The sequence below is a fragment of the Streptomyces sp. NPDC090108 genome (genome assembly GCF_044747185.1).
Lineage (GTDB): Bacteria > Actinomycetota > Actinomycetes > Streptomycetales > Streptomycetaceae > Streptomyces.
The window spans coordinates 733,475-789,949 of record NZ_JBIVDQ010000002.1; the positions used below are offsets into that span (position 1 = coordinate 733,475).

General features: G+C 72.0%; 50 protein-coding genes and 2 pseudogenes (1 of these 52 running past the window's edge). 29 read left to right on the plus strand and 23 right to left on the minus strand.

All coding sequences use genetic code 11. The features are described 5' to 3' along the window. The first annotated feature begins 258 nt into the window (after window positions 1-258). The 5 genes from ACIPRD_RS08315 (at window position 259) to ACIPRD_RS08335 (ending at window position 4,665) form a co-directional block, all read left to right on the plus strand. Window positions 259-1,032: a HemK2/MTQ2 family protein methyltransferase gene (locus ACIPRD_RS08315; protein WP_401561888.1), complete on the plus strand. Its 774-nt coding sequence runs from the start codon at window positions 259-261 to the stop codon at window positions 1,030-1,032. Further along, entirely contained in the window at window positions 1,029-1,343 is a 315-nt protein-coding gene (locus ACIPRD_RS08320) for a CDGSH iron-sulfur domain-containing protein (RefSeq protein WP_401561183.1), read from the plus strand. The genes ACIPRD_RS08315 and ACIPRD_RS08320 overlap by 4 nt, the downstream gene beginning before the upstream one ends. Next, window positions 1,340-2,422 (plus strand): iron-containing redox enzyme family protein, encoded by a 1,083-nt coding sequence (locus ACIPRD_RS08325; protein ID WP_401561186.1) that lies wholly within the window; start codon window positions 1,340-1,342, stop codon window positions 2,420-2,422. Before ACIPRD_RS08320 ends, ACIPRD_RS08325 begins: the two co-directional genes overlap by 4 nt. A 436-nt stretch (window positions 2,423-2,858) precedes the next feature. Next, the gene (locus ACIPRD_RS08330) at window positions 2,859-3,899 is read left to right on the plus strand and encodes an SGNH/GDSL hydrolase family protein (protein ID WP_401561189.1); all 1,041 of its coding nucleotides are present in this window, start codon (window positions 2,859-2,861) and stop codon (window positions 3,897-3,899) included. Between the two features lie 277 nt (window positions 3,900-4,176). Further along, a complete protein-coding gene (locus ACIPRD_RS08335; protein ID WP_356409163.1) occupies window positions 4,177-4,665 on the plus strand; it encodes a GNAT family N-acetyltransferase in 489 nt (162 codons plus the stop codon). A gap of 143 nt (window positions 4,666-4,808) precedes the next feature. On the opposite strand, the gene ACIPRD_RS08340 is transcribed toward ACIPRD_RS08335, so the two are convergent. Next, entirely contained in the window at window positions 4,809-5,372 is a 564-nt protein-coding gene (locus ACIPRD_RS08340; protein ID WP_401561192.1) for a universal stress protein, read from the minus strand. A gap of 581 nt (window positions 5,373-5,953) precedes the next feature. After that, window positions 5,954-6,889 carry a helix-turn-helix domain-containing protein gene (locus tag ACIPRD_RS08345; RefSeq protein WP_401561194.1) on the minus strand — a complete coding sequence of 312 codons (936 nt, stop codon included), beginning with the start codon at window positions 6,887-6,889 and terminating at the stop codon, window positions 5,954-5,956. A 133-nt stretch (window positions 6,890-7,022) separates the two neighbouring features. Here ACIPRD_RS08345 and ACIPRD_RS08350 point away from each other — a divergent pair, with 133 nt between their 5' ends. Beyond that, window positions 7,023-8,066, plus strand: a complete 1,044-nt coding sequence (locus tag ACIPRD_RS08350; RefSeq protein ID WP_401561196.1) for a saccharopine dehydrogenase family protein — start codon at window positions 7,023-7,025, stop codon at window positions 8,064-8,066. Between the two features lie 171 nt (window positions 8,067-8,237). On the opposite strand, the gene ACIPRD_RS08355 is transcribed toward ACIPRD_RS08350, so the two are convergent. The 3 genes from ACIPRD_RS08355 to ACIPRD_RS08365 form a co-directional block, all read right to left on the minus strand. Further along, window positions 8,238-8,756 (minus strand): hypothetical protein, encoded by a 519-nt coding sequence (locus ACIPRD_RS08355; protein WP_401561199.1) that lies wholly within the window; start codon window positions 8,754-8,756, stop codon window positions 8,238-8,240. A gap of 132 nt (window positions 8,757-8,888) precedes the next feature. Beyond that, on the minus strand, window positions 8,889-9,563 hold the full coding sequence (locus tag ACIPRD_RS08360; protein ID WP_401561202.1) for an O-methyltransferase: 675 nt from the start codon (window positions 9,561-9,563) through the stop codon (window positions 8,889-8,891). Between the two features lie 74 nt (window positions 9,564-9,637). After that, entirely contained in the window at window positions 9,638-10,300 is a 663-nt protein-coding gene (locus ACIPRD_RS08365) for a YitT family protein (protein ID WP_401561891.1), read from the minus strand. A gap of 141 nt (window positions 10,301-10,441) precedes the next feature. Here ACIPRD_RS08365 and ACIPRD_RS08370 point away from each other — a divergent pair. Next, a pseudogene (locus ACIPRD_RS08370) lies at window positions 10,442-10,603 on the plus strand (GntR family transcriptional regulator); the annotation flags it as partial. 63 nt (window positions 10,604-10,666) lie between these two features. Continuing rightward, window positions 10,667-11,806, plus strand: a complete 1,140-nt coding sequence (locus ACIPRD_RS08375) for a PLP-dependent aminotransferase family protein (RefSeq protein WP_401561205.1) — start codon at window positions 10,667-10,669, stop codon at window positions 11,804-11,806. 132 nt (window positions 11,807-11,938) lie between these two features. On the opposite strand, the gene ACIPRD_RS08380 is transcribed toward ACIPRD_RS08375, so the two are convergent. Continuing rightward, a complete protein-coding gene (locus ACIPRD_RS08380; protein ID WP_356409142.1) occupies window positions 11,939-12,847 on the minus strand; it encodes a LysR family transcriptional regulator in 909 nt (302 codons plus the stop codon). 72 nt (window positions 12,848-12,919) lie between these two features. Here ACIPRD_RS08380 and ACIPRD_RS08385 point away from each other — a divergent pair. Together ACIPRD_RS08385 and ACIPRD_RS08390 are read left to right on the plus strand one after the other, a co-directional pair. Continuing rightward, window positions 12,920-13,297, plus strand: a pseudogene (locus tag ACIPRD_RS08385) (RidA family protein); the annotation flags it as partial. Window positions 13,298-13,318: 21 nt separating this feature from the next. After that, a complete protein-coding gene (locus ACIPRD_RS08390; protein WP_401561894.1) occupies window positions 13,319-13,702 on the plus strand; it encodes an antibiotic biosynthesis monooxygenase family protein in 384 nt (127 codons plus the stop codon). Window positions 13,703-14,356: 654 nt separating this feature from the next. Here ACIPRD_RS08390 and ACIPRD_RS08395 read toward each other — a convergent pair. Both ACIPRD_RS08395 and ACIPRD_RS08400 read right to left on the minus strand, forming a co-directional pair. Beyond that, window positions 14,357-14,596 (minus strand): hypothetical protein, encoded by a 240-nt coding sequence (locus ACIPRD_RS08395; protein WP_356409139.1) that lies wholly within the window; start codon window positions 14,594-14,596, stop codon window positions 14,357-14,359. A gap of 159 nt (window positions 14,597-14,755) precedes the next feature. Continuing rightward, window positions 14,756-15,448 (minus strand): FCD domain-containing protein, encoded by a 693-nt coding sequence (locus ACIPRD_RS08400; RefSeq protein ID WP_356409136.1) that lies wholly within the window; start codon window positions 15,446-15,448, stop codon window positions 14,756-14,758. A 50-nt stretch (window positions 15,449-15,498) separates the two neighbouring features. Between ACIPRD_RS08400 and ACIPRD_RS08405 the strand changes: the two genes are divergently transcribed. The 7 genes from ACIPRD_RS08405 (at window position 15,499) to ACIPRD_RS08435 (ending at window position 25,933) form a co-directional block, all read left to right on the plus strand. Continuing rightward, window positions 15,499-16,761 carry a CynX/NimT family MFS transporter gene (locus ACIPRD_RS08405; protein ID WP_401561209.1) on the plus strand — a complete coding sequence of 421 codons (1,263 nt, stop codon included), beginning with the start codon at window positions 15,499-15,501 and terminating at the stop codon, window positions 16,759-16,761. Between the two features lie 423 nt (window positions 16,762-17,184). Next, on the plus strand, window positions 17,185-21,333 hold the full coding sequence (locus ACIPRD_RS08410; RefSeq protein WP_401561212.1) for an amino acid adenylation domain-containing protein: 4,149 nt from the start codon (window positions 17,185-17,187) through the stop codon (window positions 21,331-21,333). Between the two features lie 32 nt (window positions 21,334-21,365). Further along, a complete protein-coding gene (locus ACIPRD_RS08415; RefSeq protein WP_356409127.1) occupies window positions 21,366-22,313 on the plus strand; it encodes a pseudouridine-5'-phosphate glycosidase in 948 nt (315 codons plus the stop codon). Window positions 22,314-22,360: 47 nt separating this feature from the next. Beyond that, entirely contained in the window at window positions 22,361-23,032 is a 672-nt protein-coding gene (locus tag ACIPRD_RS08420) for an HAD family hydrolase (RefSeq protein ID WP_356409124.1), read from the plus strand. 41 nt (window positions 23,033-23,073) lie between these two features. Further along, window positions 23,074-24,321 (plus strand): questin oxidase family protein, encoded by a 1,248-nt coding sequence (locus ACIPRD_RS08425; protein WP_401561215.1) that lies wholly within the window; start codon window positions 23,074-23,076, stop codon window positions 24,319-24,321. Between the two features lie 55 nt (window positions 24,322-24,376). After that, window positions 24,377-25,057: a uracil phosphoribosyltransferase gene (gene upp, locus ACIPRD_RS08430; RefSeq protein WP_356409118.1), complete on the plus strand. Its 681-nt coding sequence runs from the start codon at window positions 24,377-24,379 to the stop codon at window positions 25,055-25,057. A 216-nt stretch (window positions 25,058-25,273) separates the two neighbouring features. After that, window positions 25,274-25,933 (plus strand): hypothetical protein, encoded by a 660-nt coding sequence (locus ACIPRD_RS08435; protein WP_401561217.1) that lies wholly within the window; start codon window positions 25,274-25,276, stop codon window positions 25,931-25,933. Here the strand turns inward: ACIPRD_RS08435 and ACIPRD_RS08440 are convergent. Then, window positions 25,923-26,408, minus strand: coding sequence for a DUF6193 family natural product biosynthesis protein (locus tag ACIPRD_RS08440; protein ID WP_401561220.1), 486 nt, complete (start codon window positions 26,406-26,408; stop codon window positions 25,923-25,925). The genes ACIPRD_RS08435 and ACIPRD_RS08440 overlap by 11 nt on opposite strands. Before the next feature lie 821 nt (window positions 26,409-27,229). Here ACIPRD_RS08440 and ACIPRD_RS08445 point away from each other — a divergent pair. The 3 genes from ACIPRD_RS08445 (at window position 27,230) to ACIPRD_RS08455 (ending at window position 28,528) form a co-directional block, all read left to right on the plus strand. Further along, window positions 27,230-27,502 (plus strand): hypothetical protein, encoded by a 273-nt coding sequence (locus tag ACIPRD_RS08445; protein ID WP_401561222.1) that lies wholly within the window; start codon window positions 27,230-27,232, stop codon window positions 27,500-27,502. Between the two features lie 44 nt (window positions 27,503-27,546). Further along, window positions 27,547-28,083 carry a 2'-5' RNA ligase family protein gene (locus tag ACIPRD_RS08450; protein ID WP_401561224.1) on the plus strand — a complete coding sequence of 179 codons (537 nt, stop codon included), beginning with the start codon at window positions 27,547-27,549 and terminating at the stop codon, window positions 28,081-28,083. A gap of 178 nt (window positions 28,084-28,261) precedes the next feature. After that, window positions 28,262-28,528, plus strand: coding sequence for a hypothetical protein (locus tag ACIPRD_RS08455; RefSeq protein WP_401561226.1), 267 nt, complete (start codon window positions 28,262-28,264; stop codon window positions 28,526-28,528). Window positions 28,529-29,396: 868 nt separating this feature from the next. Here the strand turns inward: ACIPRD_RS08455 and ACIPRD_RS08460 are convergent. The 5 genes from ACIPRD_RS08460 to ACIPRD_RS08480 all read right to left on the minus strand — a co-directional run bounded on the left by ACIPRD_RS08460 (window position 29,397) and on the right by ACIPRD_RS08480 (window position 34,655). Next, a complete protein-coding gene (locus ACIPRD_RS08460; RefSeq protein ID WP_401561229.1) occupies window positions 29,397-30,362 on the minus strand; it encodes a pirin family protein in 966 nt (321 codons plus the stop codon). Next, window positions 30,359-30,625 (minus strand): hypothetical protein, encoded by a 267-nt coding sequence (locus tag ACIPRD_RS08465; protein WP_401561232.1) that lies wholly within the window; start codon window positions 30,623-30,625, stop codon window positions 30,359-30,361. The genes ACIPRD_RS08460 and ACIPRD_RS08465 overlap by 4 nt, the downstream gene beginning before the upstream one ends. Window positions 30,626-30,832: 207 nt before the next feature. Next, on the minus strand, window positions 30,833-31,807 hold the full coding sequence (locus tag ACIPRD_RS08470) for a pyridoxal-phosphate dependent enzyme (protein ID WP_401561235.1): 975 nt from the start codon (window positions 31,805-31,807) through the stop codon (window positions 30,833-30,835). A 434-nt stretch (window positions 31,808-32,241) separates the two neighbouring features. After that, complete coding sequence (locus ACIPRD_RS08475; RefSeq protein WP_401561897.1) at window positions 32,242-33,534, minus strand: VWA domain-containing protein; 1,293 nt, start codon at window positions 33,532-33,534, stop codon at window positions 32,242-32,244. Between the two features lie 263 nt (window positions 33,535-33,797). Continuing rightward, window positions 33,798-34,655, minus strand: a complete 858-nt coding sequence (locus ACIPRD_RS08480) for an AAA family ATPase (protein ID WP_401561238.1) — start codon at window positions 34,653-34,655, stop codon at window positions 33,798-33,800. A gap of 149 nt (window positions 34,656-34,804) precedes the next feature. Here ACIPRD_RS08480 and ACIPRD_RS08485 point away from each other — a divergent pair, with 149 nt between their 5' ends. The 4 genes from ACIPRD_RS08485 (at window position 34,805) to ACIPRD_RS08500 (ending at window position 38,222) form a co-directional block, all read left to right on the plus strand. Then, on the plus strand, window positions 34,805-35,377 hold the full coding sequence (locus ACIPRD_RS08485) for a TetR/AcrR family transcriptional regulator (RefSeq protein ID WP_356409088.1): 573 nt from the start codon (window positions 34,805-34,807) through the stop codon (window positions 35,375-35,377). 301 nt (window positions 35,378-35,678) lie between these two features. Continuing rightward, window positions 35,679-36,359: an ABC transporter permease gene (locus ACIPRD_RS08490; RefSeq protein ID WP_401561240.1), complete on the plus strand. Its 681-nt coding sequence runs from the start codon at window positions 35,679-35,681 to the stop codon at window positions 36,357-36,359. Continuing rightward, window positions 36,356-37,027, plus strand: coding sequence for an ABC transporter permease (locus ACIPRD_RS08495; protein WP_401561243.1), 672 nt, complete (start codon window positions 36,356-36,358; stop codon window positions 37,025-37,027). The genes ACIPRD_RS08490 and ACIPRD_RS08495 overlap by 4 nt, the downstream gene beginning before the upstream one ends. Window positions 37,028-37,073: 46 nt before the next feature. Beyond that, complete coding sequence (locus ACIPRD_RS08500) at window positions 37,074-38,222, plus strand: ABC transporter substrate-binding protein (protein WP_401561246.1); 1,149 nt, start codon at window positions 37,074-37,076, stop codon at window positions 38,220-38,222. Between the two features lie 39 nt (window positions 38,223-38,261). On the opposite strand, the gene ACIPRD_RS08505 is transcribed toward ACIPRD_RS08500, so the two are convergent. From ACIPRD_RS08505 to ACIPRD_RS08520, 4 genes are all read right to left on the minus strand, one after another. Next, a complete protein-coding gene (locus ACIPRD_RS08505; RefSeq protein ID WP_401561247.1) occupies window positions 38,262-39,416 on the minus strand; it encodes an ATP-binding cassette domain-containing protein in 1,155 nt (384 codons plus the stop codon). 69 nt (window positions 39,417-39,485) lie between these two features. Next, window positions 39,486-40,160 carry a lactate utilization protein C gene (locus ACIPRD_RS08510; RefSeq protein ID WP_401561249.1) on the minus strand — a complete coding sequence of 225 codons (675 nt, stop codon included), beginning with the start codon at window positions 40,158-40,160 and terminating at the stop codon, window positions 39,486-39,488. Continuing rightward, on the minus strand, window positions 40,157-41,635 hold the full coding sequence (locus tag ACIPRD_RS08515; protein ID WP_401561251.1) for a LutB/LldF family L-lactate oxidation iron-sulfur protein: 1,479 nt from the start codon (window positions 41,633-41,635) through the stop codon (window positions 40,157-40,159). Before ACIPRD_RS08515 ends, ACIPRD_RS08510 begins: the two co-directional genes overlap by 4 nt. After that, window positions 41,632-42,387 carry a (Fe-S)-binding protein gene (locus ACIPRD_RS08520; protein ID WP_401561254.1) on the minus strand — a complete coding sequence of 252 codons (756 nt, stop codon included), beginning with the start codon at window positions 42,385-42,387 and terminating at the stop codon, window positions 41,632-41,634. Before ACIPRD_RS08520 ends, ACIPRD_RS08515 begins: the two co-directional genes overlap by 4 nt. 646 nt (window positions 42,388-43,033) lie before the next feature. Between ACIPRD_RS08520 and ACIPRD_RS08525 the strand changes: the two genes are divergently transcribed. After that, complete coding sequence (locus tag ACIPRD_RS08525; RefSeq protein WP_401561257.1) at window positions 43,034-44,335, plus strand: alpha/beta fold hydrolase; 1,302 nt, start codon at window positions 43,034-43,036, stop codon at window positions 44,333-44,335. A gap of 140 nt (window positions 44,336-44,475) precedes the next feature. Further along, the gene (locus ACIPRD_RS08530) at window positions 44,476-45,408 is read left to right on the plus strand and encodes a pentapeptide repeat-containing protein (protein ID WP_401561260.1); all 933 of its coding nucleotides are present in this window, start codon (window positions 44,476-44,478) and stop codon (window positions 45,406-45,408) included. Here ACIPRD_RS08530 and ACIPRD_RS08535 read toward each other — a convergent pair. Continuing rightward, window positions 45,370-47,022: a cytochrome P450 gene (locus tag ACIPRD_RS08535; protein ID WP_401561262.1), complete on the minus strand. Its 1,653-nt coding sequence runs from the start codon at window positions 47,020-47,022 to the stop codon at window positions 45,370-45,372. The two genes, ACIPRD_RS08530 and ACIPRD_RS08535, sit on opposite strands and share 39 nt — an antisense overlap. Before the next feature lie 120 nt (window positions 47,023-47,142). Here ACIPRD_RS08535 and ACIPRD_RS08540 point away from each other — a divergent pair, with 120 nt between their 5' ends. Both ACIPRD_RS08540 and ACIPRD_RS08545 read left to right on the plus strand, forming a co-directional pair. Further along, a complete protein-coding gene (locus ACIPRD_RS08540) occupies window positions 47,143-47,748 on the plus strand; it encodes a TetR/AcrR family transcriptional regulator (RefSeq protein ID WP_401561264.1) in 606 nt (201 codons plus the stop codon). Window positions 47,749-47,851: 103 nt separating this feature from the next. Next, window positions 47,852-48,577, plus strand: a complete 726-nt coding sequence (locus tag ACIPRD_RS08545) for a DUF2470 domain-containing protein (protein WP_401561899.1) — start codon at window positions 47,852-47,854, stop codon at window positions 48,575-48,577. A 197-nt stretch (window positions 48,578-48,774) separates the two neighbouring features. Here the strand turns inward: ACIPRD_RS08545 and ACIPRD_RS08550 are convergent, their stop codons facing one another. From ACIPRD_RS08550 to ACIPRD_RS08565, 4 genes are all read right to left on the minus strand, one after another. After that, window positions 48,775-50,157: a lactonase family protein gene (locus ACIPRD_RS08550; RefSeq protein WP_401561902.1), complete on the minus strand. Its 1,383-nt coding sequence runs from the start codon at window positions 50,155-50,157 to the stop codon at window positions 48,775-48,777. 185 nt (window positions 50,158-50,342) lie between these two features. Further along, on the minus strand, window positions 50,343-51,596 hold the full coding sequence (locus tag ACIPRD_RS08555; protein ID WP_356409050.1) for an FUSC family protein: 1,254 nt from the start codon (window positions 51,594-51,596) through the stop codon (window positions 50,343-50,345). Between the two features lie 118 nt (window positions 51,597-51,714). Next, window positions 51,715-52,209, minus strand: a complete 495-nt coding sequence (locus ACIPRD_RS08560; protein WP_401561267.1) for an FBP domain-containing protein — start codon at window positions 52,207-52,209, stop codon at window positions 51,715-51,717. A 261-nt stretch (window positions 52,210-52,470) separates the two neighbouring features. After that, the gene (locus ACIPRD_RS08565) at window positions 52,471-53,109 is read right to left on the minus strand and encodes a LuxR C-terminal-related transcriptional regulator (RefSeq protein ID WP_356409263.1); all 639 of its coding nucleotides are present in this window, start codon (window positions 53,107-53,109) and stop codon (window positions 52,471-52,473) included. Between the two features lie 247 nt (window positions 53,110-53,356). On the opposite strand from ACIPRD_RS08565, the gene ACIPRD_RS08570 reads away from it, so the two are divergent. Next, on the plus strand, window positions 53,357-56,475 hold the 5' portion of the coding sequence (locus ACIPRD_RS08570) for a cytochrome P450 (RefSeq protein WP_401561269.1). Its footprint extends 76 nt past the window's final position; 3,119 of the gene's 3,195 nt are visible here — the first part of the coding sequence; the start codon lies at window positions 53,357-53,359; its stop codon lies off the right edge, out of view.

Sequence of the window (56,475 nt, forward strand, 5' to 3'; positions counted from 1 at the left end):
GCGAAGGACTCTGGAGGTGCCGTCGAACCGCGGCGAAGGACTCTGGAGGTGCCGTCGAACCGCGGCGAAGGACTCTGGAGGTGCCGTCGAACCGCGACGAATGACCCTGGAGGTGCCGCCGAACCGCGGTGGCGGACCTCCGAGGGCCGAACCATGACGAAGAGTTCGCCGATGATGCCAGCCGTGCGGCGGCCCGGGTATCGACGCTGACGGACCTCCTCGGCCGGACACGCCACCGGCTGCGCCATGTCTGACGCGATGCGGGACGGGTACTCGCGCGCAGTGAGTTCGGAAGTGTTCGTTCCACCCGGGGTGTACGCCCCGCAGGGCGATACCGCGCTGTTGCTTCGCGCGCTTCTCCACGAGGAGCTGCGGGCAGGGGCCCGCACGCTCGATCTGTGCACCGGCACCGGGATCCTCGCCATCGCCGCCGCCTGCGGAGGGGCCACCGCGACCGCGGTCGACGTCTCCGGTTCCGCGGTGGTCGCGGCTCGGCTCAACGCGCGCCGGCACGCATGCTCCGTACGTCTGATCCGTGGTGACCTGGAACGGCCGGTCGCCGGTGAACAGTTCGACCTCGTGACCGTCAATCCGCCCTACGTACCGTCGCCGTCACCCCGGCTTCCCGCCCACGGTCCGGCGCGGGCTTGGGACGCGGGTCCCACCGGGCGGTTCCTCCTCGACCGGATCTGCCGGCTCGTGCCCTCCCTGCTCGCGCCCGGAGGAGTCCTGCTGTTCGTCCAGTCGTCACTGGCGGGCGTGGACCTCAGCCTCGAGGAACTGCGCCGCGCCGGACTCCGGGCCCGTGTCGTCGGCAGCCGCACGCAGCGGTTCGGCCCCGTCATGGCCGCCCGCACAGGATGGTTCGAGCATGCGGGCCTGGCGGGGCGAAGGGAACGAAGCGAGGAGCTGTTCGTGATCCGGGCCGAACATACGCAGGCCGGCACCACCCGACGCGACCCGGGCCACCGCCTGGCGAAGCCGGCGAACGGACCCGCGAGGTCGTCGGACAGAGAAGAGTGCGCGACATGAAGAACTCCGGCGCACCTCCGGCGGCGGTGCGCGGCAATCAGGGGACCGCCGTACCCGGCCCCGTGCCCCGCGTCACCCCTATACCGGGAGGACCCCTGCTGATCGAGGGACCCGTCGAGATCGTGCTGCCCGACGGCACACTCCTTCGCAGCGATCGCCCCGTGGTGGCCCTGTGCACGTGCCGCCGCACCCGCAGACCCCCCTTCTGCGACACCAGTCACCGCTGCGGACGCGGACCGGGATCCCGGGACGGAGCGCGCCGCGAGGTCACCGGTGGGTGGCACCGGCACCGGCAGGAGGAGGGGCCGTGAGACTGCCGGTGCCCGGCGCCGCGGAGCGGGGAGCGGGGACGGCACCTGCCGTGCCCCCACCCCGCGGTGAACTGTCCTCGCGGGTCACGGCGTATCTGTACGGCAGCACGCCCTCGCTTCCCGGCCCCGAGACGGTGGCCCGCGCGGACCCGCTCGGCGACGATCTCCAACTCGCCCTGCACCTCTGCTATGAACTGCACTACCGCGGGTTCGCCGGTGTCCCGGACGACATGGAATGGGACCCCGCGCTACTGCGCCTGCGCGCCCTGCTGGAGCGGCGATTCGACGCCGCCCTGCGCGAAAACCGCGGCCGCTCGCGCAGCGTGGACGACGCGTTCGCGGAAGTCCTCGCCGAACCGGCCGACGGGACGGGCATCTCCCATTTCCTGCTCCGTGACGGGACCCTGAAGCACCTGCGTGAGCACGCGGTGCTGCGCTCCATCTACCAACTGCGTGAAGCCGACCCCCATTTGTGGGTGATCCCGCGGCTGACCGGTCGCGCCAAAGCCGGAATGATGACGGTCCAGTACGACGAGTTCGGCTGCGGCCGCGCCGAACGCATCCACGCCCGCCTCTACGCCGACCTCATGCGCGATCTCGCGCTCGACCCCGCCTACGGGCACTACCTCCCGCTGGTCGGGGCCGAAGCCCTGGCCGCCGTCAACCTGATGTCCCTCCTCGGGCTGCACCGGGCACGCCGTGGCGCCCTGGTCGGGCACTTCGCCGCGCTGGAAGTCACCTCTTCGCCCGCTGCGAGCCGTATCGCGGCGGCGATGCGCCGGATCGGCGCGGGCGCGGCCGCGATCCGCTTCTACGACGAGCACGTGGAGGCCGACGCGGTGCACGAGCAGGTGGTGCGGCGAGAGGTCGTCGGCGGGCTGCTCGCCGACGAACCCGCCCTCGCGGCCGAGATCGTGTTCGGTGTCGACGCGACGGTCTGGCTGGAGGAGAGGCTCGCCGCAAAGGTGACGGCGGCCTGGGGGACCGCCGCGAGCGCGCTGCGTCACCCGCTCGGCACGAACGGTACTCCGCAGCCGCAGCCGCAGCCGCTGTCGCCGTTGCCACTCACCGCGATGTGAACACGGGAGAGTCCAGATCCCGAAGTGGGGACAGACGGAGCGGTCTGCGTGCCTGTTGCCGCGCGTCGTGGACAACTCTCCTGCCGCCCAATGGGGTTGCCGCGGCGATGAGATGACCGAACGACCGGGACACCAGTGATCGGGGTCGTCCCCTCGCCGCTGTGCGCCCACGGTGGACGGTGAAGCCGGGCATGGTGGCCGTACGCCGAGCGCCGACGGGGAGGCCGACCGGCGCCATGTCGCGTTCATGGTCGTACGGCCCGATCTCCTGGTTGCCGGGCCTCGCGACCAGGGGAAACGCGAAGATCTGACCATTTGGTTCGATCGAGGGACAACAGCTCGATTTCCGGAACGAGACGGTCCGGATGCGTGGACGATCTTGATCGAGGCGCCTTCCACCTTGGCGGAGGCGCCCTCCACAGATCCAGGAGGTTCCATGCGAAAGCCTGTCTCCCGTACCCGCACGCTGGCCGTGGGGCTCGTGCTGACAGCGGCCGTGCTCTCCCCCTCCGGCTCCGCGAGTGCGGCGGCCGACCAGTACGAGTGGGCCGCGCTGGGCGACTCGTACACCGCCGGCGGGTTCGTCGGAGACCCGCAGCCCGCGCTCGGTGACGCCTCGCGGGACGGCTGCGACCGGACCACGAACGCGTATCCGGACGTCGTCGACCGGGAACTCGCGGAGTTCCCCCCGGGCAAGCCCGTCCGTCTGACCAATGTCAGCTGCGGCAACGCCACCATCGCCGACATCGCCAAGGACAAGCAGAAGCCGATCAGCCCGGTCCAGCCGCCGGCCGGCGGCTGGGCGGAGGTGGACCCGCAGATCAAGCGGGCCAACCTCAACGCCGGGACCGACGTCGTCACGATCGGGGTCGGCGGGAACAGCCTCCCCTTCGGCGGCATGCTCCTCAAGTGCCTCGAAGAGGGCACGGCCGGGAAGTCCTGCCGCGAGCACTACACGAATCCCCCCGAGGGGGAGGAGAGCATCCAGGACAAGCTCGCGCGGGTCCAGGACGAGTACATCGAGATGCTGGCCCACGTGCACCAGGCGGCGCCCGACGCCAAGGTGATCACGGTCGGCTACCCGGCGGTGCTGCCGGACCGGGGCAGTGACTGCAACCGCCTCTCCCTCACCGAGCTCGGCCCGATCGCCCACGGCGACGTCGACTGGCTCCGCGACGACGTCCTCAAGCAGCTGAACCGTACGATCCAGCGGGTCACGAACTTCTTCGGTGACCGTTACGTCGACGTCTACTCCTCCAGCGTGGGCCACGACGCGTGCCAGCCCGCGGCGACGAAGTGGGTCGAGGGGATCTGCGGCGACGCCGCGGACTACTGGCCGTCCAGGCTCCCTGGCACCCTGCTGAACTGTGGTCCCATCGGCAAGCGCGTCACCCTGGTCCACCCCAACGCCCGGGGCTACGAGAACACGGCGGCCCACGTGGAACGGGCGATCCGCATCGCCCTCCTCGAACGCTGACGCCCTGGGGCCGGCCGAGTGCGCGGAGTCGGCCCTCTCTGGCGGAGCCGGTCACCGGAAGCCCCCGCCTTCCCCATCGAGGGTGGGGGGCTTGCCCCAGGGAGACGCCCCCTAAGGGGTCCTGCCCGGGCCGGAGGACCGTAGGAGCGGAGCCGGGTCGGACCGTCGACGCACCGGCCGGATCCGGTGGAGGCAGGAGCCGAGCAGGCGGGAGGCGAGCGTCCATGGCAGTCGGCCCGCGGCGGGAAGGCGCTCTCCGTTGAGAGATACTTTCCGGATGAGGTCACGCACTTCCCCGGTCGGCCGGCCGATCACGATACGGAGGGCCGTCGCGCGGGACGCCAAACGGCTCACGCGGATCGTGCGCGGCTCGGGCGCCTACGCGGGCCAGTACGCGGCCGCGGTCGCGGGCTACCGGGTCGGTCCCGACTACATCGAGGCCCACCCCACCTTCGTGGCCGTGGGCGCCGACGATCATGAAGGCCGGGTCCTCGGGTTCTACTCGCTCGTTCTCGCCCCACCGGAGCTCGACCTGCTGTTCGTCGCCGACGAAGCGCAGCGACGGGGTATCGGACGACGGCTCGTCGCGCACATGTTGTCCGAGGCCCGCGCCGCCGGACTCGACCGGGTCAAGGTCGTGTCCCATGTCCTCGCCGAGGACTTCTACCACCGCGCCGGTGCGGTACGGACCGGGACGGCGCTCGCGACCCCGCCCGCCGTGCCGTGGGACCGTCCCGAATTCGAGTTCCGCGTTCCTTCGGAATGACGCCGGGCCCGGCGACCTAGGAGAGTGACGGCCCCCGCCGACGTCTCCGACGACGACGTTTCGGAGCACGTTGCGGCGATCCGCATCCGCTCCGGAGCGGATGCTACGCACTCATCCAGTGACAGAGCCGCTCCGCGACGCCCTCAAGCGCCCGGCGGAACGGTCTCGACCCCCTCGCGCACGCGCCGCAGGTCCAGCCGCAGTCTCAGGACGTTACGGCGGTGCGCGGTTCTGAGTTCGGCCTCCAGCGGCGAAGGGGGCACCGCCAGGACGGGACAGGCGGCGCGGGCGAGACAGTACCGGCTCACCGAGGGCCGCAGCGCGCGGCACAGCCGTCCCCGCCGTCCGGCACCGACGACCAGGACGCCGTCCCGGCCCGCGATCTCCACCAGCGCCCGTCCAGGGTCACCCCGAACGACGAGTGCCGTCATCGGCGAACCCGGACCGTCCCCGCCGAACGTCTCGGCGAGGGCGGTGACCAGCCGCTCCCGGGCCAGGCGCTGCCACTCCCCGGCCATGACGGCCGCCGCCGGCGACCGGCGTGCGGCGAGCTCCCCACCGGGCGGCTCCCACGCCAGTACCGGCCACAGCTCGGCACCGCGCAGCCGGGCTTCCCCGGCCGCCCGGCACAGGGCGGCCACGCTGCCCAGCGAACCGCTGACTCCGACCACGACACGAGGGGCCGGTATCGCGCCCGACACGGACATCACTCCTCTGTTCCTCACGTGCCGGCCGAAGGCTCCCGGCCGGCGATCCTCTCCGGAACCGCCCCCATCCCACCTCTGCTCCCAGGTCTCCGAACAGACGTCGCACCAGTTCTTGGCGCCCTTCTGACGCCCTTCTGACGGCCTTCCGGCCAGGGCGTCAGCGTGCCGTCAAGATCGTCCACGCGGTCGTCGGTGAGCCGCCAGGAGGCGACAGCGGCGGCCGGCGTCACTTCCGCGCACCGGTTGACCGTCACCCTCGGTCTCGGTCTCGGCCAGGCCGGGATCCGCCTCTCCGAACCCGCCGTGCGCGGGCCGGTCGCCCGGTCGGCGCCCCGCTGGTACCCAGCTGGGCCTCACCGTTCTCACGATCGCCCGGCAGGCAGAGCTCCGGCCGTCCCCCCCCCGCGTCTCCGCATCTCCGCGTCTCCCGGGCGACGCGGGATCAGCCAGGGCGGCGAGGCCGGGGGCCGCATCGCGGAGCGACGAAGACGGCGACGGGGAGGACGCTCAAGGCGGTCACGGCTGCGGAGGAGCACGAGATCGGCCCCCAGCCTGCGCGGATCGCGGCTCGGGGCTGCTCCTCAAGGGCGGAAGGTGCGGCGGTAGGTGTCGGGTGGGACGCCGACGCTTCGGTGGAAGTGGCGGCGCAGGGTGGTGGCGGTACCCATGCCGGTGGCCGCGGCGATGGTGTCCACGGTGGCGTTGGTGGTCTCCAGCAGCTCCTGGGCGTGGCGGATGCGCTGGGTGTGGAGCCACCGCAGTGGTGTGGTGCCGGTGAGGTGTTTGAAGTGGCGGCTGAGGTGGCGTGAGCTCATACGGGCCCGACGGGCCAGGTCCTCGACGGTGAGCGGTCGGTCGAGCCGTTCCAGTGCCCAGGGGAGGAGTTCGTCCAGGGGGTGGTTGCCCGGGGCGGGGAGGGGAGTGGTGATGAACTGGGCCTGGCCGCCGTCGCGGTGGGGCGGTACGACGAGACGGCGGGCGATCCTGTTGGCGGTGGCCGAGCCGTGGTCGAGGCGGACGAGGTGCAGGCACAGGTCCATCGCGGCGGCCTTGCCGGCGGAGGTGAGGACGTCGCCGTTGTCGACGTAGAGGACGTCCGGGTCGACGGTGGCCTGCGGATGGCGCCGGGCCAGTTCCCGCGTGTGGGCCCAGTGCGTGGTGGCACGCCTGCCGTCGAGCAGTCCTGCCGCGCCCAGGACGAAGGCGCCCGTGCACAGTGAGGCCACGCGGGCGCCGGCCGTGTGAGCGGCGCGCACCGCCGCGACCAGCTCGGCGGGCGGTTCGCGGTCGGTGTCGGCCCAGCCGGGGACGATCACCGTGTCCGCGTGCGCGAGTTGGTCGAGTCCGTGGTCGGGTTCCAGGCGGAAACGGCCGACGTGCACCGGAGCGCTTCCGCAGAGGGCGAAGTCGTACCAGGGGTCCACGAGGTGGGTCAGGTCGGACCCGAAGACCTCTACGGCGACGGAGAGTTCGTAGTGGAGCATGCCGTCGGTGACGGCCAGCGCGACAGCGGGCATGTCCGGAACTGTACGGGGCGTGTCGTTTCCGACGCTCCTGCGAGGTGCTGCCCCGAGGACAGGATGGGGAGGTCAGATCAGGCCGCGGCGGACCGACGCCCGAGCCGGTGTCCACGTGTACGGGAGCAGTCTCATGAAGTCAGGTCAGCAGGTGGCGGTGTTCGGCGCGTACGGGCACACCGGGCGGTTCGTGGTGGCGGAGCTGGCCGCGCGTGGGTTCGTCCCGGTGCCTTCCGGGCGCGACGCGCAGGCGGTGGAGAAGCTGGCGAGCAGGTTCGGGCTGGAGGCCAGAGTCGCGTCGGTCGAGGACCCGGCCTCGCTGGATCAGGCACTGGCGGGAGCGGCGGCGGTCATCAACTGTGCCGGCCCCTTCGCCTCGACCACGGGCCCTGTGATCGAGGCCGCGCTGCGCGCGGGGATCCCGTACCTGGACGTGGCCGCCGAACTGGAGGCGAACCTCGACACCTTCACCCGTTACCGCGAGCGGGCCCGGTCCGCGGGAGCGGTGATCGTCCCGGCCATGGCCTTCTTCGGCGGTCTCGGCGACCTGCTGGCCACCGCGGCGATGGGCGACTGGACCGGAGCCGACGAGGCGCACATCGCCTACGCACTCAGCAGTTGGCACCCCACCGCCGGCACCCGGCTCTCGGGCGCGGTCTCCCGCGAGCGGCGGGGCGCCGGCCGCCTGCGCTACCGCCGCGGACAGTGGGAGCACCGCACCGACGACGCGCCCACCCTGGAATGGAAGTTCCCCGATCCGGTGGGACTCCGGCCGGTGATCGGGGAGTTCACGATGGCCGACGTCGTCACCGTCCCCCAACACCTCTCCATCCCGGACGTGACCGCCTACATGACCGCCGAGGCAGTCCGCGACGTCGCCTCCCCTCACACCCCGGCCCCGACTGCCGCCGACAGCAGCGGGCGCTCGGACCAGACCTTCCTCATCGACGTCGTCGTGCGCTCGGGCGGAGCCGAACGCCGGGCAACAGCCCACGGCCAGGACATCTACGCCGTCACCGCGCCCCTCGTCGCCGAGGCCCTCGAACGCGTCCTGACCGGCCGTACCAAGACCGTCGGCGTCGCCTCCGCCGGCGAGATCTTCGACGCCCCGGACTTCCTGCGGGCGCTCGCCCCGCACATTTCACTCGACCTGGACCGGCGGATACAGACCGCCTGACATCAGCCAACGGCCCGACTGCCGAACGACATCCCTCTGGCTGCAGGCATGCACGGTGTTTTTCTGGCCACCCGTGCTGGACGGCGGGCGCCTCCCTCACCATCGACAGCACCGACGAACTCCCCCCCCCCCGCCGCTCGCCCGCAGAACTGCTGGGAGGTCGTCGTCCGGTCACCACACGTCGACGGACCAGACGTCGCCCCTCTGATGTCCGTCTGGATCTGGGTCACCCGACCCGTACGGGTCAGGGTCAGTGACGACGTGGAGGCGGGCGGCGGATACTGATACGCGGTAGCAGTCCATGTGACCCGACGCGTTGTGCTTGTCGAGTTCGATCGTGTGGCCCAGGGCCAGGATGGCGGTCCGTAGTTCCTTGAACGGGACTCTGGGTGCGAATTCCCCGTATTCCCGTGAGAGCCGGGGCGGCACGGTGTTCGGGGAACGGTCGTACAGCAGTCGTTGGATCTTCACGCCGAAGCCGAAGCACGACATCTGCCCTTGCCGCCCCGGCTGGTCCGGCGAGAAGTTGACCTCCACGAGCCCGTAGTCCCTTCGCGGTAGGCCACGATCGGGAACATCGAGGCATGTCGCCCCCAGAGCGGCTTCCCAGGCTTCGGGGTCGGCACCGAGGCCGACTCCGAGGACGTCACCGCAAACGGCGACGTGAGCGTAGAAGTCCAAAGCGGACACCTGTCGACTCCCTCAACTGCCCTGACTGGCACACCACTTGCTGATCTCCGTACAGGACAGGCGGACCAGCGCCCGGTGTTCGGTGATCCTGCAGAGCAGCCTGTCAGGGCGGTCGCCGGATGCGGAGGTGTGTCAGCTGACTCGGTGGACGATGGTGAAGCCGTCCCAGCCCTTGGACCCCACGGTCTGGAGCGCGGTCGCCTCCAGCCGTGCGTCCCGTGCGATGTCCGCGAGAACTGTGCGCACGCCTTGGACGCGGTCGTCGGGGCTGTCGGGATCGGTGACGGCGCCGTTGCGTACGACATTGTCGATGACGATCACGCTCCCGGCCCGGGTCAGCGCGAGCGATGCCTCCAGGTACGCGGGGTTGCTGGGCTTGTCGGCGTCGATGAACACGAAGTCGTAAGGGCCCACGCCGTCCTTGATGAGCCGTCGTGCCGAGTCGGCGGCGGGACCGACCAGGACGTCGACGCGTTCGCCGACGCCCGCGTGTTCGAGGTTCGCCCGGGCGATGGCGGCGTTGTGCTCCTCCAGTTCCAGGGAGGTCACATGGCCCTTTTCACCGACGGCACGCGCGAGCCAGACCGTGCTGTATCCGGCCAGGGTGCCGAACTCCAGCACCCTTGTGGCTCCGGACATCCGGCAGAGCATCGCAAGCAGTTTCCCTTGGTTGGGGGCCACCTCCGCCTGTGGCATCGTGGTTCGCCGACCCGACTCGCGAGCGTCGGTCAACGCCTCGTCCTCGGGAACGAGGGTGTCGACGAAGTAGGCATCGACCTCACGCCAGGCCTCTTCGGATTCATACACAGGTGTCTCCCCTGTTCGTACACGGCATCTGCCGGCCGCACGACCAAGCCGCGAATCGCGGCGTGATCATTGATTCAACCCGACCGGCCGTTCCTGGGGCGTGCAGATTCGATCAACAGGGCGTCTGGGTCGGCGGGTTCCCGGTGGGCGAACCACGGCAGGAAGAACTGGGTGACCGGGCCGACCGCGAGCGCGTACAGGACGGTGCCGGCTCCGGCCGTCCCGCCGAGCAGCAGGCCCGCGAGGAGCACGCAGATCTCCAGCAGCGTGCGCACGAACCGGAGGGAGCGTCCGGTCAGGGCCGCCGACCCCGTCATCAGCCCGTCGCGGGGGCCGGGGCCGAACCGCGCGCCGACGTAGACGGCGACCGAGAACCCGTTGAGCAGGATCCCGCCCGCCAGCAGCGCGATCCGGGCCGGGAGGCCGAGACCGGCCGGAATCAGCGACAGGCCGAGGTCCGAAGCGCACGCCAGGACGACGATGTTGGCCACGGTCCCGAACCGCGGCCGCTGCCGCAGAGGGATCCAGAGCAGGAGCACGACGACGCCGACCACGGCGCTCACCGTGCCGAAGCTCAGCGGGGTGTGCCGCTCCAGCCCCTCGTACAGCACGCTCCACGGGTTGACGCCCAGCGAGACCCGCACCATCAGCGACAGGCTGAAGCCGTACAGGGCGAGCCCTGCGAACAGTTGAGGCAGACGCGTGAGCGGACGCACGGCGAACGGCAGGTAGGTCAGGGGCGGTAGCGGCGGGCACTCCTTCCTCGTTTTCGCGGCCTGCACGTCGACGAGGGACGCGGCGCCGGACTCACGCTGAGCGGACGGCAACTGGCCGCGCTGCTCTCCGGCCCCGCCGGGTCGGGGCCCGCCTACCGGCGCCTGGCACGGAACATCAGCGAGCTGATCCTGGAAGGACGCGTCCCGCCCCATGTCCGGCTGCCCGCCGAGCGGGAGCTCGCCACCGCGCTGCGCATCAGCCGCGCGACCGTCACCGCCGTCTACGACCTGCTGCGCGAGAACGGCTGGGCCCACAGCCGCCGGGGCGCGGGCACCTGGACAGCGCTGCCCGAAGGGCGGCAGCCGCACCGCGTCACGCGGCAGCTGATGGCCCCGGACGCCACCATCGACCTGGCCAGGGCCGCGCCCGGTGTGCCGGAGGACGTCCTCGCCGCCGCGCTCGCCGAGGCCGCGCCCGCACTCGCCTCACACGCGCACACCCCCGGGTACCACCCGTACGGGCTGCCCGGACTGCGGGCCGCCGTCGCCGAGCGCTTCACCCGGCGGGGGCTGCCCACCGTGCCCGAGCAGATCCTGATCACGTCGGGAGCGCAGCACGCGCTCACCCTGGTGCTCGGGCTGCTGTGCGGCCCGGGTGAGCGGAGCGTGGTCGAGAGCCCGTCGTACCCCAACGCGCTGGAGGCGCTGCGCCGGGCCCGGATGCGGACCGTGCCCGTCCCCGTCACCGAGGACGGCTGGGACATCGCGGCCCTCGTGTCCGCACTCGGCCGGGCGGCGCCCCGGCTCACCTATCTGATCCCCGACTTCCACAACCCCACCGGCCTCCTCATGCCCGCGCCCGACCGCGCCCGTGTCCTGCACGCCGCGGCAGGCTCCGGCACCTGGCTCGTCGTCGACGAGACCCTCGCGGAGCTCGCCCTCGACGTCCCGGCCCCGACACCCTTCGCCGCGTGCGGGGCGCCCGGCGAGACCGGGCAGGTCATCACCGTCGGCTCGATGAGCAAGAGCCACTGGGGCGGACTGCGCATCGGCTGGCTGCGCGCCCCCGCGCGCCTCGTGACGGAGCTGGCCGGCCAGCGGATCGTCACCGACGTGGGCGGCTCGGTCGTGGACCAGCTCCTGGCCCTCGCCCTGCTCTCCCGCGGCCCCGAGCTGCCGGGCGCCCGCCTACGACGGCTTCGGGAGCAGCGCGCGGCGCTGACCGGCGCCCTGGCGGCGCACTTCCCCGCCTGGACCTGGCGGCAGCCGCCCGGCGGCCTGTCCCTGTGGGTCGACCTCGGGGAACCCGTCGCCCCGGACCTGGCCGCACGCGCACGCGAGCACGGGGTACGGATCGAGGCGGGATCCTGCTTCGCCGCGGACCCGGGAGTCTTCGAGCAGCGCCTGCGGATGCCGTTCACCCTGCCTCCCGACACCCTGCGGGAGGCCGTACGCCGCATGGCATCCGCGGCCGCCGACAGGCTCCCGCCCGCCGGCACCGACCGAGGGCCGCGCTGGGTGGTGTGAGAACGGCGGAGGCAGGAGCGAGGTCGTGTGTGCCCGCCATGCCGGGCGTGGTGTGGTGGACGCGGTCTCCTTCGAGTTCGAGGCGGTAGGCGCCGCGAGTTCTCCAACTGGAGATCATTGACGGGATGGCCTTCAGGGCCTGTTCGGCGGCTCTTGGCCGACCGTGGCCAGGAGGCGCGGGATCAAGGGGTTGCGGTCGTTCTCGCGCCAGGCGACGGCCACTCGTGTGCGGGCGGTGCCGGGTTCGATCCCGCGGAAGGCGACGCCTTTGAGGCGGATGCGCCGGATGCTCGCCGGGGCGAGGGAGACGCCCAGACCGGTTTCCACGAGGGCGCACACGGTCTGCCATTCCACCGCGTGCTGGACCGTCCGCGGTGTGAAACCCGCCGCGGCGCACAGGCCGGTGATCTGGTCGTACAGGGTCGGGCCGGCCGCGCGGGGCAGCAGTACGAAGGGGGAGTCCGCCAACTCCGCGAGTCGCACGGTGCGCCGGGCGGCCAGAGGGTGGGTGGACGGCAGCACCGCCACGAAAGGCTCGCTGAGTATCGTCCTGAAGCCGATCTCCCGTTCGTCGGCGGGAGGTTCACGCAGCAGGCCGATGTCGATGGTCTTGTCGTGCAGGGCGGCGAGCTGCGGAGCGGTGGTCATCTCGTGGATGTCCAGGTGCACTTCGGGAAATCGGTCACGGAAGCTGCGCAGCAGGCCTGGCAGGACGGTCAGGGCCACGGAGGCGGCGAAGCCGATCCGCAGCCGGCCGGTCCGCCCGTCTCCGACGGCCCGGGCCGCGGCCAGACCGTCCGCGAGGTCCGTGAGTGCCCGCCGGGCGGCGGGCAGGAGTTCACTGCCGGCCGGGGTCAGGGCGACCTGCCCTGGGGCGCGGACGAACAGCGCGTGGCCGACCCTGTCCTCCAGGCGGCGGATCTGCTGGCTCAACGGCGGCTGGGCTATCCCCAGGCGGGCGGCCGCGTGGCCGAAGTGGAGTTCCTCCGCGAGCACGACGAAGGCGTGCAACTGCGGCAGCGGGACTTCGGGTCGCTCCATACGCCCAGAGATATCAGACCATGTGTGGTGCCGTATTAGACGTATCCCTGCTGGTCTTTTAGCGTTCGGCTCATGACAGAGCGACGTGCGATCCTCGGCGGCTCGGCCTTCGAGGAGCGGATCGGCTATGCCCGTGCCGTGGTCGACGGCGACTGGGTGCATGTGTCCGGGACGACCGGGTTCGACTACGCCACCATGACGATCTCCGACGACGTGGTGGAGCAGGCCGAGCAGTGCCTGCGCACCATCGAGGCCGCCCTGGCCGAGGCGGAGTGCTCCTTCGCCGACGTGGTGCGCGTGCGCTACCTGCTGCCCGACCGCGAGGACTTCGAGCCCTGCTGGGCCGTCCTGCGCCGCTGTTTCGGCGACGTCCGGCCGGCCGCCACGATGCTCGTGTGCGGTCTCTCCGACCCGCGGATGAAGATCGAGATCGAGGTGTACGCGCGGCGGCCCGTCCATGCGCGCGACGGCATGGTGCACCATCGGTCGGAAGCACCGGTGGTGCCTGTCGGTCCCTACGAACCCCCTTACTACGCAGCCGTCTTCACCACGGTGCGCACCCAGGACCAGAGCGGCTACAGCGAGACCGACGCACACCTGGAGGACCTGGTGAAGGAGGTCCCCGGGTACCTGGGGATGGACCACGCGCAGACCCCTGGCGGGCTCGGCATCACCGTCGGCTACTTCCGCGACGCCGACGCCCTCACGCAGTGGCGGACCGACGTCGAGCACCGCGCGGCACAAAGGCGCGGGCGAGCCCAGTGGTACCAGAACTACACGCTGCACGTGGCGAAAGTGGAACGCAGCACCGGGTTCACGCGGGCGGAGAGCCCGCAGCCCCCGACACAAGGCTGACCGGCCGGAACCACCTCGCCGGCGGGTCGGCGGCCTTCCCGGGCGTCGACGGGCCCGACGGACATCGACTGCGCGTCCTGCTCCGTGTCGATGCGGCTGCTGCCGACCGCCGGGGGCGGTCCCGTCACTTGTCCGGGCGGACCGTGTCGCTCACCACCGCGGCGAACCGGCCGAGGAACCCGAAGTGCTCGCCCGCCCGCCCGCTCCGCGCTCACGCTCACCACCGGCACGTCCACGTGGCGGCCGATTACCTCCGCGATGTCCCGGAAGGGCACCCCCTCCCCGGTGGCCGCGTGCCATCGCGTGCCGGCCGGGGCCTCTCCAGCACGAGCCGGAACAGGCGGGCGGCGTCCGGGCGGTGGACGCCGGGCCGGCGGCTGGCGCCGTCCCCGACGTACACGGCGACGCCCTTCTCCCGGGCGATCCGCACAAGGTGCGGTACGAAGCCGTGGTCGCCGCGCCCGTGCACGGAGGGCGCGAGCCGCACCACCGACCCGCGCACCCTCTGTCCGGCGAGCGCGACAGCCGCCTCCTCCCAGGGGGTTGGGTGCGTTCCCGGCGCGGGCGCGTCCGTCTCGACGGCGAGGCGCCCGGCCGGGGCGATGGCGGTGGGGGCGCGGGAGCGGGACCTGGTGTGTGGTGCGGGATGGGGGCTCAGCGGCCCGAGTGGTCGATGACGTTGCCGTTGGAGCAGTTGTTGACGTGGTCGGAGACGTAGTCGCCGAGGACGGGCACGACGGCCACCTCCTGAAGGCACACGGCGGCAGCCGTGAAGTTCCAGTTGTTCGCCGCGGTCACGCCGCCGCCGAAGTTGGAGTCGTTGTCGGCGTACGCGGGTGCGGCAGCGGTCAGCGCGAGCGCGGCCGTGATCCCAGCCATGATGATCTTTCGCATACGGCCGACAACGAGCGCCTCTCGTCGAGGTCACCGCCGTTAGCCCACCCGGCAGCAGGAGGAGACCCTGGTGGCGCTGGCCCCCGGCTCGGCGGCGGAGATACAGCGATCCGGTGATCGGAAAGACACTCCCCAGGGCCGCGGGATGCTCAGTGGCCGTTACTCCGCGGAGGCGGCCTGGTGCGGCGCCGGAACGCACCTCTCGGTGTAGGAGGCGGCCTCGGACGCGGCCAGTTCGCTGTCCTGGTCCCGGATCGCCTCCACGAGCCGCGCGTGGTTCTGGTACTGCTCCGGAAGCAGCGTCCCCCGGAAGTGGTCCAGCAGTGACTCGCGGATCACCTCACCGAGGTCAGCGTGCAGTTCCATCAGCACCACGTTGTGGGACGCACCCACCACGGCCAGATGGAACGCGGCGTCCGCGTTCACGAAGACGATGCGGTCGCCGGACGACCACGCTTGCTCCCGCTGAGCGAGTGCGGCATCGAGCCGCAGAAGGTCGTCCGGGGTGCGCCGGAGCGCGGCCAGCCGCGCCGCTCTTGCCTCCAGAGTGCCGCGCACCTCTGCCACGTCTTCGGCTGCGGCCCCGGCGAAGCGGCTGCGCATGATCCCGGCCAGCTCACTGGTCGCCTGAACGTAAGTGCCCGAGCCGTGCCTGATGTCCAGCAACCCTGTGTGCGCGAGGGCGCGGACCGATTCGCGCACGGTGTTGCGCGCCACTCCGAGCTGTTCGACCAGCTCGGGTTCGCTGGGAATCCGTGAACCCACCGGCCAGGTGCCGGAGGTGATGTGACTCCGCAGCCGATTGATCACCAGGTCGGACAGCACTTCACGGTTGACGCGTTGCAGAGTCATCCCATGAGTCTACGCGGGACGCTAGACGTGGGGTCATCCCATGAGTCACCATGATCGGCATGGCGAGCAACGAACGCACGAGCGCGGGCAGTCCACCCCTGGACCAGCACATGTCCGGCGGAGTGTCGAGAGGGATGCGCCGCCTGGGAGTGGCCGCCATCCTCGTCGCCGCGCTGAATCTGCGGCCGGCCGTGACCAGCCTCGGTCCGGTGCTGGAGGAGGTCCGCGACTCGTTCGGCATGAGCGGCACCGTCGCGGGACTCCTGACGTCGATCCCGGCCATCTGTTTCGCGGTCATCGGTTCGACCGCGCCGCGTCTGGCTCGCCGTCACGGCCCTGACACGGCCATCCTGGTCGGGGGGGTGGCGCTCACGCTGGGTCTGGCCCTGCGTCCGCTCGTCGCCGACACGGTGCTGTTCGTCTCGCTCACCGCCCTGGCGCTCGCCGGGATCGCCATCGCCAACGTGCTGTTGCCGGCCGTGGTCAAGCAACGCTTCCCCCAGCGGGTCGGCGCGATGACGGGGCTGTACTCCATGGCCCTGAACGCCGGGGCGTCCGCGGCCGCCGCCGTCACCGTGCCGCTGACCGAGGCGTTCGGCGGCAGTTGGCGTTACGGCCTGGGGGTCTGGGCCGTACTGGCCGCGCTCTCCGTCCCGCTCTGGCTCACCCTGGCCGTCAGACGCCGCCGGGACGGCGGCGCCGGTCCCGGAACGAACGCGGCGGAGCAGGCGACGGCGGCGGGCCCACGCCTCACACGCGATACGACCGCGTGGGCACTCGCCGTCTACTTCGGTCTCCAGGCCAGCTCCGCCTACATCATCATCGGCTGGCTGTCGCAGATCTTCCGGGACGCGGGTCTGTCGGCCGAGACCGCCGGCCTTCTGTTCTCCGGCACCTCGCTGCTCGGTGTCCCGCTGTCCTTCGCGCTGTCGGCCGTGGCCGGCCGGCTGCCCGACCAGGGGGTCATCGCGGCCGCCATCGGCTTGTGCGGTCTGGCCGGCTACGCCGGGCTGTGGGCGGCGCCCGCTGATGCTCCGTGGGTGTGGGCGATGCTCCTGGGTGTGGCCAACTGTTCGTTCCCGCTGGCCCTGACGATGATCGGCATGAGAGGCAAGGACAGTGCCACTGTCGCCCGGCTGTCCGGGTTTGTGCAGGGCTTCGGCTACCTGCTCTCGATCCCCGGACCCGTGATCGTCGGCGCCCTCTACCAGCATGACCACGGCTGGCGGGCTCCGCTGGTCTTCATCATGCTGCTGACCCTGGTCCAGGTCGGCGCGGGCCTGGTGGCCGGACGCAACCGCCAGATCGGCTGACGTCAGGGCGTCCGACGCCAACTGATCGCGGGCGGTGAGCCGCGTCCGGACCCCGGTGGGGCTCGTAACTCCTGTGTTAATGCAGGGTGGAGAAATGCGATCTCGTGGCTGAACGAAGTTTATTTCGGCGCCGCCCCTCATCTCGTTGACAGTAGTATCGAACCCTCATAGGCTCTCGATCCGGTTGGTGTAACGTGCAACGGAGCACGGAAAGCCGGCCGCGATTCCTCATCCGTGCGGAAAGCAACGGCGAATCGTTTCTGTGTGACCCATCGGGGTTCTTCAAGACATCATTCCTGCTCGCTCCGAAGGCAAAGAGGCCAGGAGGCGAGCTGTCGATTCCTCGTCCATGTGAGAGGCGTAGGCGAATGCTGACGCATTCGCCCTCTCCTTCATGTTTTCTCAGGGGAAAAAGAGAAACTCATGAACGTCAACGAGCCATCTCGCGCACATCTCATCGGCACGCACCTCACCGACCTCCTGTCCGGGCGGGCACGTGACACGCCGGACCGGGTCGCCGTCGTCCACGGCCAACAGCAGCTCACTTTCGCCGAGTTGGAGGAGAGCGGCCGTGAGCTGGGCCTCTTCTTGCGGGAAGCGGGTGTGGTGCGGGGCAGTCGGGTGGGCCTCTTCATGGAGCCGTCGCTCGACCTGATGGTCGCCACCTGGGGCATCCTCTACGCCGGCGGCGCCTATCTGCCGCTCTCCCCGGAATACCCTGAAGACCGCATCGCCTACATGATGGAAGACGCCGAAGTCGAGGTCGTCCTCACTCAGGAACATCTCCGGACAGCATTACGGGATGCTGTCGAAAAGGGAACCAGAGTGGTCACCCTGGATGACGCCCGGAGTCTGATCGAGCGGCGCCGCGGTGACCGGCCTGGCGGCGATTTATGCGAGCGTTCGGACGACCTGGAATTAAAGCCCGAAGATCTCGCCTATGTCATCTATACTTCCGGCAGCACGGGAAAGCCGAAGGGGGTGATGATTGAACACCGCAGTGTCGTCAATCAGATGAAATGGCTGCATGACGTCGCCCGGATAGACGAAAAGGCGACCGTTCTGCAGAAGACGCCGATAAGTTTTGACGCCGCGCAGTGGGAGCTGCTGGCCCCCGCCTGCGGAAGCAGGACCGTGATGGGGGAGACCGGTATTTACCGGGACCCCGAGGCTGTTGTCGAGACGATCGTCCGCTTCGGCGTCACGGCACTCCAGTGCGTGCCCACCCTCCTCCAGGCGCTCATCGACACCGAGGACCTGCCGTCCTGCCGCTCGCTGGAGCAGATATTCAGCGGAGGTGAGGCCCTCTCCCGCGGCCTGGCCAGGGCCTGCCTCGACACCCTCCCGGACTGCCGGCTCATCAACCTCTACGGGCCCACCGAATGCACCATCAACGCCTCGGCGCACGTGGTGGACCGGGCGGCCCTCGACGACGGACCCCACACCATCCCGATCGGCACACCGGTGCACGGCACCACCTTTCATGTGCTGACCGCCGCCGGACGGCCCGCCGCGGTGGGCGAGGTCGGCGAACTGTACATCGGTGGCGTCCAGGTGGCCCGCGGCTACCTGAACCGGCCTGATCTCACAGCGCAACGGTTCCTGGACGACCCCTCAGCCGCCGGAGCCGGCCGACGCCTGTACCGGACGGGGGACCTGACCTGCTGGAACCCGGACGGCTCCGTCCAGTTCGTGGGGCGCGCCGACAACCAGGTGAAGCTGCGCGGCTACCGCGTCGAGCTCGACGAGATCAGCCGGACCATCGACGCCCACGACTGGGTCAGGAGCGCCGCCGTCCTGCTGCGTGAGGACGCCACCACCGGGTTCCAGAACCTGATCGGCTTCGTCGAACTCAACCCCAAGGAAGCCGCCCTGATGGACCAGGGCAATCACGGCGCCCACCACCAGTCCAAGCGCAGCAGGCTCCAGGTCAGGGCCCAGCTCTCCGGCAACGGCTGCCGCGACGAGGCCGAACTCGCCGACCGGCCCGTGATCGAACTGCCCGGCGCAGAGGCCACCCCCGCGCAACGCGCGTTGGCCTTCGCCCGCAAGACCTACCGCTTCTACGAGGGCGGCGAGGTGACCCGGGACGACGTCCTGCGCCTGCTCGCCGGGGCCGCCGAGACCCCCGGAACCATCGCGCCACGCACCCCCGGCAGCCTCAGCCGCGCCGAACTCGGGCAGATACTGCGGAACTTCGGCCAGCACCTGAGCGCCGAGCGACTCCTGCCGAAGTACGCCTACGCCTCGCCCGGCTCCCTCTACGCCACGCAGCTGTACCTCGAACTCGTCGGCGTGGCAGGCGTCGAGCGAGGGATCTACTACTACCACCCCCTGCGCCACCACCTGGTGAGGATCGCGGACGCCCCGGAGGGCGACGAACCCCGGGTGACCGTCCACTTCCTCGGCAAACACCGGGCCATCGAGCCGGTGTACCGGAACAACATCCGCGAGGTCCTCGAGATCGAGGCCGGGCACATGGTCGGACTGTTCGACGAGGTGCTGCCGGCCCACGGCCTGCACATCACGGCGGACAGCCGGCGGCCGGAGATCAAGGAACGGCTGGACTGCGCGGGGGAGGACCACTACCTCGGCGCGTTCACCTGGGTACAGGCCGGCGCCTCCGCACCCGCCGACGCGCCCGACCTCTATGTGCAGGCCCACCCCGGGAAGATCGAGGACCTGCCCGCCGGGCTCTACCGCTACGGCCGCGGGGACCTGGAGGCCGTCTCGGAGGCGATCGTGCTGAAGAAGCACGTCATCGCCATCAACCAGCGGGTCTACGAGCGCGCGGCGCTCGGTGTCTCGCTGGTCGCTCGGGGAGAACCGTGGCGGCACTACATCGACCTCGGCCGCACGCTGCAACGACTGCGGACCAACGACCTGAACCTCGGCTTCATGTCGTCCGGATACAGCTCGAGGACCGGCAACGACCTGCACTCGGCCCGGCGCCTGGAGAAGATCCTCGCCGAGCGCGGACTGCCCACAGGACCCTCGTACTTCTGCGTCGGCGGGCGGGTCTCCGACGAGCAGCGGCGCAGCGAGGGCATGAAGGAGGACGCGGTCCACATGCAGGGACCGGCGGAACTGATCCGGGAGGACCTGACCAGCCTGCTGCCCCACTACATGGTGCCGAACCGCATCGTCGTCATGGACCGGCTGCCGCTCACCGCCAACGGCAAGATCGACTCCAAGGCACTGGAAGCCACCCTGGAGCGTGAAGTCCCCGACGCCGAGCGCGCCTTCGTCGCACCGCGGACGCGCACCGAACGACGGGTACGGGACATCTGGCGGGCCGTCCTCAAACGCGAGCAGGTCTCCGTACAGGACGACTTCTTCGAGGCGGGCGGCAACTCGCTGCTCGGCGTGCGGCTCGTGGGCCGTCTGAACAAGTCGTTCGGCGGCGCGCTGCCGCTCCAGGTGCTGTTCGAGGCGCCGACCGTGGAGCAACTCGCGCGCAGGCTGGACGCCGACGCCCCCGCGTCCCTTTCCCGGCTGGTCCCGCTCCAGCCCCAGGGCGCCGCCACGCCCCTGTACTGCTGGCCCGGCCTGGGCGGCTACCCCATGAACCTGCGCCCCCTCGCCGGCGCCCTCGGCACCGCCCGCCCCGTCTTCGGTGTCCAGGCCCACGGCATCAACGCCGGTGAGATCCCCTTCGCCTCGGTCCGCGACATGGCGCTCGCGGACATCGCGGCGATCAGGGAGATCCAGCCGTCCGGACCGTACCTGCTGTGCGGCTACTCCTTCGGCGCCCGGGTCGCCTTCGAGACCGCGTACCAGCTCGAACAGGCCGGCGAACGCGTGGAGCATCTCTTCCTCGTCGCCCCGGGACACCCCAGGCTGCGACCCGAGGACGCGGCCGGGGCGACCGGCGACGCCGACTTCGCCGACCGGGCGTTCATGGCAGTCCTCTTCTCCGTCTTCGCCGGCACGGTCAGCGGCCCGGTGCTGGACGAGTGCCTGCGCACCGTGACCGACGCGGACTCCTTCGTCGCCTTCGTCACAGTGCGATTCCCCGGCCTGGACGAGGCCCTGGTGCGGGCCGTCACGGCGATCGTCCAACAGACGTACTCGGTCACCTACGAGTTCGAGGAACTGTCGGGGCGACGGCTCAACACACCGGTGACCGTCGTCAAGGCGGCCGACGACAACTACTCCTTCATCGAGAGCCGTCAGGGCTACACCACCCGGCCGGCCACCGTACGGCGCCTGTCGGCGGGCCACTACGCGTTGCTGCGCGAGCCGCACGTCGCCGAACTCGCCGCGCTGGTCCTGGACCGGCTGTCCGCCACGGCCCCGGCCGCCCCACCCGCTCACCGGTCCCGTGCCCTTACCCAGGAGGTCGGAGTGCCCCACATCAACATCAAGCACTTCCCGGTGCACATCAGCGACGAACAGGAGACCGAACTGGTGGCGGCCGTCACCGCCGCGGTCCGCGACGCCTTCGGCTGCGCGGAGGACGTGGTCTCCATCTCCCTCGAACCCGTCGAGCAGGAGGTGTGGAACGAGCGCGTCTACGTCCCCGAGATCGTGGAGCGCAAGGACCTGCTCCGTAAAGCGCCCAACTACTGAGCCCACGCCCGCCGATCAAGAGAGAACCCCACATGAAGCAGCCTGGACAGCACAGCCCCGTGCCGCTGGTGTTCACCGACGAGGTGGCGGCCGCGCTCGCCGACGGGGACCCCGTGGTGGCCCTGGAGTCCAACGTCATCACGCACGGCCTGCCCTATCCGGACAACGCGGCCACAGCCCGAAAGGTCGAGGCGGCCGTCCGCGCCGGGGGTGCCGTGCCCGCGACGATCGGCATCGACGACGGCCGGATCCTGGTCGGGATGACCGACGAGGACATCGAACGCTTCGCCGCGACCGACGGCACCCCCAAGGTGAGCAGCCGCGACCTGCCCTTCGTCCTCGCCGCCGGAGGGCTCGGCGCCACCACGGTCGCCTCGTCACTGGTGGCCGCGGAACTGGCCGGCATCTCCTTCTTCGCCTCCGCCGGCATCGGAGGCGTCCACCGCGGGGCCGAGACCACGATGGACATCTCCTCAGACCTGATCCAGTTCACCCGCTCCAAGGTGGCGGTGGTCTGCGCCGGCGCGAAGAAGATCCTCGACCTGGGCCTGACCATGGAATTCCTGGAGACCCACTGCGTCCCCGTCGTCTCCTACGGGTTTGACGACTTCCCCGCCTTCTACTGTCGCTCCAGCGGGCTGCGCGCCCCCTACCGGCTGGACGACGAGACACGAATCGCCCGCGCCGTGGAGACCCACTGGGCGCTCGGCAACGACAGCGCGGTCCTCATCACCAGCCCCACCACCGAGGAGGACGCCATCAACGGCGAGGAGATCGAGGCGGCCATCGCGCAGGCCCTCGACAGCGCGCGGCGGGACGGTGTCCGCGGCGGCGCCGTGACGAAGTACGTCATGCGCGCGGTGGACCGTGCCACCGAGGGCAGGTCGGCCCGCGCCAACATGGCCGTCCTCGTCCACACCGCCGAAGCGGGCGGCCGACTGGCCGCGGCACACGCCGAACTCCGCCGCGGCGACCGATGACACAGCACGTCAAACACCCGAACGACGGCGAGCAGGAAAGAGCAGACATGTCGCGTGTGGCCATGTTCGATCTCGACGGAACGCTGGTGGACTCCCCCCGGGCGATCGTGGAGACCTTCGGCGCCGCCTTCGAAGCGATGGGCGAGGCCCCTCGTGACGCTGAGGACATCCGGGCCACCATAGGCCTTCCCCTGGAGCAGGCTTTCGCCACGCTGCTGGACGCACCGCGGGACGGCTCGCGCGTCGCCGAGGGCGTGCGCCGCTATCAGGAGGCGTTCCGCGACGTCATCCTGCCGCGTGCCCGGTCGCTGGTCTTCCCGGGAGTCGTCGAAGGGCTCGACGAACTGCTGCGCGAGGGGCTCACCCTGGCGGTGGCCACCAGCAAGTTCCATGCCAGCGCCGACGCCCTGCTGACGGCGGCCGGCCTGCGGGACCGCTTCACGGTGCTCATCGGCGCCGACGACGTCACCCACCCCAAGCCGCATCCCGAATCGGGCCTCGCCGTCCTGCGCCGCTGCGACTGCGCGGCCGGAGACGCGGTGATGGTCGGCGACACCACGCACGACCTGTACATGGCCCACGCGGCCGGAATCCACACGGTCGCGGTCACCTACGGCGTGCACACACGAGCCGAACTCGCGGCGGCGGACCCCGGGCACATCGCCGACAGCTTCGCCGACGTCGTGTCCTGCATCGTCAAGTGGCTGCCCCGGGTCTGACCGGACACGCCCCCAACCCGAACGAGAAGAGGCAGGCCCGCATGCCCGACACCACCACCGCAGCGCATTCGGCCCAAACGGACACCCACCGGACCGACGGCGACGTCGTCAGCCGGCTGCTGGACAACCGCACCCATCACATCGAGTTCAACGGTCACCTCACCAACCACGTCAAGCACGCGGTGGTGGCCCTGGCCGGCCTCGGGGTGGACCCGCGGCGCATCCAGGACTACCACGACACCTATGTGAGCCTGACGCCGTACGGCTTCCCCGTGGAACAGGCCAGGCCGGCCCGGCACACCATCGACGAGGACAACTGGACCGAACTCCTCGGCAAGCGCGTCGACTTCGCGGCCTACTGCGACTTCTTCGACCGACGCGAGGAAGCGCTCGGCCTGCCGGAGGTGCTCCGGCGCTATGTGCCGCAGCTGCTGCCCGGATGGGCCGGAGCGCTCCAGCACGCCACCATCCACCTCGGCTGGGCGCTGGACGCCGGCAGCCGCTGGATGGCCATCGAGGGGCTCGCCTACCTGGCCTTCGCCCACGTCTCCTGCCACCCCGAGCGCACCTTCCCGGCCGAGCCCGGCCGTGGCGCCGAGAAGCCGATGGAGTCTCTGCTGCGGATCGCGGGGGTGTGGGATGCGAACCAGCGGGAGCTCGGGGCCTGGGCGGACGGCCTGGCCGAGGACACCGAGGCCGCGACCGAGGCCGGTATCCACCCCGAACTCCTGCGCTCGGGGCTCCAGTACCGCATCGCCCGGATGCTCGGCGAGGGGCATCCGCTGATCAGCGAGATCCCCGCTTGGGTCGACGGACAGAGCCCCGAGGCCAGCTGGGACGACCTGGCTTATCTCGTCACCGTGCTGTACCTCGCGGAACCCGGTGACTTCCTGCTGCTCCACCTGATCACCGCGCTGCACGCCATGCGGCACATCGCCGACGCGCTGCCCGGCGACCAGCGCCACGAGGTGGTCCGCTGCTACTGGACCGGCATCATGGGCGTCCTCTTCTCCCGGGGCCACTTCTCCAGGCCCGGCAAGCTTCTGGCGCTCGACTCCCTCTTCGGCACTGCACTCGACGACGTCGACGACCCCCGGTGGACGCGTGAATGGGACTGGCTCGTCGCGCGCGCGGTGGAGGAGGAAGAGGAGCACAACCCCAAACTTGTCCACGTCATGCGCCAGTTGTGGCAGCGGAGCGGCGGGATGTCCGTCTACCGGGTCGCCGCCGGGCAGTTCACCGCCACCCCGGAGCTGCCCGCCACGTTCGAGGAGCCTCCGGTCGACTGACCGCCGCCCCGAAACCCGCGTCAGCAACCTCACCCGACCCGGCAGGAGTCCTGAGATGCCCGCTACCAGCGCGCCCTCCATCGACACATACCTCGGTACGAACGTCCATCTTCTGCCTCAGACCGACCAGTTACGCGCGTTGCACACGGTCATCCGTGACCGGGACGTGAGCCGTGAGGACTTCGTCTTCTACTCCGGGCGCATCATCCGCCAGCTGATCGAGGCGAGCCTGAACCTGCTGCCCTTCGAGCGGCAGAACGTCACCACCCCGGTCGGCAGCACCTATCCCGGGCTGCGCTTCGCGGCGAAGCTGTGCGGCGTCCCCGTCGTACGCGCCGGGGAGAGCATGGAGGCCGAACTGCGGGCGGTGTGCAGGGGGATCAGGATCGGCAAGATCCTGATCCAGCGAGACATCACCACGAAGCTGCCGAAGCTGTTCTACACCAAGCTTCCCGACGACATCGCGGACCGCCATGTCCTCCTGCTCGACCCCATGCTGGCGACCGGCGGCACGGCACTGGCCGCCATCGACGTACTGCTCGAGCGCGGGGTCGCCGAGGAGAACATCGTCTTCATCAACTTCATCACCGTGCCGGAAGGCATCGCCGCCGTGTGCGAACGTCACCCTCGGGTACGGATCGTGACCTCCTCCATCGAGCAGAGGCTCAACGAGAACGCCTACATGCTGCCCGGCATTGGCGACTTCGGTGATCGCTACTTCGGAACGGACGGATAGCCGTACATGGCCCAACGGCGCCAACAGGAGCGGCCCGACCACGTTGTCGCGGACAAGGGCCGCTCCGCCCGCGCCTTCCGGGCCTACCCGCGTCGACACGGGTCGGGCGGGGCGGGTGTCCCTTCAGCCGGCTGCACGTACTCCCGTTCAGAAAGTGCCGGGTCAGCGCACTCGACCCCGTGGTTTCAGCATGCGACGCCAAGGAGTCAGGACGACATGGCAGCACGTACGCTCGCCCGCGGTATGGGCAGCTTCTTCAAGGACTGCGAGCACCCTGAGGCTCGCTGGTCGAGGTGCCCACACGAGTACAAGATCCGATACCGCAACGCGGCGGGCAAGCAGGCCGAGGAAGCCGGGTTCGCCACCCAGGGCAAGGCGATCACTCGTTTGACGGAGATCTACAACGAGAAAAAGGCCACCCTTCGGTCCCAGTCGAAGGTGGAGCGGATCCAGAAGTACGGGACGATGCGCTTCGAGGAGTACGCCGAGGAGCGGAAGGCCGGCCAGCGGCACCTGGCGGTCGACTCGGTGCGCCACCTCGATTCGCTCCTGGAGCACCACCTCACCCCGACGCTCGGCAGCCGGAGGATGAACTCCTTCGACCACAAGGTGGTGGACCTCTTCATCCGCACCATGGAGCGTTCGAAGACGGGGCTGGCCACTCAAGCCAACGCCTTCGACGAGCTCCGCGCGATCCTCCTGGACGCCCACCGACTTGGCATCTACTCGGCCAGCCAGCATGACCTGAGGTCTCCTGGCTTGAGTCGCGCAGCGATCCTCGCGGGACGCTCCGGCGCCGCTCATGCTGGCGCCGCCTGGCCGAATGGACCGAAGCCGGAGTGTGGCCCCGGCTGCACCAACTCTCCTAGCAGATGAGGGTGCAGGCGAGGCCGGTGAAGGCAAGGAAGCGCTCGATTCCCGATCGCAGGCATTGCGCAGGTGACTCGCCGGTTCCGGCGGCGGCCGGGCCGAGGCCCGACGGGAGGTGGGTCACCGCCATGGCGACAGCCTTGTCGGCTGTGGCAGCTTCGCCGAGGAAACCCTCATGAAGAAACCGCTGAACGCGGTAAGGGCGTCCGGCGTTGGACGGGACGATGGCGACCACAACAGGGGATGTGTGCCCGGTGTAGGCGCTGAAGCCGAGCGTCCAGTGGCTGGACATCGGGGAGAGCTGCCGCAGGCGCGGTTCGGCCTGGGCAGCTTCCACGAGCAGGCCGAACTCAGGGAAGTCCGGAGCATCGGCGGCCTGTTCCCGCAGTCGACGCCAGCTCACGTCAACCGCTGCGGCCGGCCCGCGTTCGTGAGCCTCGGCGAGCTCGCTGAAGTGCAGAAACGGCAGTTGCGCGTGCATTTCCCGCAGGCTCTTGCCCTCCCCTACGCCACACCTGTCCGGACGACATCCGCGAGATCGGGGGTTGCCCCGGTGATGAGTTCGACCCCCCGGCTCCAACCGGAAACACGGAAACAGCGCCCCTCGGTTCTGATGTGAACGGACAGTGGCCGACGCTCAGGAAGCGGGGCCGCGATGCCCGCGGAAACGACTGGTCCCCAGCCCCCCCGGCACGGTCACGAGATCGACACCAAGGTCGGCCGCCACCTGGTCCAAGGCGGCGGCTACGCTACCCGCGGCAGCCAGGTCGAAATAAGCATCGGAGTCCACGGCCGCATTGTGCCTTCACCGCGCCGTGACAAAGAACAGCAATCGGCGAACGAAGCGCCGCCGGGGCAACGAGGCGCGCGAGGCCAACCGTCACTGCTCGTATCCGATGTTCGCTGCCTGGGGGTACGACTGGTCACCGTGGGGCCGTGAGCAGGAAATCCCTGGTCGTGCACGGAGAGAAGATCTCGGCCACTGTCAGACCTGAGCCGGCATCAACACGGACAGATCTTCTGAACGACGCCGCGCTGATCCCATGATGCCTGCCGTTGCCCGTAAGCCCGAACCCGACACCGCGGCGAGCAGCAGACAGCCGCCCGCGACGAGTCGACTCCCACCGTTCAGGACCGGCCGCAGACCGGGCACGCGGCCACTTCGCCCCGCTGCAACAGCACCACCCGCCGCCGGGTCCGCTGAAGCCATCACCATTGCCGTGACCTGCACCGACACGAGCAGAACACTGCCTCAGCCGCCATCGAGGGTGGTAACGGACGTCGGCGAGCGTGCGCTGTTGCGTGGCTGGCTGGCTGGCTGGCTGGCTGGCTGGCTGGCTGAGCCGGGGTCGGGGCGGGCGTGGTGCGGCCGAGAAGGCCGAGTGCCGCTTGGGGTCCGTGGTTGCGGCGGGCGGCGGCTATTTCGTCGAGGTCCCAGGCCATTTCGCCGACGACGGTGCGGCGCGGGCCGCGGGCTTCGATGGTGCCGTCCAGTTTACCGACCTTCGTGGTGTCCGGATCGTCTGTGACCTGCGTCAAGGCGTCGAGTGGGCGTCCGGGACGGCATGGCCGTGATAATCGGGTCGCCACCGGTCGGGCCCCGCTGATAGACAGAAGCGATGGCGGATGACGACGCGCAAGGATTCCAAGCAGGACAGTCGGGGCTGATCGTGAGGGTTCCGGAGGCGGAGCCTTTGGTGCACGCGTGGCGTGACCGGCTTGACCCCTCGGCCCGCGCTGGTGTTCCGGCGCATGTCACCGTGCTTTTTCCGTTTCTCGACGCGAGCCGCATTGATGAGGGTGTCTGCGCCGCGATCGGCAAGGTACTCGGTCGGCATCAGTCCTTCGAGGCCCGGTTCGACCACTGCGGCCGGTTCCCTGGAGTGCTCTATCTCGCCCCCGAATCGGACACTGGCTTCAGGCATCTCACGGAGGCGATCGTGGAGCGGTGGCCGGAAAACCCGCCGTTCGGCGGGCAGTTCGACGATGTTGTGCCGCATCTGACCGTCGCCCAGGGACAGGACGAGGCTGTCGTGGAGAAGGCCGAGGCCGATCTGCTCACTGGCCTCCCCGTCTTCGCGCAGGTCTCGTCGGTCGACTTGTTGGTCCACGACGGAACACGGTGGCGGCAGAGGGCCACCTTCCCGCTGGGGTAGGCGCGGTTGCGCTGGTCGGTCAGCCGTTGCGGGAAGCGGCCTGGTCGCGATCGAGGTGGATCGGTTCGGCGATCACGACAGGTCCCGTTCGACAAGTTGGGCTTCGAGGTCAGCGATGCGTTTCTCGGCGAATCGGAGGTTGGAGCGGGGCTCCTTCGAGCCGCTCCTGGAGCCTGCGGTGCTCCTGAGCGAGCTGGTGGACGCGATGTTCGAGGTTGGTGCTCTCGGTGGTCGGCTGCTGGACGGACTCGCCGGGGACCGTGTGGTCGAAGTCGCCGAGCCTGCCCATAAGTTCGCCGATCCGCTGGCGCTGGGCGAAGACCTCTTTCTGGGTGCGAGTCAGCTCGGCCTCGGCGTTCAGGGCTCGCTCCCGTCAGGACGCCTCGATCTGGTCGTGCTGTTCCTGTCCGAGTCGGTCATGCCGGCTGCGGCTGTCGGCGACTGAGGATTTCACGAGGGTGCGGGCGTCGGTGTTCTCGTAGAGGAACGTGGCGGACACCCCGGCCCGTTGGGCGATGGCCCGGACGGTCAGGCGTCCGAGTTCGCGCCGGAGCCGGCCGCCGTGCTCTCGGGCCTCATGGGCTCTCCTCACTGGTCTGAGCCAGTTCATGGGCCGGGAAGGCAGTGGGCCACACCCGGCCGAAGTAGTCCTGGGGCCGACGATGGTCCAGGCACAGGGCTTCCTCGAGCAGCCCGACGGCTTGGAGGGCTCGTTGATGTCCGCCGCGAGACCGCCGCGCGCGTCTCGCGCCGGTCTCCATGTGCCTGATGTACATGCTGAAGCGTTTGGCACCCGGCCTGTGGCCGTGTCGTTCCGGGCTGCTCGTCACTTCTGGGCAGGGAGAATCGGCCTAGTCACTGGACGCCCCCGAGCGCCGCTCGCGATGCCGTCACCGGCAGCGACGCAACACGTGTTGTGCGTCGGGGCTCCAGGGTGACACACCTCGCACTGAGTTTGCGGGAACCCCAGAACAGGGGTCTCAGGTCAGCATCGTTCCGATGAAGGCGGCGTTTCGAGCTCGCCAAGCGCGTGGTTCGCCGCTGGCGGCTCGCGGCGTGAGTTCGAAAACGTGGTGCTGAGAGGGATGCGGGAAGGGGGGAAGTCTCTCGGAGTCGCCTGACTACCTGTCGGCAAAGTCGGCATTGGGTCAGCATCAGTTCGAGTAAGGGTGGTTAAGCCTGGCGAAACTTGCACTTCGAGGGCGGGTGGAATGAGTGGTTGGAGAGGCGTTTGCTCATGCAGTGCGAACAGGCCGGGCGGGGCGTGTGTCCCCTCGCCCGGCTGCACGTACTCCCGTTCAGAAAGTGCCAGGTCAGCGCACTCGACCGCGCGGTTTCAATGGCACAGGCGGCAGTTCGGGCGCGGGCAGCGGGTCTCCGTCGTACCCCTTCACTTCCCCGAATCTCGTACCGCTCATCCAGTCCTCCCGAGCCTGACTGATGTCCTCCTGCGTGCGCCCCACGAAGTTCCACCACATGATGAGTTCCTCCGCGAACGGCTCGCCGCCCAGGAGCATGAGGGAGGCGTCCGACTCGGCGCGCAGGGGGAGTTCGGTGCGGCCGCAGCCGAGGTAGAGCATGGAGCCCGGGAGGACCGGGACGCCGTCGACGTGCACCTCGCCGGACATGGCCAGGACGCCGTACTCGAAGTCCGGATCGAGGGGGAGGCGGACGTCGGCGCCCTCGGTCAGGGTGAGGTCGGCGCCGACGATCGGGGTGTAGGCCGTGCCCGGGGAGACGGAGCCGTCGAGGTCGCCGAGGATCACCGTGGCGGTGAGGCCCGGCGCCGTGACCGTGGGGAGGTCCGCGTGGAACTCGAAACGCGGTTCGGTGTGGCGGTGTTCGTCCGGCAGGGCGACCCACAGCTGGGCGCCGCGCAGGAAGCGGGCGTGCGCCTTCGGGCTCTCCTCGGAGTGGCTGATCGCCCGGCCCGAGGTCATCAGGCCCAGCTGGCGGGGGCCGATGGTCTGGAGACTCCCCGTGGAGTCGCGGTGCAGCACCTCGCCCTCGTGCAGCCAGCTGACCGTCTGGAGCCCGATGTGCGGGTGCGGCGGAACCTGCATGCCGGGCTCGTCGGCGATGTCGTCGGGGCCGTAGTGGTCGACGAAGGCCCACGCGCCGATCATGCGCCGGCCGAGGTTCGGCAGCAGCCGGCGCACCTCGGTCGACTCGCCCAGTTTCACGCGGCGGGGGCTCAGCAGCTCGCGGACGGGTTCGGCGACGACGAACCCACGGCCACCGCACACGCTCGGTGCGGGCATGCGGTCAAGGTTGCTCATACCGCCCAACCTAGCCGCCGCCCGTCCCCGTTGCCGAGGGGCACCCGTTCCGGCGCGCGTCCGGGGAACCGCCCGGCCGTACGATGGGCCCCGTTTCGTGCCGTCTCCTCGTGCCGGTCGCCCGGGCCGGACAGCTCGGCCAGGTGCACCGCCTTGCTCACGTCGTGCGTCGCCGCGCCGAACAGCACCGCCTCCCTGTCGCACTCCAGTGCCGGGCAATGCCGTTGCGTCCATTCGGCGAGTCGCGCCGCCACGTCGTGCACCGCCCGGAGGTATGCCACCAGGCGCGGCGGTGCCCCGACCCGGCCAGCAGCGGGGCCGCTCGTTCCGGCAGAGGGCGCCGCGGCGGATCGGTGGCCCGGTCCGTCGCGATCGCCATCACGTTCGTCGGAGTCATCGCGCCAGAGCAGCTCCGGGTGAACATGCTGGAGCGAGAAGGCCGTTGAGGTGCGTGAGGGGCCGGAGCGGAGTCAGCCCGCGTACCTCACGACGCCCTCCTCCGCGAACGTCAGCGCCTCCGCGTGTCCGAAGAGGCCCGGCAGGCCGCCGGTGTGCACGAACACTGTCCGGTCGCCGGGGCGTACGTCGCCCTTGCGGACGGCGGCGGCCAGGCCGGCCAGGGCCCGGCCGGTGTACGTGGGGTCGAGGACCAGGCCCTCGGTGCGGGCGGCGAGGTGGAGGGCCTGGGCCGTCTGGTCGGTCAGTGCGGCGTAGCCGCTGCCGACCTGGTCGCGGCGTACCCGCAGGCGGTCCGCGGTGACGACCTCTGTGGTGAGCGGGCGCGCGAACTTCGCGACGGCCGCGGCGGGATCGGGCAGCGCGCCGACGTCGACGCCGAGCACCGCGTCGGTGCCGAGGGCGGCCACCAGGCCCGCCATCGTGCCGCCGGAACCCAGCGCGACCACCGCCGTGCGCAGGTCGGGCACCTGCTCGCGCAGTTCCTCGCCGCAGCGCACATAGCCCCGGGCGCCCAGCGCGCTCGACCCGCCGAATGGGATCAGCGCCGGCCGTGCGTTCTGCGTGCGCAGGCTCTCGCACACCTCCGCCGCCGCGGTGTCCAGCCCTGCCTGGTCGACATCGCCCGCCCAGACCACCCGTGCGCCGAGCAGCCCGTCCAGGGCGAGGTTCCCGGAGCGCGACGCGGCCGCCGAGCCGCGGAGCACCAGCACCGACTCCAGTCCCAGCCGGGCCGCCGCCGCTGCCGTCAGCCTCGCGTGGTTGCTCTGCGGTGCCCCCGTCGTGACCAGCGTGTCGGCGCCCTCGGCGAGTGCCGCGCCCACGGTCCACTCCAGCTTGCGGATCTTGTTGCCGCCGCCGCCCAGGCCCGTCAGGTCGTCCCGCTTGACCCACAGGTCCTCCGGACCGAGCCCGAGCGCGGCCGCCAGCCGGGGCGCCGGCTCCACGGGAGTGGGGAAAGTGCCGAGCGGTACGGGCGGGTGGGTCATGGCGTATGTCCTCGGGTCCGGGGGTGGTCAGGCGGCTGAGGGGGTGGAGGGAGCGGAGGGGGCAGCGGGGAGAAGCCGGGAGGGAGGGGGGAGGTGCGGGGTGCGGGGTTCGCGAGTGAGGCGGATGGCGGTGTCTTCGCTGGTCGGGGGCTCCTACAGTAGACCCGACGACCTGTCGGCCGGCCGATCACCATGCTGACCCGCACGCGCACCGGCCGACGTCCGCGAAGCGCCGGCCGCCGCCGCCGCACCGCCCGCTTCCGAGTGCCGTCGCCCGTCGCCGCCCGCATCCGAGCCCCCGCGCCCTCGCACCGCCGCCTCCGAGCGCCGTCGTCCGCGCCCCGCCCGCTTCCGAGCGCGCCCACGTCCGTCCCCACCCATCCGCCGGTCCTCACCCATCCGCCGGTCCCCACCCATCTACCCGTCCCCGCCCCTCACACCGGCAGCAGCCTCGCGATCAGCGCGCCGAGCTGCCGGGCCGTGCGGCACTCGTGCATCTCGACCAGTTCCGCGTAGGCGGGCGCGGCGGAGTCGCCGGTGCCCCACTGGGCGTGGGACTCGGGGTTCAGCCAGTAGACGCGGCGGGCGCGGCGGGCCAGGTCGCGGACGGCGGGCAGGTTCGGGTCGCTCATGTTCGTACGGGCGTCGCCCAGGACGAAGACGGTCGTACGGGGGCCCACCGACGCGCCGTACCGTTCGGTGAACTCGCCCAGGGCGACGCCGTAGTCGCTGCTGCCGTGCCAGCCGGTGAGGGTGGCCTCCGTGCGGATGCGGGTGCTGAGCCCGTCGGGGTCGGCTCGGCCGTGGTCGAGGAGACCGGTCACCTCGTCGAGGCGGTTGACGAAGGCGAACACGCGGACCTTGCTGAACTGGTCGTGCAGCGCCTGGACCAGGAGCATCGTGAAGTCCGAGAAGCCGGACACCGAACCCGACACGTCGCACAGCAGGACCAGTTCGGGCCGCGCCGGGCGGCGTCTGCGCAGCACCGGCCGCAGCGGGACCCCGCCGGTGGACAACGAGGAGCGCACGGTGCGGCGCAGGTCGATGGTGCCGCGTGCGGCCCGGCGGCGGCGCGCGGCGAGCCGGGTCGCCAGCTTGCGCGCCAGTGGCTGGACCGTCCTGCGCAGCTCGGTGAGCTGGTCCCGTCCCGCGAAGAGGAAGTCCACCCGGTCGGCGGTCGGACGTACGGCCCGGCGGGCGATCTCGTCGCGCCCGCGCCGTTCCGCGACCCGGCGCCGGGCCTCGGCCCCGACCATGCGCCGGAACGTCTCGATGCGCCGGCGGATCTCGTCGTCCAGCAGCCGGTCCGCGAACCCGGTGCCGCCGCCCGCGGCCCGGACGTCGGACCGCACCCGGGCCAGCAGGGTCTGCGGGCGCAGGCGGTCCAGCGTCTGGTACGCCGACCAGCCGTCCGAGCCCGGCGAACTCCCGTATCCGCCCATCCCGTCGACCGCCTCCGCCGCCAACTGGGCCAGCAGCGCGTGGTCGTTGTCGACGAGGGCCTCGGCGAGCCGGTCGCGCAGCTCCTCCCGGCCGGCCGGCGCCGTGTCCGGGCCGCCGACGACGCGCGGGAAGTAGAGGTCGAAGACCGGGTCGAACACGGCCCGTTGGCCCGGACCGTGCAGCAGGGTCGCGGCCAGGCCCTCCCGCAGCAGGTCCCGGTCGGTGAAGCCGAGCGCCTCGGCCGCGAGGGCCGCGTCCACGGTCTCCCCGGTGCCGATCCGCATGCCGTGCGCGCGCAGTGCCCCGACCAGACCGGTGACCCGTCCGGCCAGATCGCCGTTACGGGTGGCCTCGACCGCTCCCGCCTCGGTTGCCCTGGCTGCCTCGGCTGCCCCGATGGCCTGGGCTGCCCCGGTGACCCGGCCTGCCCCGGTGACCCGGCCTGCCCCGGTGGCCCGGGTCGCCCCGGCGGGCCTGGTGGCCCACGCGACCTGCGTGGCTTCCGGCACGCCCCCGGTCCCGGCGTCGCCCCCGTCGCCCCCGCCGCTCACAGCGCGCTCAGGTCCAGCTTCGCGGCGGCCTTCTGGATGTCGTCCTGGTGCTTGAGGATCACGCCCAGGGTGTCCCGTACGACCGTCTCGTCCAGCGTCTCCGCGCCCAGCGCGAGCAGCGTGCGGGCCCAGTCGATGGTCTCGGCGACCGAGGGAGCCTTGCGCAGGTCCATCGCGCGCAGCGCGCCCACGACCCGGACCACCGACGCGGCCAGCGCGGCGTCGAGCCCCGGCACCTTCAGCCGTACGATCCGCCGCTCCAGCTCCTCCTCGGGGAAGCCGATGTGCAGGAACAGGCAGCGGCGGCGCAGCGCCTCGGACAGCTCGCGTCCGGCGTTGGAGGTGAGGACGACGAAGGGGCGCCGGGTCGCGGTGATGGTGCCCAGCTCGGGGACCGTGACCTGGAAGTCGCTGAGCACCTCCAGCAGCAGACCCTCCATCTCCACGTCGGCCTTGTCGGTCTCGTCGATCAGCAGCACCGTCGGCTCGTCACCGCGGATCGCGGTGAGGAGCGGACGGGGGAGCAGGAACTCCTCGCTGAAGATGTCGGTGCGGGTGTCGTCCCACGACTCGTCGCGGCCCGCGCTGATGCGCAGCAGCTGCTTGGCGTGGTTCCACTCGTACAGGGCGCGGGACTCGTCGACGCCCTCGTAGCACTGGAGCCGTACCAGCCGGGCCGCCATGACCTCGGCGACGGCCTTGGCCAGCTCGGTCTTGCCGACGCCCGCGGGGCCCTCCACCAGCAGGGGCTTGCCGAGGCGGGCGGCGAGGAAGACGGTCGTGGCGACGGCGGGCGAGGCGAGGTATCCGGTCCCGGCCAGCCGGGCGGAGACGTCGTCGACGGATGAGAACAACGGGGACCTCCGGCGGGGTACGGGTCGGGAGCGGCGTCCGGTCACTATCTAAGCGCTTGGTCAGCTCTCTTGTCACGAGGTCGCGGCCGCGCCGGCACCCTCGTGAACCGATCGGTTTCCCCTCTTGCCGGGCGCGGTAACCTCGCCTTATGACGACAACGGACCAGGTGTCCCCCCGGGACCGGCTGCTCGACGCGGCGGCTCAGCTCGTCTACCGCGACGGCGTCTCCGTGGGCGTCGAGGCGCTCTGCCGCGCGGCGGGCGTCTCGAAGAGGTCGATGTACCAGCTCTTCGGGAGCAAGGACGAGATGCTGGCCGCCAGCCTCCAGCGGCGCCTGCCCTGGTACGACGAACGGTTCACGCCGGCCGATCCGGCGGCGCGGACGCCGCGCGAGCGGATCCTGTACGCCTTCGAGCGCCTGGAGCTGGCCTCCACCGAACCCGAGTACCACGGCTGCCCGTACCTGGCCGTGCTGGTCGAGCTGAAGGACCCCGGGCATCCGGCGAGCCAGGTCGCCCGCGGGGCCAAGGAGCGCCTGGCCGGCGTCTTCCGCACGCAGGGCGAACTGGGCGGCGCCCGTGATCCGGAACTGCTCGCCCGCCAGCTCATGCTGGTCTTCGACGGCGCCAGCGCCCGTTCGGGCGCCCGGGTGGAACGCCTCGACGACGGACTCGCCACGGCGACGGCGACGGCCCTCCTGGACGCGGCGGGCATGAAGTAGCCGTCACCGCCCGACGCGGCCGTCGCCGTGCGCTGCCGTCACACCGCCCGAGGCAGCCGTCACCGTCCGAGGTGGCCCTCAGACCGCCCGACGCGGCCGTCACCGTGCGAGGTAGCCGTCACACCGCCCGACGCGGCCGTCACCGTGCGAGGTAGCCGTCACACCGCCCGACGCGGCCATCACCGTCCGAGGTAGCCGTCACACCGTACGACGCGGCCGCCATCGCCCGAGGCAACCGTCGTCACCCCCGGACGGACCACCCCAGCACGCCGCCCCGCCCTCCGCCCGCTGCAATGGACTCGTGACCGCGCCCCCGGACGACTGCCTCGCGCGCAACGAGTGGATCTGCGGGGCCTACCTCACCACCCGCCGCCACATCCTGCTCGACGCGGTCGTCCAGCACCTCCAGCTGACGGTGGCGTCCGTCCTCATCGGGCTCGCCGTCGCCCTGCCGCTGGCGGTGCTGGCCCGCCGCTGGGGCTGGGCCGCCGGACCCGTGCTCGGAGTGACGACGATCCTCTACACCGTCCCCTCGCTGGCGATGTTCTCCCTGCTCCTGCCCGTCTACGGCCTCTCCGCGACCCTGGTCGTCGCCGGACTGGTGCTCTACTCGCTCACCCTGCTCGTGCGGAACATCCTGGCCGGACTCCGCGCGGTCCCGCAGGAGACGCGGCAGGCCGCGCGCGGCCTCGGCTACGGCCCGGTACGACTGCTGCTCACCGTCGAACTGCCCCTCGCGCTGCCCGCCGCCATGGCCGGTCTGCGTGTCGCCACCGTCTCGGCCGTCTCACTGGTGACCGTCGGCGCGATCGTCGGCTTCGGCGGTCTGGGGAACCTGATCTACGCCGGCATGAACACCTACTTCAAGGCCCAGGTGCTCACCGCGTCCGTGCTGTGCGTGCTGATCGCCGTCGTCGCCGACCTGCTTCTGCTGGGTGTGCAGCGGCTGGTCACCCCCTGGACCAGGGCGGCCCGGACATGAGCGTCCTCGCCGCCGCCTGGGACTGGCTCACCGACCCCGCGCACTGGACGGGCGACGACGGCATCGGCAACCGGCTGCTCCAGCACCTCGTGCTGACCGTCGTCTGCCTGGCCGTCAGCTGCCTGATCGCGCTGCCCGTCGCCCTGGTCCTCGGACACCTCGGCAGGGGCGGCGCGCTCGCCGTCAACATCTCCAACGCGGGCCGGGCCGTCCCCACCTTCGCGGTGCTGGTCCTGCTCCTGCTGACCCCGGTCGGGAAGTGGGGCGAGGGCCCCACGGTGGTGGCCCTGGTGCTGTTCGCCGTACCGCCGCTGCTCACCAACGCCTACGTCGGCATGCGCGAGGTGGACCGGAGCGTCGTGCGGGCGGCGCGCGGGATGGGGATGACCGGAGGGCAGACGCTGCTGCGCGTCGAGCTGCCGCTCGCGTCCCCGCTGATCCTCAACGGGGTGCGGATCGCGGCCGTCCAGCTGGTGGCGACCGCCACCATCGCCGCGCTCGCGGGCGGCGGCGGCCTCGGCCGGATCATCACGGCGGGCTTCAACCTCGCCAGCACGCCCCAGGTGGTCGCGGGCGCCCTCCTCGTCGCCGCCTTCGCCCTCGTCGTCGAGGCCGTCTTCGAGATCGCCCAGCGCCTGGCACCGGCCTGGGCGAGGACCGGCCGATGAGAAGCGCCGCGACGGCCAAGGCACCGGCCCGGGCGAGGACCGGCCGATGAGAAGCCGCGCGACGGCGAAGGTACCGGCCGTCAGGGCCAGGGCCAGGGCCTCGGCGGCCAGGGCATCGGCGGTCAGTGCCCCGGCACCGGCCGTCCGAGCCACCGCACCGGCCGTCCGCGCCACGAGATCACCCCTCCCGGCCACGGGATCACCCCTCCCGGCCACGGGATCACCCCTCCGGACCACGGGATCACCCCTCCGGGCCGCGGCCCTCACCGCAGCCGCGCTCGCGGTCCTCGTCCTCGTCGCCGCCTGCGCCGGCGGGCCCTCCCTGGAGAACCGGGGCGCGGTCACCGCGACGCCCGGCGACAGCCACCACCTGACCGTCGGCTCGGCCGGGTTCACCGAGAGCGACCTGCTCGCCCAGCTGTACGCGCGGCTGCTGGACCAGGCCGGCTACCGGACGTCCATGCTCACGGTCGCCAACCGGGAACTGTACGAACCGGCCCTGGAGTCCGGCCAGATCGACGTCGTGCCCGAGTACGCGGCCACCTTCGCCGACTGGCTGAACGCCAAGGAACACGGCGCCGGCGCGCCCCCGGCCGGATCGCCCGACCTCGCCGCCACGATGAAGGCCCTGCGGCGCCTCACCGCCCCCCGCGGGCTCGTGGTGCTGCCGCCCGGGCGGGCCGTGGACCAGAACGCCTTCGCGGTCAGCGCCGCCTACGCCCGCCGGCACCACCTGAAGACCCTCAGCGACCTCGGCGCCTCCGGGCTGAAGGTACGGCTGGCCGCGGGCGACGAGTGCGTGCAGCGGCCGTACTGCGCGCCGGGCCTGAGGAAGGTGTACGGCATCGACATCACGGCCGTCGACCCGAAGGGAGTCGGCACCACCCCGGCCAAGCGGGCCGTGCAGGACGGCCGCGACCAGATGGTCCTGACCACGACCACGGACGCCACCCTCGACGCGTTCGGCCTCGTCCTGCTCGCCGACGACAAGCACCTCCAGAACGCCGACTACGTCGTCCCGGTCGTCAACCGGTCCCGCGCCGGCAGCGCGCGGGTCGCGAAGGCGCTGGGCAGGCTCAACGACGTGCTGACCACCGCCGATCTGGCGGACATGAACCGTCAGGTCGACAGCTGGCGCCGCCTCCCCGCCGACGTCGCGCGGACGTATCTGAAGGACAAGGGCCTGCTGAAATGACGGGCCCCGGGGGAACCGGCGGCCGGGCGGCGCGGTGCCTCAGGCGTCCGCCACCGAGTCGAACGGCACCTGCCCCCGGGCGACGCCCCGCGCGTCCGCGTCCACCGAGCGGCGCAGCGCCTCGTGCAGCTTCGCGGGGGTGAGGACGCCCAGGAAACGGGGGCCGTCCAGCACCGCGACCCACCCGGCGTCGTGCTGCAGCATCATCCCGAACGCCTGCTTCAGCGGCGTCCCGACCGGCACCCACGCCGTCATCCGATGGGCGAGACCGCCCACCGTGCCGCCCGCCGCCAGCTCGTCGATGCCCACCCAGCCGTGCAGGCCACCGCGCGCGTCGAGGACGACCGCCCACCGCGCGCCCTCGGCCCGCAGCCGCCCCGCGGCACGCTCGGCGGGCTCGTCCAGGCGGGCCACCGGGGGCTGCTCCAGGTCGTCCGGCTCGATCTCCGTGACGGACAGCCGCTTCAGCCCCCGGTCGGCGCCCACGAACGAGGCGACGTACGGTGTCGCGGGCCTGCCGAGCACCGCCCCGGGCGTGTCGAACTGCTCGATACGGCCCTGTCCGTACACCGCGATGCGGTCACCGAGCCGTACGGCCTCCTCGATGTCGTGCGTGACCAGCAGGACCGTCTTGCGCACCGCCGCCTGCATCCGCAGGAACTCGTCCTGCAACTGCTCCCGCACCACGGGATCGACCGCGCCGAACGGCTCGTCCATCAGCAGCACCGGGGGATCGGCGGCGAGCGCGCGTGCCACGCCCACCCGCTGCCGCTGGCCGCCCGAGAGCTGCTCCGGGTAGCGCGGCCCGTACGTCTTCGGGTCGAGCCCGACCAGGTCGAGCAGCTCGGCCGCCCGTGCCCGGGCTCTCGCCCGCTTCCAGCCCAGCAGCGCGGGCACCGTGGCCGTGTTGTCCAGGACCGTGCGGTGCGGGAAGAGGCCCACCTGCTGGATGACGTACCCGATGCGCCGGCGCAGCCGTACCGGGTCGACCCGGGCGACGTCCTCACCGTCCACGAAGACGTGGCCCGAGCTGGGTTCGATGAGCCGGTTCACCATCATCATCGTCGTCGTCTTGCCGCAGCCGGAGGGGCCGACCAGGGTGACGAGTTCGCCCTCGGACACCTCGAAGGAGAGGCCGTCGACGGCCGTCGTACCGTCCGGATACCGCTTGGTGACCTGATCGAACCGGATCATCCCCTCACGCTAGCCGGGACCCCGGCCGCCCGCCCGGCCCCGCCGACCGAAGGGATGAGGACGGAGGTGTCAGCCGAGCAGGACGACCTCCAGCGTGCGGGGTCCGTGGACCCCCTCCACCCGGTCCAGCTCGATGTCACTGGTGGCCGACGGGCCGGAGATCCAGGTCAACGGCCGGGTGGGGGAGAGGCGTTCGAGGGCCTGCGGTACGGAGGCCACGACCTGGGACGGGACGCGGACGACACAGATGTGGTGATCGGGTACGAGCGTGATCCGGCGCCGGCCCTGACCGGGACCGCCGTCGAGGACGAGCGTGCCGGTCTCCGCGACCGCGACCGCGCAGCCGGTCACCACGCTGTCCACGGCGTCCAGCTCGTGCGCGGTGCTCGCGGCGAGGTCGGGGACCCGTGCGGCGCCGGCGGCGGACAGCCAACGCGGCGGCAGCCCGTCCGGTGCGAGCACGGTCCGCGCCCCGCGCTCGTCCAGCAGCCGCGCGATCAGCCCCGGCAGTTCGTCCTCTTCCGCGCGGTGCACGAGCGCGCGGTAGTCGGCGAGGTTCCGGGCCAGGAGGTCCACGGTCTCCGTGGTGCCGCGCTCGCCGTGCTCCCGCAGGTACGCGCGGGGGACGGCGAGTTCGTACGGACTGGGCTCCGCCGGCCGCCCGGGCACCGGGGCGGTCCCGTCCCCGGGGACGTCCGCCAGCGCGCGCCGGATCCGGCCCAGGATCCTTTCCCTGCCGCTCACTTCGCGCCGTCCTTCCCGCCGTGCGTCCGCTGCCACCAGTCCCGGAACGGCTCCACCGGTACGGCCGGCAGGTCCCGGCTCGCGCTCCACGCCCGGCCGGGGCCCGGCAGGGTGCGCGGATGCAGCCGGCGGGTGCGGGAGGCCAGCCGCTGTCCGGCGCGCAGCGCACCCGGGCGGGCGAACGCCCAGCCCGCCGCGCGCATCGCCGCCCGCTCGGCCGCGTGCCCCCTGGCAGGCCTCAGGACGACCCGGTTGCCGCCGCGCACGACCGGTCCCCCCTCCACCACCCGCTCCCGCAGCCGGACCAGTACCTCGGGGATGTCGATGGCGACCGGGCACACCTCGTAGCAGGCCCCGCACAGCGAGGACGCGTACGGCAGCGAGGCGTCGATCTCGCTTTGCGTGCCGCGCAGTTGGGGGCTGAGGATGGCGCCGATCGGTCCCGGATAGACCGAGCCGTAGGCATGGCCGCCCGCGCGCTCGTACACCGGGCACACGTTCAGGCAGGCCGAGCAGCGGATGCAGCGCAGCGCCTGGCGGCCGACCTCGTCGGCGAGGGTGTCGGTGCGGCCGTTGTCGAGCAGGACCAGGTGGAAGGCGCGCGGCCCGTCGCCGTCCGCGGTGCCCGTCCACATGCTGGTGTACGGGTTCATGCGTTCGGCCGTGGAGGAGCGGGGGAGCGTCTGGAGGAAGACCTCCAGGTCCCGCCAGGTGGGCACGGTCTTCTCGATGCCGACCACCGAGATCAGCGTCTCCGGCAGGGTCAGGCACATCCGGCCGTTGCCCTCGGACTCCACGACCACCAACGTGCCCGTCTCCGCGACCATGAAGTTGGCGCCGGAGACACCGACCTTGGCCCGCAGGAACTTCTCCCGCAGATGCAGGCGGGCGGCCTCGGCCAGTTCGGCCGGTGTGTCGGTCAGGTCCGCCGGGGCCGGCCGGCCCCAGACACCCATCTCGGCGCGGAAGATGTCCCGGATCTCGCCCCGGTTGCGGTGGATGGCCGGAACCAGGATGTGCGAGGGGCGGTCCTTGCCCAACTGGACGATCAGCTCGGCGAGATCGGTCTCGTAGGCGTGGATGCCCGCTTCCAGCAGGGCCTCGTTGAGCCCGATCTCCTGTGTGGCCATCGACTTGACCTTGACGACCTCCGACTCCCCGGTCTCCTGGACCAGCCGCGTCACGATCCGGTTCGCCTCGTCGGCGTCCGCCGCCCAGTGGACCGTGCCGCCCGCCGCGGTCACCGATTCCTCCAACCGCACGAGATAGCGGTCGAGATGGCGGAGCGTGTGGTCCTTGATCCGGCGGCCCGCCTCCCGCAGCTCGGCCCAGTCGGACAGCTCGGCGACCGCCCTGGCCCGCTTCGCCCGGATGGTGTGCGTGGCGTGCCGCAGGTTGCCGCGCAGGGTCTCGTCCCGCACGGCCTCGCGCGCGGCCTCCGGGAAGGACGGCATCCCCAGATACGTTCCGCTCATACGGCCGGCTCCTCCTCCGTGCTCGCCAGGATCTCCGCGATGTGCACCGGCCGCAGGTCCGTGCGCAGCCGGGTCATGGTGCCGCCGAGGTGCATCAGACACGAGTTGTCGCCCGCGCACAGCACCTCCGCGCCGGTCGACTCGGCGTTGCGTACCTTGTCCGTGCCCATCGCCGCCGAGACGTCGGGATTCTTCACGGCGAAGGTCCCGCCGAAACCGCAGCACTCCTCGGCACCCGGCAGCTCCGCCAGCTCCAGCCCCTTCACCGCCCGGAGCAGCCGCAGCGGCCGGTCCCCGAGCCCGAGGGCGCGCAGCCCGTGGCAGGTCGGGTGGTACGTCACCCGGTGCGGGTAGTACGCCCCGACGTCCGTCACCCCGAGCACGTCGACCAGGAACTCCGTCAGCTCGTAGGTCCTCGCCGCCACCGGCGCCAGGCCGGCCGCGAGCGCGTCCCCGCGCCCCTCCGCCCGGGCCCGCTCGCCCAGGCGCGGGTACAGCTCCCGCACCATCGCCGCGCAGGATCCGGACGGGGTCACGATCGCCTCGTACTCCCCGAAGACCTCACGGAAGTGCCGGGCCAGGGGCTCCGCGCCGTGCCGGTAGCCGGTGTTGTAGTGGGCCTGGCCGCAACAGGTCTGGGCCAGGGGGAAGTCGACGTCGACACCCAGTCTGGTCAGCAGTCTCACCACGGCGCGGCCCGTGTCCGGATAGAGCGTGTCGTTGACACAGGTCAGGAACAGGGCGACACGCATCTCGGCTCCTCGGCGTCGGTCGTCGGCACCGGCGGGGTCGTCCGCGCGGGGGTGCCGGCGTCGGTGGCGGGCATCGGTCGCCGGCATCGGCAGTCCGTGCGGGGCGTGCGCGCCGGTCGTGGGCAGTCGTCGTGGGCATCGGTCATGGACGTCGGTCGTCCGCGGGGGCCGCCGGACGAGAGCAGGGTAGTGCGCCGGGCCGTGGATCACGAGGCTCCGGCTCCGCGGCGGGGTGCGTGAGGGGGCTCTGTCTCCCGGAAGGCGTGGCAGGCGTGCCCGGCGTGACAGGCAGGGCAAGGCAACGCAGGGCAAGGCAACGCAGGGCAAGGCAACGCAGGGCAAGGCAACGCAGGGCAAGGCAACGCAGGGCAAGGCAACGCAGGGCAAGGCGGGGCGGGGGCGGATGCTCCGGGTGCCGGGTGCCGGGTGCCGGGTGCCGGGTGCCGGGTGCCGGGGATCGCGGGAGGGCCGCGGGTCCACCCGTGCGGGACGCCGGCAAGCCGTACCGTGCCGCGGGTCCACCCGTGCGGGACGCCGGCAAGCCGTACCGTGCCGCGGGTCCGCCTGTCCCGGGACGCCGACTGTGCCGCGCCGCGGCATGTGCTGAACTGGGACGCGTCCGATCCCGCCCGTCCCAGGAGACCCGTTGAGCCTCACCTACCGTCAGCCCGGTGTCGTCCTCACCGACCGGCACTTCACGGTGCCCCTCGACCACGCCGACCCCGGCGGTGAGACCGTCGAGCTGTACGCCCGTGAGGCCGTCGCGAGTGACAAGGCCGGGCAGGACCTGCCCTGGCTGGTGTACCTCCAGGGCGGCCCCGGCTTCGGGGCGAATCGTTTCAGCGGACGGCAGTCCTGGCTCGACCGCGCCCTCGACGAATACCGTGTCCTCCTCCTGGACCAGCGCGGCACGGGCCGCTCCACGCCCGCCACCCGGCAGACGCTGCCCCTGCGCGGCGGCCCCGCCGAACAGGCCGCCTACCTCGGCCACTTCCGCGCCGACTCCATCGTCCGGGACTGCGAGGCGATCCGCCCGGCGGTGACCGGCGGCGCCCCCTGGACCGTGCTCGGCCAGAGCTTCGGCGGCTTCTGCGCGGTGTCGTACCTCTCCGTGGCCCCGGAGGGCCTCGACACCGTGCTGATCACCGGCGGTCTGCCCTCCCTCGACGCCCACGCCGACGACGTCTACCGGGCCGCCTACCCGCGGGTCGAACGCAAGGTCGCCGCGCACTACGCCCGCTACCCGCAGGACGTCGAACGCGCCCGCCGCATCGCCGACCATCTCCTCGCCCATGACATCGTCCTGCCGAACGGCTACCGCTTCACCGCGGAGGCCTTCCAGTCCCTCGGCCTGATGCTCGGCACGGGCGACGGCAGCCACCGCCTGCACTACCTGCTGGAGAACGCGTTCGTCCGCACGCCCGGCGGCCCGGAGCTGTCCGACGCCTTCCAGGAGGAGGTGCAGAACCTCCTGTCGTACGCCGGCCACCCGCTCTACGCCCTCGTCCACGAGACGATCTACGGCCAGGACAGCCGCCCCACCGACTGGGCCGCGGAACGGGTGCGCGCCGAGTTCCCGCAGTTCGACGCGGCCAAGTCGCTGGCCGGTGACGCCCCGGTGCTCTTCACCGGCGAGACCGTCCACCCCTGGATGTTCGACAACGACCCGGCCCTGCGTCCGCTGCGCGAGACCGCCGGCCTGCTCGCCGCCCGCACCGACTGGCAGCCCTTGTACGACCCCGCGCGCCTCGCCGCCAACGAGGTGCCGGTCGCCGCGGCCGTCTACCACGACGACATGTACGTCGACACCGGCCACTCCCTGCGGACCGCGCGCGCCGTCCGCGGCCTGCGCACCTGGGTGACCGACGAGTTCGAGCACGACGGTCTGCGCGCCGGGGCACCCCGCGTCCTCGACCGGCTCCTCGCCCTGGCACGCGACGAGGTGTGAGCCGCGCGGCGGTGTGAGGCGCCGGGAGTCGTGGGGCTGCGGACAGTGGGAGCCGCGGCCGGTGGGAGCGGCGGCTCGGGGCGCCGGCCCGCTGCGGGCTCGCCGCCGTCGGCCCGTTTACCCGACAGTAGGGTGGGGTCATGACGGAACAGACATTCGAAAGCTCGGGGCTCCGGGGTGACTGCGCCCAGTGCTTCGGACTGTGCTGCGTCGCCCTGCCGTTCGCCGCCTCCGCCGACTTCGCCGCCGACAAGCCCGCCGGCAGGCCCTGCGGGAACCTGCGGACCGACAACCGCTGCGGCATCCACGCCGACCTGCGCGCGAAGGGCTTCACCGGCTGCACGGTGTACGACTGCTTCGGCGCCGGACAGAAGGTCTCGAACGTCACCTTCGGCGGACAGGACTGGCGTACGGGCCCGGGTGAGCGCGCCCGTCGGATGTTCGACGTGTTCCCGGTCGTACGGCAACTCCACGAACTCCTCTGGTATCTGACGGAGGCTCTCGGACTCGACGCCGCCCGCTCTGTCCACCCCGGTCTGCGCGAGGCGCTGGAGCGGACCGAGCGGCTCACCCTCGGTACCCCCGCGGAACTGGCCGCGCTGGACGTGGCCGCCCACCGTCAGGAGGTCAACGTCCTGCTGCTGCGCACCAGCGAACTCGTGCGCGCGGCGGCCGCGGACAGCGCCCGGCGCGGGAGCGACGCCGGACGCGGCACGGGGGCGAAGGGCAGCGCCCGGGGCGGCGCGAAGGGTGGCGGCAACGGAAGGGGCGGCGGGAAGGCGAAGGGCAAGGACCGGCGCGGCGCCGATCTGGTGGGTGCCCGTCTCCGGGGCGCCGATCTGCGCGGGGCCACTCTGCGCGGCGCCTGCCTCATCGCCGCCGACCTCACCGGCGCCGACCTGCGCGACGCGGACATGATCGGCGCCGATCTGCGTGACGCCGACCTGACCGACGCGGACCTCACCGGTGCCTTCTTCCTCACCCAGCCGCAGGTGAACGCGGCGCGCGGCAGCGCCGGCACCCGGCTGCCCGGGTCACTCACCCGCCCCGTGCACTGGACAGCGCGCGGCTGATCCGGAACCCGGCTCCGAGTCGCCGTCCGCACCGCGCCCCGCCCCGTCCTCCGGTACGACGGCAGACGCGGACGCGGACGCAGACGCAGAGGCGGACGCAGACGCGGCCGAGGGCGCCGGCGCGGGGCACCGGTCCAGGCCCAGCCGCAGTCCCTCCGGCATCACCGTCAGGCGCTCGGTGACCCGGAGCCGGTAGCCGGGGTCGGGCCGCAGTTCGTAGCGGCGCAGCAGCAGACCGAGCACGAGCGTCGCCTCGTGCAGCGCGAACTGGCGCCCGATGCAGGCCCGAGCGCCGGTGCCGAACGGCTTGAAGGTGTGCGGGGCGCGGCCCCGCACGGCCTTGGCGTCGAACCGGTCCGGGTCGAAGCGCTCGGCGTCCTCACCCCACACCTCCGGGTCGCGGTGCAGCAGCGGCAGCAGCACCAGCGCCCACGCGCCCCGGCGCATCGGGTGCTCCCCGGCCAGCACCGTGTCCTGCAGGGCCTCCCTGGCGTAGGCCGGCGCGGTCGGCCACAGCCGCAGCGACTCGTCCAGCACCCGGCGCAGATAGCGCAGCTTGGCGACCTGGTCGTAGCCCGGTGCCGGGGTGTCGCCCCAGACGCGGTCCACCTCGGCGCGGGCGCGGGCGGCGATCTCGGGGTGCCGGGCGAGGTAGTACAGGGCGAAGGAGAGCGCGCCCGAGGTGGTCTCGTGCCCTGCCACCAGGAACGTGATCACCTGCTTGCGGACGTTCTCCGCCGACAGCCGCTCGCCGGTGCCGGGGTGGGACGTCCGCAGCATGCGGTCGAGCAGGTCGCCGGAGCCGCCGCCGTCGCGGTGCCGCGCGGCCACGAGGCCGTCGACCGTGCGGTTGAGGAAGGCGATGTGGGCCTCGTTGCGCCGGTTGGCACCGCGCAGCAGCAGCGGGGCCAGCGGCCCGGGCACGCTGTTGCGGCGCTGGGCATGGGTGAGCGTGCCGATCATCGCCGTCACGAAGGGGTGCGGGCGGTCGCGCTCGAAGGACCCGAAGTCGTGCCCGAACCCGGTCCGGGAGATCGTCTCCAGGGTCAGCTTGGTCATGTCCCCGGGCACGTCCACCGTACGCCCGGCGGCCAGTTCGGCGTCCCAGTGACCGGTCAGGCGCGCGGCGACGTCCAGCATCATGCCGTGGTACGTCTCCATGGCCTCCCGGCTGAACCCGGGCGCGAGGACGTCGTGGGCGAGCTGCCAGTTGGGCTCGTGGTTGTACGCCGTGAACAGCCCGTCCCCGACGACCGGCCGCAGGTTGGCGACCCCGAGTCCCACGTGCTTGGCGAACCGGGACTCGTCGGCGAGGTCGGCGGCGTACCGCGCGCCCCACACGAAGACGAACTCCTTGCCGAACGCCCGGCGCCGGAAGACCGGGCCCAGCTCGCGGCCGAGGCGCATCGAGTCCTGCAGCGGGGTGCGCCGGTCGACACCCACCACGTCGCCGAGCAGCGGCAGCCGGTGCGCGGGGCGCGGGATGCGGCGCAGCTCCGGCCATCCGTGCTCGGCGTCGCGGAACCCCTTCGGCAGCCGGCCCCCCGCCTGCCCCGGCCTCCCGGGCCGTTCCCGCCCGCCCGGTTCCCCCGTCGTCTCCGTCGTCTCCGCCATGACGTGATCTCCCTTGATCCAGCGGGCGGTTGAGCGTGTGCGCACACGTGTTGTACGTGGGTTCAATAGCAGCGTTCAGTCTGGGCCGCTTGTTGAACCGGCGTCAAGTAAGCTGGCGGCATGCCCGCGAACCAGGGGGAACGCGCCCGGCGCAGACTCAGCACCGAGGAGCGCCGCGAGCAGCTGCTGACGGTCGGCGCGAGGCTGTTCTCGGAGAGCCCGTACGACGACGTGCGGATCGAGCGGGTCGCCGGGATCGCGGGTGTCTCCCGGGGGCTGCTGTACCACTACTTCCCGAACAAGCGGGACTTCTTCGCGGCGGTCGTGGAGCGCGAGAGCGAGCGGATGCTGCGCATGACGGCCGGGGTGCCCGGTGTCCCGGTGCGCGAGCAGCTCACCGCCGGCCTCGACACCTACCTCGGGCACGCCCAGGCCCACGCCCACGGCTTCCGCGCCTTCCACCGTGCCGACGCGGCCGGGGACCTGGCCGTACGCCGCGTCTACCGGCGGGCCCTCGCCGCTCAGGAGCAGCAGATCCTGGCCGCGCTCGCGGCCGACCCCGAGTTCGGTCCCGCGCTGGGTGACGCCCCGCATCTGCGGCTGGCCGTGCGGGGCTGGCTCGCGTTCACCACCGCCGTCTGCCTGGAGTGGCTGCGCGACGGCGAACCGACCCGGGAACAGGTCCGGGACCTGTGCGCCCGGGCGCTGCTCGGCGTCCTCGGCTGACCGCTCCTTCGGGTGATCCTGCGCGAAGCGCTGTTGGCGTGCGCCCGGATCTTCGGTAAGTTAGGCAAGGCTTACCTAAGGAGAGTGCGGGATGGGTGACGGGATGGGTGACACGCGGGACTGGGCGGCCGGACCCGGTGCGGCGGAGCAGGCGCGGTCGGTGCTCGCCGCCGCGTGGTCGTGCGGGGTGTCCGCCGCCGGCGCCCGGGAGGACTTCGCCGGCGCGCTCACCGTGACGGAGGACGGCGGGGTGCTGCTGGAGGTGCCGCAGGACAGCGCGCTGCACGCCGCCGCGCTCTGCGCACCGCGCGGGGAGCCGTCGGCCGTGCTGGAGTTCGCCGACGCGGCCCCCGTGCCCGTGCGCAGCCGCATCCGCGCCCGGCTCTCGATGGCCGGGTGGTTCACCCCGGGCGACGGTCCGCTGCACTTCAGGCCCACCCGCGTGGTGCTGCGCCGGAGTTCCGGCGCCGTGCTCGTCGACCTCGACGAGTTCGCCGCCGCCCGGCCCGACCCGCTCGCCGGCGCCGAGGCCCACCTGCTCACCCATCTCGCGGGCGCCCACCCCGACGCCGTGGAGCGGCTCACCCGGCTGGTGCGGCCCGAGAGCCTGCACGCCGCGACCCGCGTGGTCCCCCTCGCGGTGGACCGCCACGGTCTCACCCTGCGCATCGAACGCACCCGCGCCCACGGCGACGTACGCCTGCCGTTCCACGCGCCCGCCGACGACGTCACCCAGCTCACCGAGCGCATGCACGCCCTGCTCACCCAGGCGAGCGCCGCGTCCTGCCCCCGGGCACTGCAGTGGCAGCGCGCGGACGGCGAGGGCTGAGGCGGACGTCAGGGGCGGGGCGGACGTCAGGGGCGGGGCGGCCGGGGTGAACGGCCCGCCGGATCCGCGTGGTTCACCCGGGCGGCCGCGGCGCACCTGGGGTGGCTACGGCGTCCTCAGGGTGTGCGCGGTGAACCCGGGCGCGCGAGTGGCGGCACCGGGACACGCGTCCGGCTGCACCGGGGCGGCCGCACCCCTCACAGCGGCAGCGCGCAGACGGCGACGGGTGCCGCGAACGGCTCCCCGGCCAGGCGCAGTCCGCCGGTCGCCGCGTGCACATGGAAGACGCTGACCGAGCTCGACCGCTGGTTCGCCGTGAACAGCAGCCGTCCGTCCGGGGAGAGGGCGAGCTGCCGCGGGAAGTCGCCGGCCACCGCCACCGTGCCGAGGAGCCGCAGCCGCGCCCCGCCCGCCTCGACGGCGTACCGCGCGACGCTGTCGTGACCGCGGTTGGCCAGGAAGGCGTACGCGCCGTCCGCCGTCACCGCGAACTGCGCCGGATAGTTGGTACCCGACCCCGACCCCGACCCCGACCCCGACCCCGACCCCGACCTCGCCCCCGACCCTGATCCCGACCCCGACCCGGCCGTCGACCCCGGGGCCGTGTCCGAGCCGGTGGACTGAGGGGCGCCGATCGTCAGACGGCCGGTCGTGGCGTCGTAGGCGCACACCGCGACCGTGTCGTCGACCTCGTTGGCCAGGTAGGCGTACCGGCCGTTCGGGTGGAAGGTGAGGTGGCGCGGCCCCGCCCCGGGCCGGGTGTGCGCCTGGCCCACTTCGGTGAGGGCGCCCTTCGCCGTGTCGAGGCGGTACGTGTACACCGTGTCGGTGCCCAGGTCGACCGCGAGGACGTGACCGCCGTCCGGGCCGGTGAGGATCTGGTGCGCGTGCGGACCCCGCCGGCCGGGGCCCGGTGCCGGGGCGGTGTGCGTGACGAGGGCGGTGCGCTCGCCCAGCGCGCCCGAGGTGTCGATGGGGTGCACGGCGACGCTGCCCGACCCGTAGTTCGCGCTCAGCAGCCAGCGCCCGCCGGGATGCACCGACAGATGGCACGGGGCCGCCCCGCCGGTGCTCCGGCCGCCCAGGATCCGTCCGTCGGCGAGGCGTACGGCGGTCACCTCCCCGTCGTCGCGCTCGTCGACCGCGTACAGCGTGCGGCCGTCCGGGTGCCGCACGAGGTAGGAGGGGTCGGCGAGCCGGGCGAGCGTGCCCACCGCGCTGATCCGTCCGGTCACGGGGTCGTACGACGCCCGGCCGACGCCCGCGCCGCCGCCGTCGGCGGAGGTGTAGGTGCCGAGGAGGAGGGGGCGCGGCCGGCCGGGGGAGCGGGGCAGCCGGGCGGAGGACCGCGCGCCACCGGACGGCGGCACGCCCGCACCGCCCGGCGGGTCGGCCGCACCGGGCCCGGGTGTGCCCGCGCCGCCCGCCGGACGGGCCGTGCCGGCCGGCGGGTACGCCGGTGCCGGCACGGTCGCGACGGCCGCCAGGCCCGCCACCGCACCCGCGAACCGGCGTCTGCTCCAGCCTCCGCCCGGCGACCGGTCAGGTCCGCCCCGTCGCTCCGGCCGTGCCTCGTCCATGCCGTACCCCAGGTCGTCGGTTGCCTCGGTCAGGACTGCCACCCTGGCGTGCACCCGGGGCGGAACGCAAAAACGCCCGGCGGCGTTGCGCGGAACGCAACGGGCCCCCTGTCGGGGGACCCTGACGCGCACGCCCCGACACCCCGGTCCCGACCCGCGCGGCCGTACCGATACCAAGCCGCCCCCTAGGGGGACCGCTCGTCGAACCCGGAGCCCTCCCGACCGGATTCGTCCTGGACCCCGATGCGTTCGCGCAGCCGCTGGAGCCAGGGCAGCTTGGCGCGCTGGCCGCGGGAGACCCGGTCCAGCTCCTCCAGCAGGCGGCTGGTGCGATGCTCGGTGTCGAGTTCGTCGATGATCCGGTCCACCTCGGTCAGCACCGCGCCCAGCAGCTGCCAGTGCTCCCCGTTCCGGTGGATCTCCTCCCTGAGGAGTTCGGCCAGCCGGTCGCGGGTGCCGGCGGCGGTGTGCAGCTCGGCGGTGAGCCGGGCCTCGGCGGACTCGGCGTTCTCGACGAGGTGCGTGGTCACCAGCACCGCGAAGCTGACCACCGCGTCCGCGATCTCGGACAGCAACTGCTCCACGACGGCCCCGGCCTCCGCCGGGAACAGCCGCTCCGGGCCGCGTGCCTTCGCCAGGTCCGTGAACGTACGGGCGAGCACCCGCAGGACCACCGTGCAGATCTCCAGGGTGTCCAGGCCGGTGCGCAGCACCACCCGGTGCAGCAGGCCCTCCCTGACCCGGGGATTGAGCCGCAGGCTGTCCTCGGCCTGCCGCAGCGCCGCGTCCACCTGGATGATGTCGTGGTCCAGTTTGCGCGCCTCGTGCAGCCGTTCGGCCGCGAGCTGCCAGGGGACACGCTCGGCGGCCTCCTCACCCATCCGCAGCATGAACTGCCGCAGCCGGCGCGCCAGGTCCTCGATCGACCGGCCGGCCTCGTCCACCCAGACCGGCGGTGGCAGCAGCAGATTGCAGGCCATCCCGACGATCGCGCCGATCAGCGTCTCCACGATCCGCGCCCAGGCCGTGAATCCCACGGTGGTCACGCCGAGCACCAGCATGGCGCTGATCGCGACCTCGGCCACGTACTCGTCGACCCGGACCAGGTGACCCACGGTCAGCGCGGCCACGATCAGCAGCGCCAGACTCCACCAGGTGAGCCCCACCAGCAGACTGAAGGCGATGGCGACCAGCACGCCGGCCACCACCGAGCCCACTCTGCGGACCCCGTTGGTGAGCGTGGCGTAGAAGGTCACCTGGACGACCAGCAGGGCGGTCAGGGGCGCGGTGAGCGGGGCCGGTTCCGGACTGAGGCGCAGCGCGATGACGTAGGCGACCGTCGCCGCGGCGGCCGACCGCAGCGTCTGTACGACCACAGGCTCCCCGCTGCGCTCCAGCAGGTGCCGCAGCCTCTCCGTCCACTTCTGTACGTCTGGCATCCCTTGGCCTGTTCCCGCTCCACGCCCCGGCCGAACGAGGCCGATCGAGGCCGAATCCGGGCGGACCCCGCAGAACGGGGTGACGGTCCCCGTCCGGGCCGCCCGCCGGGACGGCCCGTCAGACGTACAGCTTGTCGACGAAGGCGGCCAGGTTGCCGGTCGTGCGGGCGATCTGCTCGTCCACGGTCAGGCTCTCCTCGAAGCGGGTGCCCGACTCCAGCAGCTTCTTGCCGCGCACATAGAGGGAGCACGCCAGGTCGGTGCACATGTAGATGCCGACCGAGTTGCCCTCGCGGCCGGCGGGCCCCGCCTTGCGTGCCGTCATCAGGGACACCCCGCCACCGGGATGGGTCGTCAGGCACACCGAGCACATGCTGCGGTGCAGGAACCCGCGCTGCGAGGCGGGGAAGCGCAGGGTGACGCCGACGGGGCGGCCCTCCCGCTCGGTGACGAGATAGCTGCGGTCGGGGGCGCCCGGATCCCGCCAGCCGAGGAAGTCGAGGTCGTCCCAGGGGCGTTCGCCGAGATCGCGCGGCACCGCCAGCCGCTTGGCCTCGCCCTTGGAACAGTTGACGAACGAATCGCGGATGTCCTGCTCGGTGAGCGGCTTCATGAGGAGTCCTTCCGGGAGAGGCCCGCCGCCGTCGGTCCGGGGCGGAACCGAAAAGCTAGGGGTCCTAGGTCAATGGTGAGCTTACTTAGGCGGGAGAGGGTGGGCCAATGGTTTTGGACGGCGCCTCGCCGCAACTCCGTGCCCACCTCGTCGCACCCCTCGTGCCCGCCTCGTCGCACCCCTCGTGCCCGCCTCGCCGCACCCCTCGTGCCCGCCTCGTCGCACCCCTCGTACCCCGGACCCGGAGCGGGTGAGCCCCCGTCACTCCGTCTCCGGGATCCTGCTCTCCGGGGGCCACACCCCCGGTGCGAGGACGCCCAGGGCGTAGGCGCGGGCGACCAGTTCCGTGCGGTTGGCGGCGTTCCAGCGGGCCGACAGGCGGCGCAGGTGGTAGGTGACGCCGTCGCGGCTGAGGCCGAGTTCGCGGGCGGCGCGGTCGGTCGTGGCGCCCGCGGCCAGCAGGGCGAGGATCCTGCCCTCGGCTGGGGTGACCGGCGCGGGCTCCGGCTCGCCGGGCGCGGCGCACTCGCCCCGCACGTGCAGCATCACCAGCAGAGCCGGTGTCTCGCCGCCGGTGTCGCTCACCGGATCCGCGGTCAGTTCCCCGTACCGGTCCGGCCCCGTGGGCGGACTCCAGGAAACCGACACCTGGTAGCGGGAGCGGCGCCGCATCCGCAGCGCCTCGGCTATCCGCTCCACCTGGACCGCCTCCTGCGGCCGGAACAGGTCCAGCACCTGCCGCTCGCGCAGCCGCCCCGGCGTCGTCCCGAACTCCGCGGCCATCGTCAGATTGGCCAGCACCACCAGGCCGTACACGTCGCACAGGGCGATCGGCATCGGCACCCTGTCGAAGAGCAACAGGGCGCGGTTGCGCCACACCACGCCGTCGGCCGGCTCCATCCTCACCCGAGCCTCCCGGTGTCCCGGGCCGCTCCCACTTCCCTGTCCATCCCGGCTCATCCAAGACGAAGATCCAGGTCAGCGGCAACTTCACGGCCTGGCGGTGAGTACGACGGGACGGCCCCGCGCAAGAGCCCGCGCCGAACTCCCACTGCGCGAACATGTAGTGCGACGGCACGGGGCCGCTCCGCAGGTCGACCAGTCTGGAGCGCAGTACCTCCTTACCGCGAAAGGCAGTTGCCGAGCCATGCCCCCCACCGCACCGCGCCCCGAGGCCGCCGGGGACCGACCGGGTCCGGTCGTCATCCCCCTCATCGACATCTCCGCCATCGGTCCGGGCCGCACTCCGGTCCAGCAGATCATGGAACTGATGCGCGCCCACGGGCCGGTGATCGTGCGCCGCCTGCACGGCTGGGACACCCTGTTCGTCTCCGACGCCGACATGGTCGCGGACCTGGCCGACGAGGACCGCTTCGCCAAGCACATCTCGCCCGCCCTGGAGAACGTGCGCGAGTTCGCCGCCGACGGCCTGTTCACCGCGTACAACGACGAGCCCAACTGGGCCAAGGCGCACGACATCCTGATGCCCGCCTTCGCGCTCGGCTCGATGCGCACCTACCACCCGGTCATGCTCAAGGTGACCCAGCGGCTCCTCGCCGCCTGGGACCGCGCCGCGCGGGACGACCGTGCCGTCGACATCCCCGACGACATGACCCGGATGACCCTCGACACCATCGGACTGGCCGGATTCGACTTCGACTTCGGCTCCTTCGACCGCGACGAGCCCCACCCGTTCGTGGAGTCGATGGTCCGCTGCCTCGAGTGGAGCATGAACCGGCTGGCCCGCGTTCCCGGCAAGGACTACTCGGACGCCGACCAGGCCTTCCGCGAGGACGCCGACTACCTCGCCCGGGTCGTCGACGAGGTCATCGCCTCCCGCACCGGCACCGACCAGAGCGCCGCCGAGGACCTGCTCGGCCTCATGCTCACCGCCGAGCACCCCGAGGACGGCACCACCCTCGACACCGAGAACATCCGCAACCAGGTCATCACCTTCCTGATCGCGGGCCACGAGACCACCTCCAGCGCGATGTCCTTCGCGCTGTACTACCTGGCCAAGAACCCCGCCGCCCTCCAGCTGGTCCAGCGCGAGGCCGACGCGCTGTGGGGCGACACCCCCGACCCCGAGCCGACGTACGACGAGGTCGGCAGGCTGACGTACACCCGCCAGGTCCTCAACGAGGCGCTGCGGCTGTGGCCGACCGCCCCCGCCTTCACCCGGCGTGCCCTGGAGGACACCCTCCTCGGCGGCCGCATCCCGCTCAAGGCCGGACAGCCGGTCACCGTGCTCACCTCGATGCTGCACCGCGAGCCGATGTGGGGCGACAACCCCGAGCTGTTCGACCCCTCCCGGTTCACCGCCGAGGCCGAGTCGGCCCGGCCGGTGCACGCCTTCAAGCCGTTCGGCACCGGTGAACGCGCCTGCATCGGACGGCAGTTCGCCCTCCACGAGGCGACCATGCTGCTCGCGATGATCGTCCACCGGTTCCGGCTGCACGACCACGCCGACTACGAGCTGACCGTGAAGGAGACGCTCACCCTCAAGCCCGAGGGCTTCACGCTGACGCTCACCCCGCGCACCCCGGCCGACCGCGTGCACGCCCCGCTGCCGGGCGCGGCCGCCGTCACCGAGGAGGGCGCGCGGGACGACGCGTCCCTCCCCTCCCGTGTCCTGCCGGGCACCGGCGCCCTGCTCCTGCACGGCAGCAACTACGGCACCTGCCGCGAGTTCGCCGCGCTGCTCGCCGACGAGGCCGCCGACCTCGGCTGCGCCACCCAGGTGGCGTCCCTGGACGACTTCGCCGGCGGCCTGCCCACCGACCGCCCGGTGATCATCACGGCCGCCTCCTACAACGGCCGCCCCACCGACGACGCCACCGCCTTCCACGCCTGGCTCGACGGCAGCCCGGACCTGAGCGGCGTGACCTACGCCGTCCTCGGCGTCGGCGACCGCAACTGGGCCGCCACCTACCAGCACGTGCCCACCCGCGTCGACGCCCGCCTCGCCGAACTCGGCGCCACCCGCCTGACCGAGCGCGCCGCCGCCGACGCCTCCGGCGATCTCAACGGCACCGTCCGCGAGTTCACCGCCCGGATGCGCACGGCCCTGCTCCAGCAGTACGGCGACCCGGACGCCACGACCGCCGTCCCGGCCGGACCGGCCGACGGCTACGAGGTCCGCGTGCTCACCGGCGGTCCCCTGGACGCCCTCGCCGAGCGCCACGGACTCGTCCCCATGACGGTCACCGAGGCCCGCGACCTCACGGCCGACGGCTACCCGCGCGTCAAGCGGCTCCTGCGCGTCGCGCTGCCGGACGGCGTCACCTACCGCACCGCCGACCACTTCACGGTGCTGCCCGAGAACGACCCCGCGCTCGTCGAGCGCGCCGCCGCCGCGTTCGGTGTCGACCTGGACACCGTCCTCGACATCCGCTCCGCCCGTCCGCGCCGCGACGGCCTCGCCGTCGACCGCCCGCTGACCGCACGGCAGTTGTTCACGCGCCACGTAGAGCTGAACGAACGCCCCACCGCCCACCAGCGGGCCGCCCTCGCCGAGGCCAACCCGTGCCCGCCGGAGAAGATCGCGCTCGCCGCCCTCTCCGACGACGACCCGCGCACCCTCGTCGAGGTCGTCGAGGACAACCCGGCCCTGCGCGGCGCCCTCGACTGGGCGGCCCTCCTCGGCCTGTTCACCCCGATCCGCCCGCGCATCTACTCGGTCTCCTCGTCGCCCGCGAACGACTCCCGGCACGTGGAGCTGATGGTCTCCCTGCTGGAGGCGCCCGCGCGTTCGGGCAACGGCGTGTACCGGGGGACCGGTTCCGGCCACCTGAACGCCCTCAAGGCCGGCGACACCGTGCTCGCCCGCGTCCAGCCCTGCCGCGAGGTGTTCCGGATCGACACCGCGTCCGCGGAGCCGGTCATCATGATCGGTGCCGGTACCGGGCTCGCGCCCTTCCGCGGCGCCATCGCCGACCGTACGGCGGCCGTGACCGAGGGCGCCGAACTCGCCCCCGCCCTCTGCTACTTCGGCTGCGACGCGCCGGACGCCGACTATCTGCACGCCGATGAGCTGCGCGCCGCCGAGGACGCCGGGGCCGTGTCGATGCGCCCCGCGTTCAGCGAACAGCCCGAGGACGGGATGAGGTTCGTCCAGCACCGCATCGCGGCCGAGGCCGACGAGGTCTGGGAGCTGCTGACCGCCGGGGCGCGGGTCTACATCTGCGGTGACGGCTCGCGGATGGCGCCCGGCGTGCGCGAGGCGTTCCGCACCCTGTACCAGGACCGCACCCCCGGCGCCGGCGC

Coding starts and splice junctions, on each gene's coding strand:
- ACIPRD_RS08315 (WP_401561888.1), top strand. CDS start 259: ATGCGGGACGGGTACTCGCGCGCAGTGAGTTCGGAAGTGTTCGTTCCA.
- ACIPRD_RS08320 (WP_401561183.1), top strand. CDS start 1,029: ATGAAGAACTCCGGCGCACCTCCGGCGGCGGTGCGCGGCAATCAGGGG.
- ACIPRD_RS08330 (WP_401561189.1), top strand. CDS start 2,859: ATGCGAAAGCCTGTCTCCCGTACCCGCACGCTGGCCGTGGGGCTCGTG.
- ACIPRD_RS08335 (WP_356409163.1), top strand. CDS start 4,177: ATGAGGTCACGCACTTCCCCGGTCGGCCGGCCGATCACGATACGGAGG.
- ACIPRD_RS08340 (WP_401561192.1), bottom strand. CDS start 5,372: ATGTCCGTGTCGGGCGCGATACCGGCCCCTCGTGTCGTGGTCGGAGTC.
- ACIPRD_RS08345 (WP_401561194.1), bottom strand. CDS start 6,889: ATGCCCGCTGTCGCGCTGGCCGTCACCGACGGCATGCTCCACTACGAA.
- ACIPRD_RS08350 (WP_401561196.1), top strand. CDS start 7,023: ATGAAGTCAGGTCAGCAGGTGGCGGTGTTCGGCGCGTACGGGCACACC.
- ACIPRD_RS08375 (WP_401561205.1), top strand. CDS start 10,667: ATGGCCCCGGACGCCACCATCGACCTGGCCAGGGCCGCGCCCGGTGTG.
- ACIPRD_RS08380 (WP_356409142.1), bottom strand. CDS start 12,847: ATGGAGCGACCCGAAGTCCCGCTGCCGCAGTTGCACGCCTTCGTCGTG.
- ACIPRD_RS08390 (WP_401561894.1), top strand. CDS start 13,319: ATGGTGCACCATCGGTCGGAAGCACCGGTGGTGCCTGTCGGTCCCTAC.
- ACIPRD_RS08395 (WP_356409139.1), bottom strand. CDS start 14,596: ATGCGAAAGATCATCATGGCTGGGATCACGGCCGCGCTCGCGCTGACC.
- ACIPRD_RS08400 (WP_356409136.1), bottom strand. CDS start 15,448: ATGACTCTGCAACGCGTCAACCGTGAAGTGCTGTCCGACCTGGTGATC.
- ACIPRD_RS08405 (WP_401561209.1), top strand. CDS start 15,499: ATGATCGGCATGGCGAGCAACGAACGCACGAGCGCGGGCAGTCCACCC.
- ACIPRD_RS08410 (WP_401561212.1), top strand. CDS start 17,185: ATGAACGTCAACGAGCCATCTCGCGCACATCTCATCGGCACGCACCTC.
- ACIPRD_RS08415 (WP_356409127.1), top strand. CDS start 21,366: ATGAAGCAGCCTGGACAGCACAGCCCCGTGCCGCTGGTGTTCACCGAC.
- ACIPRD_RS08420 (WP_356409124.1), top strand. CDS start 22,361: ATGTCGCGTGTGGCCATGTTCGATCTCGACGGAACGCTGGTGGACTCC.
- ACIPRD_RS08425 (WP_401561215.1), top strand. CDS start 23,074: ATGCCCGACACCACCACCGCAGCGCATTCGGCCCAAACGGACACCCAC.
- upp (WP_356409118.1), top strand. CDS start 24,377: ATGCCCGCTACCAGCGCGCCCTCCATCGACACATACCTCGGTACGAAC.
- ACIPRD_RS08435 (WP_401561217.1), top strand. CDS start 25,274: ATGGCAGCACGTACGCTCGCCCGCGGTATGGGCAGCTTCTTCAAGGAC.
- ACIPRD_RS08440 (WP_401561220.1), bottom strand. CDS start 26,408: ATGCACGCGCAACTGCCGTTTCTGCACTTCAGCGAGCTCGCCGAGGCT.
- ACIPRD_RS08450 (WP_401561224.1), top strand. CDS start 27,547: ATGGCGGATGACGACGCGCAAGGATTCCAAGCAGGACAGTCGGGGCTG.
- ACIPRD_RS08460 (WP_401561229.1), bottom strand. CDS start 30,362: ATGAGCAACCTTGACCGCATGCCCGCACCGAGCGTGTGCGGTGGCCGT.
- ACIPRD_RS08470 (WP_401561235.1), bottom strand. CDS start 31,807: ATGACCCACCCGCCCGTACCGCTCGGCACTTTCCCCACTCCCGTGGAG.
- ACIPRD_RS08475 (WP_401561897.1), bottom strand. CDS start 33,534: ATGCGGATCGGCACCGGGGAGACCGTGGACGCGGCCCTCGCGGCCGAG.
- ACIPRD_RS08485 (WP_356409088.1), top strand. CDS start 34,805: ATGACGACAACGGACCAGGTGTCCCCCCGGGACCGGCTGCTCGACGCG.
- ACIPRD_RS08495 (WP_401561243.1), top strand. CDS start 36,356: ATGAGCGTCCTCGCCGCCGCCTGGGACTGGCTCACCGACCCCGCGCAC.
- ACIPRD_RS08500 (WP_401561246.1), top strand. CDS start 37,074: ATGAGAAGCCGCGCGACGGCGAAGGTACCGGCCGTCAGGGCCAGGGCC.
- ACIPRD_RS08505 (WP_401561247.1), bottom strand. CDS start 39,416: ATGATCCGGTTCGATCAGGTCACCAAGCGGTATCCGGACGGTACGACG.
- ACIPRD_RS08515 (WP_401561251.1), bottom strand. CDS start 41,635: ATGAGCGGAACGTATCTGGGGATGCCGTCCTTCCCGGAGGCCGCGCGC.
- ACIPRD_RS08520 (WP_401561254.1), bottom strand. CDS start 42,387: ATGCGTGTCGCCCTGTTCCTGACCTGTGTCAACGACACGCTCTATCCG.
- ACIPRD_RS08530 (WP_401561260.1), top strand. CDS start 44,476: ATGACGGAACAGACATTCGAAAGCTCGGGGCTCCGGGGTGACTGCGCC.
- ACIPRD_RS08535 (WP_401561262.1), bottom strand. CDS start 47,022: ATGGCGGAGACGACGGAGACGACGGGGGAACCGGGCGGGCGGGAACGG.
- ACIPRD_RS08540 (WP_401561264.1), top strand. CDS start 47,143: ATGCCCGCGAACCAGGGGGAACGCGCCCGGCGCAGACTCAGCACCGAG.
- ACIPRD_RS08545 (WP_401561899.1), top strand. CDS start 47,852: ATGGGTGACACGCGGGACTGGGCGGCCGGACCCGGTGCGGCGGAGCAG.
- ACIPRD_RS08550 (WP_401561902.1), bottom strand. CDS start 50,157: ATGGACGAGGCACGGCCGGAGCGACGGGGCGGACCTGACCGGTCGCCG.
- ACIPRD_RS08555 (WP_356409050.1), bottom strand. CDS start 51,596: ATGCCAGACGTACAGAAGTGGACGGAGAGGCTGCGGCACCTGCTGGAG.
- ACIPRD_RS08560 (WP_401561267.1), bottom strand. CDS start 52,209: ATGAAGCCGCTCACCGAGCAGGACATCCGCGATTCGTTCGTCAACTGT.
- ACIPRD_RS08565 (WP_356409263.1), bottom strand. CDS start 53,109: ATGGAGCCGGCCGACGGCGTGGTGTGGCGCAACCGCGCCCTGTTGCTC.